This window comes from Phenylobacterium sp. Root700 (assembly GCF_001429025.1).
Lineage (GTDB): Bacteria > Pseudomonadota > Alphaproteobacteria > Caulobacterales > Caulobacteraceae > Phenylobacterium.
In genome coordinates this window covers 356,629-401,178 of the sequence record NZ_LMHT01000034.1, presented here as the reverse complement: position 1 = coordinate 401,178, position 44,550 = coordinate 356,629, and the positions used below count along the sequence as shown (strand labels likewise).

Here is a 44,550-nt window from a genome sequence, read left to right as displayed (position 1 = left end):
GGGGGACTACGACCCCGTCAGCAGCCCCCTCCGTCGCACTTCGTGCGCCACCTCCCCCAGCGGGGGAGGATCTGGCGGTCAGTCGAACAGCTTCTGGCTCAGATAGACGTAGTGCCTGGCCCAGCGCTTGGCGTTGAGCTCGGGGTCGGCGTCGTTGGCGTGGCCGCCGAAGGTGTTCTCGAAATAGAGGTAGGGGTAGCCGAGCGCCTCCAGCTTGGCTGCGAACTTACGCGCGTGACCGGGATGGACCCGGTCGTCGCGGGTGTTGGTGGTGACGTAGGGCTCGGGATATTTCTGGCCGCGCTTCAGGTTCAGGTAGCCGTCGTATTTGGCGATGAAGGCGTGGTCTTCCGCAACGTCCGGGTTCCCGTATTCGCCGACCCACGAGGCTCCGGCCGAGAGCTTGTGATAGCGCAGCATGTCGACCAGTGGGCTCTCGACCACCACGGCGTTCCAGAGCTCCGGGTGCTGGGTCATCGAGACGGTGGTCAGCACCCCGCCGTTCGAGCGGCCATAGATGCCCAGCCGGCGCGGCGAGGTGATCTTGCGGGCGTCGAGGTCGCGGGCCACGGCGGCGAAATCGTCGAAGGCCAGCTGGCGTTTTTCGCGCAACACCGCCTGGTGCCAGGCGGGGCCGAATTCGCCGCCGCCGCGGATATTGGCGATGACATAGGCGCCGCCGCGCTCCAGCCACATCTTGCCCATCTCGGGAATGTAGATCGGCGGCTTGGCGACCTCGAACCCGCCATAGCCGTACATGATGGTCGGGGTGGAACCGTCCAGCTTCGCGGCCTTCGGCCGGACCACGAAATAGGGGATCTTCGTCCCGTCCGAGGACGTCGCCCAGTACTGGTCGACCCGGTCCTTCGAGGCGTCGAAGCGGGCGGGCAGGGCCTTGACCTGCTCGGCCTTGCCGGTGGCGCCGTCGGCCAGCCACAGGCTGCTCGGCGTCAGGAAGCTCTGGGCGGCGACGAACAGTTTGTCGTCGTCTCCAGAGGTCGAGCCGATGGTGAGGGTCGCGTCCTTGGGCAGGGCCAGGCGCCGCGCCGTCCACTTGCCGCCCACGAAATCGTAGACGTCGACCGCGCCCTTCACGTCCTCCAGCAGTTCGACGGCCAGCTGGCCCTTGGTGTCGTGGACGCTCTGGATCGCCTGGCGCGGGCCAGGCTGGAACACCAGGACCGGCTTGTCGCTCAGCGCCTTGGGATCGTAGGCGATCAGGGCCCCGGAGCTGAAACTGTTCCAAGCCTCCTGCAGGGTGAAGATCATGCGGCCGTCGACATAGGCCTGGTACTGCGCCTTCTTCGGCAGTTCGATCCGGGTCAGCTTGCCGCCCGCATAGAGGCTGTAATCGAACTCGAAGAAGCTCAGGCCGCGCTGGACGACGATCCCGTCGGCCTTGCCGCCTTCGCCGCGCAGCACCTGGGCGTTGGCCCAGACGTCGGACTTCTGGCCGCGGAAGATCTCCTGCGGCTGGCCCGTGCGGCGCACGATCTTGACGACATAGGCGTAGCCGGAGTCCGTCACCTCGCCGGGCGTCCATTCGCGCCAGGCGACTAGGCTGTCTTTATCGATCCAGTCGGCGCCCTGCTTGCCCTCGGGCGAGCGGAAGCCGCCCTCGACGAACCGCTTGGCCACGGTGTCGAACTCGCGCAGTTCGACGGCGTCGCCGCCGCCGTTGGACAGCTGGACCAGGCAGATGGTCTGCGCCGGCTTCAGGCAGGTCGCGCCCTTCCAGAACCAGTTGCGCTTTTCGTCGGCGGCCAGTTGGTCGAGATCGAGCACCAGCTCCCAGTTGGGCGAAGCGGTGCGGTAGGAGGCCTGCGACGTATGGCGCCAGACGCCGTGGGTGTGGGCGGCGTCCTGCCAGAAGTTGTCGACGCCGCCGGCGCGGAAGCTCGGCTGCGGAATCCGGTCCACGGCGGTGAAGATCGCCCGGCCCTCCCCCAGGAACTGGCCATAGCGGGCGTCGCCTTCCAGGCGCTGGGCGGTCTTGGCGTTCTGCGCCTCGACCCAGGCCATGGCGCGCGGGGAATCGATGTCTTCCAGCCAGACGAAGGGATCGGCGGAGGGCTCCGCCGGGGCCTGCGCATGGGCGGCGCAGGCGGTGAGAAGGGCGCCAACCAGCGCCGCGGAGACGAGTTTCATGGGCTCTGGATAGAGCGCCGGGGACGGATCTGTCTCGTCAAAGGTGATCGTGCGTCAATTCTCGCCTATATAGCGCCCCACATGAGCCGTCCGTTTCTGAAGATGAACGGGCTCGGCAACGACTTCGTCGTGGTCGAGGCCCGATCCGCGCCCTTCGCGCCGACGCCTGAAGAGGTGCGCGCCATCGCCAACCGCGAGGGCGGGATCGGCTGTGACCAGCTGGTCTCGATCGAGCCTTCGCAGGCGGCCGACGCTAAGGTGCGGTTCTGGAACGCCGACGGCGACGAGGTCGGGGCCTGCGGCAACGCCTCTCGCTGCGTCGGCTGGCTGCTGATGGAGGCGTCCGGCGCCGACCAGGCGGTGATGGAGACGCAGGGCGGCCTGCTGACCGCCAGCCGCGCCGGCGACAAGATCGTCAGCGTCGACATGGGCGAGCCGGGTCTCGACTGGACCCAGATCCCGCTGGAGGAAGAGATGGACACCCGCGGCGTCGAGCTGCAGGTCGGTCCCATCGACAATCCCATTCTGCACACGCCGGGCTGTGTCTCGATGGGCAATCCGCACGTGGTGTTCTTCGTGCCCGACGTCGAGACCGCGCCGGTGCGCGAGGTTGGTCCGATGATCGAACATCACCGGCTGTTCCCCGAGGGCGTCAATGTCGGCTTCGCCCAGATCGTGGCCCGCGACCACATTCGGCTAAAGGTCTGGGAGCGCGGCGCGGGCCTCACCAAGGCCTGCGGCACCGGCGCCTGCGCGGCCCTGGTGGCGGCCTATCGGCGCGGCCTGGTCGATCGCAAGGCGACCTTGGAGCTCGATGGCGGCGAATTGGTGATCGAGTGGCGCGAGGCCGACGGCCACGTGATCATGACCGGCCCGGCCCAGGTCGATTTCACCGGCGTGCTGCCATGAGCGCCGAACACGACATGCCCGCGGGCGACGCGGGCGAAGGCGGCTTCACCATCGTTCCGCCCGTGGCCCAGCCCGGCGGCGTCGACATCGTCACCTTCGGCTGCCGCCTCAACGCCTATGAGAGCGAGGTCATCCGTGCGCGGGCGGCCGAGGACGGGCTCTCCAACGCCATCGTCTTCAACACCTGCGCGGTGACCAACGAGGCCGTGCGCCAGGCGCGTCAGGCGATCCGCAAGGCGCGACGGGAAAACCCGGACGCCAAGCTGATCGTCACCGGCTGCGCCGCCCAGATCGACCCGGCCGCCTTCGCCGCCATGGTGGAAGTCGACCTGGTGCTGGGCAACGCCGAGAAGTCGCAGGCCGGCGCCTATGCCGACACCGCCCCCGAAGGCCGGGTGCGCGTCAACGACATCATGAGCGTGCGGGAGACCGCCGGCCACCTGATCGACGGTCTGAAGGATCGCGCCCGGGCCTATGTCGAGGTTCAGAACGGCTGCGACCACCGCTGCACCTTCTGCATCATCCCCTATGGCCGGGGTAACTCGCGCTCGGCCGCCGCCGGCGAGGTGGTGGAGCAGGTCCGCAAGCTGGCCGCCCAGGGCTATCTGGAGGTGGTGCTGACCGGCGTCGACATCACCAGCTGGGGCTCGGACCTGCCGGGCCAGCCGACCCTGGGCCAACTGGTCGCCCGCATCCTGAAGCTGGTCCCGGGCCTGCCGCGCCTGCGGCTGTCGTCGATCGACGCCGCCGAGATTGATCCGGACCTGATGCGCTGCCTGGCCGAGGACCCTCGGCTGATGCCCTATCTGCACCTGTCGCTGCAGGCCGGCGACGACATGATCCTCAAGCGGATGAAGCGCCGTCACCTGCGCGCCGACGCGCTGAAGCTGATCGCCGACGTCCGCGCCGTGCGCCCCGACACCGCCTTCGGCGCCGACCTGATCGCCGGTTTCCCGACCGAGACCGAGGAGATGTTCGAGAACACTCTGCGGCTGGTCGAGGAGGCGCAGCTCTCGTTCCTGCACGTCTTCCCGTTCAGCCCGCGTCCGGGCACGCCGGCTGCGCGGATGCCGCAACTGCAGCGCCCGGTGATCAAGGAGCGCGCCGCGCGCCTGCGCGCCGCCGGCGACGCGGCCCTGGTCCGCCATCTGGAGCGTCAGGTCGGCCGCACCATCACCGGCCTGGTCGAGCGTTCCGGCGCGGCGCGGGCCGAGGACTTCACCGAGATCGCCTTCACCGGCGAGGCGGCGGTGGGCTCCATCGTTCCCCTGCGGATCACCAGCCATGACGGCGGCAAGGCGCTGGCGGAAGTCGCCGTGCTGGAGGCCGCCGAGTAGGGGCCTAGGTCCGTTGCTTGCCGCGTCCGGGGAAGCCCGGCAGCGTCCAGCCCCAGACGATGGCGGCGGCGCGGACCAGGAAGGCGGCCGCGAACCCGACCACGCCGGTCCAGAGGTCCTGCATGCCGAAGGTGTGCAGGATCACATAGATCCCCGCTCCGACCAGGGCGCAGCTGACATAGAGCTCCCGCCGCAGCAGCACCGAGGGTTCATGGGCCAGGACGTCGCGGACGATCCCGCCGAAACAGGCGGTCAGCACGCCCATGATGACCGCCGAGATCGGCGGCGCGCCCAGCGAGATGGCCTTGGCCGCGCCCACCACGCTGTAGGCCGCCATGCCTAGGGCGTCGAGCCAGAGCAGGATCTTCAGCCGCGCCTGGCCGGTCCCGAAGGTCCAGACCGCCAGGGCCGCCAGCATGCAGGCGATCAGATAGTCGGGCCGCCCGACCCAGAACACCGGCGCGCCGATCAGCAGGTCGCGCATGGTGCCGCCGCCGACCCCGGTCACCGCGGCGAAGAAGGCGAAGGTGACCATGTCGTGTTTGCGTTGGGCGGCGGCCATGGCGCCGGTCGCGCCGAAGACCGCGACGGCGGCGTAGTCCAGCCAGGTGAAGGCGGCGGCGAGCGTGTCCATGCTTCGATCCTCTATCGCGCAACCGATTGACCGGCTAGAAGCGCCCCATGACCGAACCAAAAAAGGGCTGGTTCCAGCGCCTGACCGACGGCCTTTCGCGCTCGTCGAAGCAGATGACGGAACAGGTGGTCTCCACCTTCACCAAGCAACCGCTGGACCAGGCCAAGCTCGACGAGCTGGAAGAGATGCTGATCGAGGCCGATCTCGGCCCGCACTCGGCTGCGCGCATCACCCAGCGCTTTTCCGACGAGAAGTTCGGCAAGAGCGTCGACGAGAACGAGATCAAGGAAGCCCTGGCCGAGGCCATCGGCGCGGAGCTGGAAAGCCGCGAAGGCGACTTCGATCCGCTGTCGGGGCCCAAGCCCTATGTGGTGCTGTTCATCGGCGTGAACGGCTCGGGCAAGACCACGACGCTCGGCAAGATCGCCGCCGACCTCACCGGGCGCGGGGCCAAGGTGCTGATCGTGGCCGGCGACACCTTCCGCGCCGCCGCCGTCGAGCAGCTGAAGGTCTGGGCCGAGCGCGCCCGCGCCGACTTCATGTCGCGCCCGACCGGGTCGGACGCCGCGGGCCTGGCCTTCGACGCCATCGAGCGGGCCAAGCTTGAGAACTATGACGTGGTGCTGATCGACACCGCCGGCCGACTGCAGAACAAGCAGGGCCTGATGGACGAGCTCCTGAAGGTGATCCGGGTGGTCAAGAAGATCGACGCCGACGCCCCGCATGAGACCCTGCTGGTGCTGGACGCCACGGTGGGCCGCAATGCGCTGAACCAAGAGAACATCTTCGGCAACCAGATCGGCGTGACCGGCATCGTCATGACCAAGCTGGACGGCACCGCCCGGGGCGGCGTGCTGGTGCCGGTGGCCCAGGCGTCCGACAGCCCCATCAAACTGATCGGCGTGGGTGAGGGGATCGAGGACCTTCAACCCTTCAAGGCGCGCGCCTTCGCCCGTTCCCTCGTCGGCCTGGAAGATTCATGAGCCTTTCTCCCACCGCACGGAAATGGGTGCGCTCGGTCGTCGATTTTGGCGGCCTCGCGGCCTTTCTCGTCGCCTTCTTCTATCTGAAGTCGACCGGCATGCCCCAGCAGCAGGCCCTGGTCCAGGCGACCTGGGCGCTGGTGGCGGGCTCCGCCGTCGGCCTGGCGATCGGGTTCATCGTCGAGCGCCGGATCGCGCCGTTTCCGCTGATCGGCGGCGTCGCGGCGCTGTTCTTCGGCGGTCTGACTCTGTTCTTCCACGATCCGCGCCTGCTGAAGATCAAGCCGACCGTCATGAACACGGCCTTCGGGGTGATCCTGCTGGGCGGGCTGGCCATGCGCAAGAACCCGCTGAAGCTGCTGCTGGGCGAGACGATGCAGATGCCGGACGAGGGCTGGCGCAAGCTGACCTTGAACTACGGCCTGTTCTTCCTGGCGCTGGCGGCGCTGAACGAGGCGGTCTGGCGCACCCAGCCCGACGACATCTGGGTGCTGTTCCGCTTCCCGGGCCTGCTGATCCTGTCGGTGGTGTTCTCGTTCGCCCAGGTGCCGCTGATGATGAAATACGCCAAGACCGACGAGCCGCCGCCGCCGCACGTCGAGTAGTCTGCTCCGCCCCCCCTAGCGTTTGCGCCGCCCACTGACCATCTGTCGTGAAATCGACACCATGGCCCGGTAGGTTCCGGCCAAGTCGACAGGCGGGGGTTCAGCCGATGGCCAAGACCAAGTCGCATGACAAGTCGCGCAAGGGCTTGCCGGCCCTCGACAAGTCACCCAGTCATTTGCTGCATCGGGCGCTTCAACTCGCCCTCGATATCTATGCCGACGAACTGGGGGTCGGGGCGATCACCCAACGTCAGTTCGCGGTGTTGGCGGCGGTCGAGGCCCATGAGGGTCTGACCCAGACCGACCTGGTGAAGATCACCGGCATCGACCGGTCCACCCTGGCCGACATGGCCGCCCGGATGATCGTCAAGGGTCTGCTGGAGCGCCACCGCTCGACCGCCGACGCCCGCGCGAACGCCGTCAGCCTGACCGACGCCGGACGCGCGGCGCTGGACGGGGCGCGGCCGAAGATGCTGGCGGCCGACGCCCGGCTGTTGCGCCTGATCTCGACGACCAAGCGCGAAAGCCTGGTGAGCGGCCTGCGCGACCTGATCCGCGCCGGCGAGGACGTGGGCGCCCCCGCGCCCGAAAAGCTCGAGAAGAAGATCAAGGCCGAGAAGCCGAAGAAGGCGCTCAAGGCCGACAAGGCTGAGAAGCCGAAAAAGAAGAAGCTGAAGAAGGCCGCATAGCGGCTGTCGCGTTCCCCTTCGGGTTCGTCATCCCCCGGGCTTGTCCCGGGGATCCATAGCGCCGGCCGGCCCGATGGACCCCCATCGCTGAAGTCTATGGATGGCCGGCTCAAGCGGCCGGCCATGACGATCATGCAGGCGGGATTGGAACCCTAGACCCGGATATCCAGGATCGAACCTGGCCGCAAAATCCGCTCCGGCGGATCAGCGGGCAGGGACGCGGGCATGCGCTGAACCGGCGCTGGCGCGGCGGCTTGCGGCTGGATCTGAGGTCTCGGCTGGGCCGCGGCGGCCGGCCGACCCATGGCGGCTTCGAAGAAGGCGCGCTGCGCAGCGCTCCGCGCGGGGGTCTGCGCTGGCGTGGCCGGCTGGTTCGTCGGGAAGATCGGCGGACGGATCGTGCTCACGGGCGCGCTTTATGGTTAACGAGCCTATGGTTAACAAACACATGGTTAACAAAACCTTCCCGGGGCTCCGGGCGCTTGGTTAACGGCGGTTTGGTTAATTTCGGCGTGGTTAACGCGGGGCCTTGGCCAGCAAATCCTTGGCGGATTGGGCGCTCAGCGGGCCGGTGTGCTTGGCCAGGATCTTGCCGTCGGCGCCGACCAGGTAGGTTTCGGGCACGCCGGTGACCCCCAGCTCGATCCCGCCCCGGCCGTCGCGGTCGACAAGGCGTTCCGCATAGGGATCGCCCAGGCGGCCGATGAAGGCCTTGGTGTTTTCGGGGGCGTCCTTGTAGGCGACGCCGACGATCCGCACGCCCTGTTTCTTCAGGTCGACCAGCACCGGGTGCTCGATCTCGCAAGGGGCGCACCAGGAGGCGAAGATGTTCACCAGCACCGGAGCCGGCGCGGCGGCCTCGTGCAGGCGCACCGGGCGGCCGGTGTCGAGCGTCGGCAGGACGAGGTCGGGAAGTTGCTTGCCGACCAGGGCGTCGGGCTTCACCTGCGGATCGCGCTTCAGGGCGAACAGCCCAAACAGCAGACCCAGCGCCAGCAGCGCGACCAGCGGCAGGACGGCGAGCCAGCGGTTCACTTGTCGTCTTTCTCCGCCCGGCGACGCCAGCGGCGCGCCTGGGCCAGGGACAGCCAGATCATGCCGACGAAGACCAGGGCGGTGATCCCATAGGCGGGCCAGACGAAGGCCGCATAGGCGCCGGCGTCGAGATCGAGCATTGCGTCTAACCCTTCGCCGCGCGCAGGGCGGCGGCTTCAGCGCGGCGGCGCCAGACCTGGGCGCGGATGCCTACCAGCCACAGCGATCCGAAGGCGGCGGTGTAGGCCAGGCCCATCAGCAGCAGCGGCCAGAGGAAGTCGGAGGTCATGGCCGGCCCGTCCTTGCGGAACACCGAGGCGCCCTGATGCAGGGTGTTCCACCAGTCGACCGAGAACTTCACGACCGGCAGGTTCACCGCGCCTACCAGGGCCAGGATCGCGCCGGCGCGCGCGGCCTTCAGCTCGTCGTCGAGCGAGGCCCGCAGCGCCATGTAGGCGAGGTAGAACAGGAACAGCACCAGCACCGAGGTCATGCGCGCGTCCCAGACCCACCAGGCGCCCCACATCGGTCGGCCCCAGAGCGAGCCGGTGACCAGGGCCAGGAAGGTGAAGGCCGCGCCCAGCGGGGCGCAGGCCTTGGCCGCCGCATCGGCCAGGGCGTGGCGGAAGACCAGGGACAGGAAGCTGGCGCCGGCCAGGCAGACATAGACGAACATGCTCATCCAGGCGGCGGGCACGTGGATGAACATGATCCGCACGGTGTCGCCCTGCTGGTAGTCTTCGGGGGCGGTGAAGCCGAGCCAGAGGCCGGCGAGGGCCAGGGCGAGCGCGAGGACGCCGAACAGCGGCGCGGCCCAACGCGAAAAGGCCATGAACCGTTCAGGATTCGACAGGAAGGCCGGCGCCGGGATCATCCTTGCGCATTAGCCTTCGCAGAGCGCGGCTGCAAGCGGCGCGCAAGCAAGGCCTGCCCGTGCGGCGAGAGGCGGTAGCCGACCTCCAGGCTTTCGGTGAGGCCCAGCGCCTTCAACTTGCGGACATCGGCCTTGAACGGAAGGGTTTCGCGCCCGAGCCGGGCGGCCAGATCGGGGGCGCGGAGGCCAGGATTTTCGGCGATCAGATCCAGCACCTTGGCGGTCCACGGCGCCTTGGCGTCCAGCCTGGCGAGCCGCATCTCCACGGCTTCCAGGCGGGTGTCCGAGGTGTCGAGACGCAGGGCCTTGCGCGGATCGTCGGCCGCTCGGCGGAACGCGATCCGGTAGAGGGGCGGCTCGCCCGTCAGGTCCGCCAGCAACGCCGCGCGCGAGGCGTATCCGGCGGCGCGGGCCTGCGCCTCATCGATGGAGTCCGGGGTGACGATGTCCACGGCCTCGATGGCCAGCACGCCGACGGGTGTGGTCAGGGTTCCGCCTGTGCGGACGGTGGGCTTGCGCCATCTGCGGAAGGCCAGGGTGACCTGACCCTCCGCGATGGCCGTCAGGACGGGCGCCTTGAACAGCATCGTCCGTCCCTATCACGATCGGCGACTACTCGCCGCGACCGCCCATCGGGCCGGGGCCATGACCGCCCATGCCGCCGCGATGGCCGCCCTTCATGCCGCCGCGCGGTTGCAGGGCGTCGAAGGCCTTCTGCTGGGTCGGCGACAGCTGGGCGTAGAATTTCTTGGTCGCCGCCAGGCGCTGGTCGAAGCGCGCCATCCGTTCGGTCATCCGGGCGCGCTGGGCGTCCAGGCGCTGGGGCGTGGTCATGGCGGCGTACTGCTCGTGTCCGCCGCGCCCACGTTCGCCCATGCCGGCGGGCGGCTTGCGGGATTCGAGAAACGCCTTGAGGGCCGGTTCCTGATCGGGACGCAGTTGCAGCACGGCGCGCAGGCGCTCAGTGTGCTTGGCGGCCATGGCCGCGGGGTCCATGCGCCGGCCCTCGCGCGGGCCTGCGGGCTGGCCGCTTGGCGCGGGCGGTTGCTGCGCCTGGCTGGCGCCGGCGAGGCCGCCGGCCAGAAGGACGCCACTGAGCGCCAGGGGCGCCAATCGGGTCAGTTTCATCATCTCGAGCTCCAGTCTTCACGCCCCTCGCGAGATTGAACGGGGGGCGGGCGGGAGTCCGTCGCCGGCGGGTCGCGAATTAGCTGAGCGCGTTGCGGCAGGCCGCGGCCATGGCGATGGGACCCAGCGCCACCGCCGCCGCGGCGTAGGCGGCCAACAGGGCGAAGCCCGCCCTCCACGGCAGGCCGCTGGTGAAGGCGTCGAGCGCGCCGCCGCCGAAGATCACCGGGGGCACGAACAGCGGCAGCACGATCACCGCGGTCAGCAGCCCGCCGCGCCGGGCGCCGAGGCTGAGCGCCGCGCCGATCCCGCCGACGAAGGAGAAGGCTAGGCCACCCATCAGCGCGCAGGCGAAGACCAGCGGGGCGAGCTGCGGCTTGGCGCCCAGCGCGATGGCGGCCAGCGGCGCGGCCATCGCCAGGGGCGCGGCTGTGGCGACCCACTGGCCCAGGCACTTGATCGCGCAGACCAATTCCAGCGGCACGGGCGACAGGGTCATCAGGTCCAGCGCGCCGTCCTCGTAGTCGCGCTCGAACAAGCGGTCGAGCGAGAGCAGGGCCGACAGCGCCAAGGCCACCCAGGCCGCGCCCGGCGCGATGGCCGAAAGGCGGGTGGGCTCGGGCCCGGTGGCCAGCGGCAACAGGGTGGCGACGCCGGCGTAGAAACCGACCGAGACCAGCGGGCCGCCGCCGCGTCCCCAGGCGAGGGCGACTTCCCGCGAGAGCAGGGCCATGGCGCGGCTCATTCCCCGGCCTCCGGCGCGGCGATCTCGACCGCCTTGGCGGGGATCGGCAGCGGGTCGTGGACGGCGGCGATGATCATCCCGCCGCCCGCCAGGTGCCCGGCCATGATCTGGCCGAAGCGGACGCGCCAGTCGGCGTCGAGCGGGCTCAAGGGTTCGTCGAGCAGCCAGAGCGACCTGGGCGAGGCCAGCAGCCGGGCCAGCGACAGTCGCCGCCGCTGGCCGGCCGACAGGCGGCGGACCTCCAGGTCCAGCAACCGCGTCAGGTCTAGGGCGGTGGCGGCTTGCCTAGCGGCGGCCTCGGTGGCGCCGGTCCAGCGCGCCCAGAAGGCCAGCTCCTCCCAGGCGGTCCGGGCCGGCTTCTGGCCGTCCTGGTGGCCGGCCAGATGAATATGTTCGGCGCGGGCGTCGGCGGGGTCGAGAGCGCCGAAACCGATGGTCCCGGCCTCGAGCTCCACGAGGCCGGCGACCGCCCGCAGCAGGNTCAGCCCCGAAAACAGCAGCCGTCCGCCGCGGCGCAGGGCCACGCCGTCAATGTCGAGAACGTCGATCACGCACTCAACTCGCGCACTGCATGGACGGGTAACAAACTAGGGGTTATGACGCGCGCGGCCGTCGCCACCTTGGGGGGCGTACGCGGCGCAGGGGCGAACGCTGTGTGTCCGCCTCGAAAAGCGCGCGATCCCCGAAGTGGTTCAAGAGCGGCCGCGAACAGAGGAAGGATCCCTGATATGGCGTCTAACGACAGCCTGAAGACCCGCCGCGAACTTACGGTGGGTGACAAGACCTACGTCTACTACAGCCTTCGCGCCGCGGAGGAAGCCGGTCTTTCGAACGTGGCGCGTCTGCCCGTCTCGATGAAGGTGCTTCTCGAGAACCTGCTGCGTAATGAAGACGGCTCCACCGTCAGCCCCGACGACCTGAAGGCGCTGGCCGCCTGGATCGACAACAAGGGCTCCGTCGAGCACGAGATCAGCTTCCGTCCGGCCCGCGTCCTGATGCAGGACTTCACCGGCGTTCCCGCCGTCGTCGACCTGGCCGCCATGCGCGACGCCATGACCAGCCTCGGCGCCGATCCGGAAAAGATCAACCCGCTGAACCCCGTCGACCTGGTCATCGACCACTCTGTCATGGTCGACCACTTCGGCACCTCCAAGGCCTTCGGCGAGAACGTCGAGCGCGAGTACGAGCGCAACATCGAGCGTTACCGCTTCCTGCGCTGGGGCTCCTCGGCCTTCAACAACTTCCGCGTCGTGCCGCCCGGCACCGGCATCTGCCACCAGGTGAACCTGGAATACCTCGCCCAGACCGTCTGGGTGAACGAGGAAGCCGGCGAAACCGTCGCCTATCCCGACACCGTGGTCGGCACCGACAGCCACACCACCATGATCAACGGCCTGGCCGTCCTGGGTTGGGGCGTCGGCGGCATCGAAGCTGAAGCGGCCATGCTCGGCCAGCCGATCCCGATGCTGATCCCCGAAGTCATCGGCTTCCGCCTGTCGGGCGCGATGCCGGACGGCGCGACCGCCACCGACCTAGTGCTCACCGTCACCCAGATGCTCCGCAAGAAGGGCGTCGTCGGCAAGTTCGTCGAATTCTACGGCCCGGGCCTCGCCGGTCTGACCCTGGAAGACCAGGCGACCATCGCCAACATGGCTCCGGAATACGGCGCCACCTGCGGCTTCTTCCCGGTGACCAAGGCCACCATCGACTATCTGCGCGCCACCGGCCGTGAGGCCCACCGCGCCGACCTGGTCGAAGCCTACGCCAAGGAACAGGGCATGTGGGTCGAGGCCGGCGATCCGGACCCGATCTTCACCGACAGCCTGGAACTCGACCTCGGCTCCGTCCTGCCCTCGCTGGCCGGTCCGAAGCGTCCGCAAGACCGCGTGCTGCTCTCCGACGCCGCCGCCGAATTCAAGTCGGCCCTGGCCAAGGACTTCGGCAAGACCGAAGAAGAAGCCCGCATCCCGGTCGTTGGTGAGAAGTTCGACGTCGGCCACGGCGACGTGGTGATCGCCGCGATCACCTCCTGCACCAACACCTCCAACCCCTCGGTGCTGATCGCCGCGGGCCTGGTCGCCAAGAAGGCGATCGAAAAGGGCCTGAAGGTGAAGCCCTGGGTGAAGACCTCGCTGGCCCCCGGTTCGCAGGTGGTCACCGACTACCTGAAGGCCGCCGGCCTGACGAAGTCGCTCGACGCGCTGGGCTTCAACCTGGTCGGCTACGGCTGCACCACCTGCATCGGCAACTCCGGCCCGCTGCCGGAAGCCATCTCCGACGCCGTCAACCAGGGCGACCTGGTGGCCTGCTCGGTGCTCTCGGGCAACCGGAACTTCGAAGGCCGCGTGAACCAGGACGTGCGGGCCAACTACCTGGCCTCGCCGCCGCTGGTCGTCGCCTACGCCCTGGCCGGTTCGATGAACATCGACCTGGCCACCGAGTCGCTCGGCGACGGCAAGGACGGCAACCCGGTCTATCTGAAGGACATCTGGCCGACCTCGGAAGAGATCGCCGTGCTGCAACGCAAGCACGTCACTCAGAAGATGTTCGCGACCCGCTACGCCGACGTCTTCAAGGGCGACAAGAACTGGCAGGGCATCAAGGTCGCCGGCGGCCAGACCTACGCCTGGGACATGGGTTCGACCTACGTCCAGAACCCGCCCTACTTCCAGGACCTGAAGATGGAGCCGGCTCCGGTCGTCGACATCGTCGAGGCCCGCGTGCTGGGCGTGTTCGGCGACTCGATCACCACCGACCACATCAGCCCCGCCGGCAACATCAAGGCGACCTCGCCGGCCGGCGTCTACCTGCGTGAGCACCAAGTGCCCGCCACGGAGTACAACTCCTACGGCGCGCGTCGCGGCAACCACGAAGTGATGATGCGCGGCACCTTCGCCAACATCCGGATCCGCAACAAGATCACCCCGGAAATCGAAGGCGGCGTGACCAAGCACTTCCCGTCGGGCGACGTCATGTCGATCTACGACGCGGCGATGCGCTACCAGTCGGAAGGTCGTCCGGCGGTGGTGTTCGCGGGCAAGGAATACGGCACCGGTTCGTCGCGCGACTGGGCGGCCAAGGGCACCAAGCTCCTGGGGGTGCGCGCGGTGATCGCCGAGAGCTTCGAGCGCATCCACCGTTCGAACCTGGTCGGCATGGGCGTGCTGCCGCTGCAGTTCACCCAGGAAGGCTGGCAGAAGCTGGGCCTGACCGGCGAAGAGATCGTCACCATCCGCGGCCTGACGGAGCTTTCGCCCCGCAAGCAGCTGACGGTGGAGATGTATCGCCCGTCGGACGGCCGCATCGCCCGCTTCCCGGTCCGTTGCCGGATCGATACGCCCACCGAGCTTGAGTACTTCAAGAACGGCGGCGTCCTGAACTACGTCCTGCGCAACCTCGCGCGGTCGGCCTAAGACCGATGCCGGCCCCTTCTCAATCGGAGGGGGCCGACCAGAATGGTGGAGGGGGCCTGCCGTCGCGCAGGCCCCCTCCTTCGTTTTTCACCGATGTTCCTAAGCTGGTCACACCTTGTTGAAGCCAAATCCGCAGGGAAGTCCGCTTTATTGCGCCACGATGCGTAAGGCCGCGCTTTTCAGCCTCATCCTGAGCGCTCTGCCCCTGACCGCGGCCGCCAAGCCGCCGGTGGTGGTGGAACTGTTCACGGCCCAGGGCTGCGCCTCCTGTGGGGAGGCCAACGCCTATCTCGGCAAGCTGGCCGAGCGGCAGGGCGTCCTCGCGCTTACCTTCCCGGTGGATTACTGGGACTACCTTGGCTGGTCGGACACCTTCGCCAAGCCGGAATTCACGGCGCGCCAGAAGGCCTATGTGACCCGGCTGGACCTGCGCGAACCCTATACCCCGCAAATGGTGGTCGACGGCCGCGCCCAGGCCGGCGGGCTGCAGACCGAGAAGGTCGACCGCTTGGTGGCCCAGGCGACCAAGGCGCCGTACGCCGCGCCCGACATGGCCTTCATCGGGCAGCGCCGGGTGGATGTCGGTTCAGGTCCGGTCCCGCGCGGCGGCGCCGAGGTCTGGCTGGTCCGCTACGACCCGCGCGAGCACGACGTGGTGGTCAAGAAGGGCGACAATCGCGGCCAGACCGTCGCGCACCACAATGTGGTCCGCGAGATCGCCCGGCTGGGCGCCTGGCGGGGCCGTCCGACGGCCTACCGCCTGCCGACCGCCGGCGAAGATGGCCTGGTCACCGCCGTCCTGGTCCAGGCGGTCGAGGGCGGCCGCATCCTGAGCGCGGCGAAGAAGAACTAGCTCGCCGGCTCCGGCAGGCTCGGCGCTGCGCGCCATCGGCCACGGCGTTTTTCAGGAAGATATCGAACATCGCCAACCGAGGGCGTCGGCGCGTGATCACGCCCTGAGGCGTGGGCCGTGGCCCAGACGCAAACAAGCCCGCGCGGGAGGGGGGGATTACCGCGCGGGCTCGCATTGGGGATATCTATGAATAAGCGTCGGCTGGCCAAATCCCACGATCCAGGGGGGCTGGGGGGGCTGTTCAGGATCCGGGACCAGCAGGTTCCGACCAACCGACAATGAGACTATCGGGGCCGGATCAGGCGGGCGCAGGACCGAAATAAGGTCTTTCCAAGGCGGAAGGTTACGGCCGATTTAGATTCGGCGCAGGCCGTGTCGTGGGCGCAACGCACGGGGGTGGGCCCAGGGCGGATTGTCGGACTCGGCCGATTGGGTCTAGGCTCACGTCTTAATGGCGCTCGATCCGCAATATCAGCCCCCGAAAGCGGCTCCGGTCTTCTTCGAGCGCCGGGAGCTCAGCCGCATTCTCACCCTCTATGGCCGCATGGTCGCCGCCGGTGAATGGCGCGACTACGGGATCGGCTCGACCCTCGACGCCTGCATCTTCTCGGTGTTCCGCCGGGCCTCGGAAGAACCGCTCTATCGCATCGAGAAACGCCCGGCCCTGGCCCGTCGGCAAGGCGCCTGGGCGGTGATCGGCCAGGGCGGCATGATCCTCAAGCGCGGCCACGAGCTGGAGCAGGTGCTGCGCTTCTTCGACAAGGGCCGCTTCAAGGTGGTGGACTAGGCGCGGGGTTGGCCAACACCCCGTTCGTCATTCTCGACCGAAGCGCGGCGGGGTGTCGGGGACCCATAACCGCAGGCCTCTCATGAGAACCCACGGACTTCGGCGTCTATGGATGGCCGGGACAGGCCCGGCCATGACGAGCCTGTATTGGGGGGCGCCGAGAACCCAAACAAAAACCCCGGCGGTTTCCCGCCGGGGTTCCGAACTTTCGTTCCGGGCTTGGATCTAGCGGCGGTCGCCGAAGATGCTGAGCAGGAATTGGAAGAGGTTGATGAAGTTCAGGTACAGGTTCAGCGCGCCGTAGCTGGTCGCCACGCCCATCGCCGCCTGGTCGCCGCCCATCTGATAGTAGCTCATCTTCAGGCGCTGGGTGTCGTAGGCGATCAGGCCCGCGAAGATCAGCACGCCGACCACGCTGATGATGAAGCCCATCGCCGAGTTCTGCAGGAACATGTTGACGACGCTGGCGATCACCAGGCCGATCAGGCCGACGATCAGGAAGCTGCCGAAACCGGTCAGGTCCTTCTTGGTGGTGTAGCCGACCAGCGACAGGCCGCCGAAGGCCGCCGCCGTGATCAGGAAGGTCGAGAAGATCGACGTGCCGGTATAGACGAGGCTGAGCACGCCCAGGCCCGCGCCGATCAGGCTGACGATCGTCCAGTAGAAGATGCTGGCCGAACGCGGCGTGGGGTTACGCATGGCGAACATGCCGATCAGCATCACGCCCAGCNACATCAGGTCGCGAATGGGGGGGTAGTTGCCGGTCAGATACGCCAGAGCGGCGGAAAGGAGGAGACCCAACGCTACCTTGTTGTAGACGCCGAGCATGAAGCCGCGCAGCCCCGCGTCCACCGACATGTCGGCGCGATCTGCGGGGACCGTGCGCGCGTAGCCGCGGTTGAAGTCGCTCATTAGAGGCAAGGCCCTTTTCGAAACGCCCCGAGCGGGCGCATTGCCGAATATCGTGGGCCGGGGCCTCGCGCGCAAGGCTTGGTGGATTACGATTGCGTCAGATCATCAGCACCTTAGGTAGATTCCCATGATCCGTCTGTTCACCGCCATCGCCGTTCCCGAGGAGATCGGGGTCGAACTCGCAACCCGGCAGGACCGCCTGTCCGGCGCGCGCTGGCGGCCGTTGGAGGCCCTGCACATCACCCTGAAGTTCGTGGGCGACGTGGCCGAGAACGTCGCCGCCGACCTGGACGCCGAGTTCACCACCCTCGGTGGCGGCCCGCTGGAGCTTCAGCTGCACGGCGCAGGGGCCTTCGGCGAAGGCGCCGACATCCATGCGGTCTGGGCCGGGGTGGAGGAGAACGAGGGGCTGAATCATCTGGCGCGGGGCAATGAGATCGCCGCCCGCCGAGCCGGGCTGAAGCCTGAGACCCGCAGCTACAAGCCGCACGTCACCCTGGCCTATCTGCGCCGGCCCAATCCGGCCGATGTCGCGGCCTGGATCCAGGAGAACAATCTGCTGCGCACCACGCCGTTCCTGGCGACCAGCTTCGGCCTCTATTCCAGCTGGCAGTCGGACGCGGGCTCCTGGTACCGGCTGGAGCGGGAATATCCGCTGCTCTGAGGTGTTGGGCAGGCCCTTGCCCCCTCAGTCGGCTTCGCCGACAGCTCCCCCAGCGGGGGAGCATCCACGACGTAAGATCCTCCCCCGCTGGGGGAGGTGGCGCACGAAGCGCGACGGAGGGGGGCTTTGGCCCGCCGGTCCTAAGCCTCGACCGCGTGGTCCTTCAGGACGCCGAGGGTGACGATGGCCAGGGTTTCCTCGTGGGTCGCCTCCAGCACCAGCTGCGGAGCGGCGCCGGCGTCCAGGGCTTCTTTCCACCGCGGGGCGCAGAGGCACCAGCGGTCGCCGGGCTTGAGACCCGCGAAGCCGTATTCGGGCATCGGGGTGGAGAGGTCGTTGCCGACCATCTTGGAATAGGCCAGGAACTCGGCGGTCATCACGGCGCAGACCGTGTGCAGGCCGACATCGTGCGGCCCGGTCTCGCAACAGCCGTTGCGGAAGAATCCGGTGACGGGGTCGAGCGAGCAGGCGATCAACTCGCCGCCCAACACGTTCTTGGCGCCTTCGTCGTAGCGGGTGGTCATGAGGACATTCTAACCCTTATGAGGGTAGCTTAGCTATCCTGACGGAGCTTATCGATTTGACCGCAGTCCGGCCGCGCCGCAGCGCCCTCTACATGCCCGCCGCCAATGCGCGCGCGATCGAAAAGGCCCGCGACCTGGCTTGCGACGTGGTGATCCTGGATCTCGAGGACGCGGTGGCGCCCGACGCCAAGGATCTGGCCCGCGCCCAGGCGGTGGAGGCCGTGAAGGCGGGTGGGTTTGGCCGTCGCGAGGTGGTGATCCGGGTGAACGGTCTCGACACCCCCTGGGGCGCCGAAGATCTCGCCGCCGCCGGCGCAGCCCGGCCTGACGCCATCCTGGCGCCCAAGGTGTCGTCGGCCGCCGACGTCGCGGCCTATGGCGCGGGGCTGGCGGGCGATACTCGCCTGTGGGTGATGATCGAGACCTGCGCCAGCCTGTTCGCAATGGACGCCATCGCCGGCGCCCGCGACGCGCGGCTGGACGCCTTCGTGATCGGCACCAACGACCTGGCCAAGGAGATGCGTTGCCGCCTGACCACGGAACGCGCCGCCTTGGCCGGTCCGTTGTCGCTGGCGGTGGCCGCGGCCCGCGCCCACGGCCTGACGATCCTCGACGGGGTGTTCAACGGCATCGACGACGACGACGGCCTCGCGCGCCAGTGCGATCAGGGCGCGGAGTTCGGGTTCGACGGCAAGACCCTGATCCATCCGCGCCAGATCGAGGCCGCCAATCGCGCCTTCGCCCCGACCCCGGAAGAGGTGGAATGGTCGCGGACCATCGTCGCGGCCTTCGATTCGCCGGAAAACGCGGCTAAGGGGGTTATTCGAGTCGAGGGTCGTATGGTCGAGCGATTGCATCTGGCCGAGGCGCGGCGTCTGCTCGCCGTGGCGGACGCCATCGCCGGGGCGTGAGGCGTATTTTGAACTTCCTGCTCAAGTCTTCCATCTGTCTGGCCATGCTGGTCGCCGCGCCCGCGGCGTCGGCCCAGGATGTCGTCGACCCGATCGGCGCGCTGCTGGACCAGGCCCCGGCCATGGACGAGGATCAGGCCGAGGCCCTGGGCGAGCCGCCCGCGCCCGCGCCGCCGGTTCCTCAATCCGCGCCGATGGCCCCGCCGCCGGCCTATGTCCCGCCGCCAGCGACCGCCGCCTCACCGTATCCCTACGCCGCCCCCACGACGCCTGGCCTGTCGCTGGCGCCCGCGCCCTACACGCCGCGGCCCGTCACGCCCTACAACCCGCCGCCGGCCGCCTATGTCCCGCCGGTCTACACGCGCCCCGCGCCGCCGCGGCTGACCGCCCCGGTGCATGTCGACGAGTACGACAAGACGCCCGAGGCGCCGCTCAACGGCGCCGAGCTCGGCTACGAAACCCGCCTGCGCTCGTCCTTCGCCTCGGCCCAGGGCCTGCAGGGTCCGCTCGACGGCGCCTGGATGCTGCGCGGTCCTGGCGGCCAGCCGCTCTATTCGCTGCTGTTCGTCGACAAGGGCCTGGGCCAGCTCGAGGGCGCCTGGCGCGATCCGCGTCGGCGCGGCGCGACGGATTCTTCCGGCTTCCTAGCCGGGGTCCAGCGGATGGGGGCCCAGCTCAGCGCCAGCTTCTATCCGCTGCCCGGCGCGCCGGCGGCGACGATCACGCTCAATCCTTCGGCGGACGGGGCGTGGAGCGGCGAACTGGATGAAGGCGGACGTCGGACCTCAGTAACCCTGAAACGGGACTGACGGCGAAAACGGCTCGTGCTCTGGCGCGGGCGTCGGCGCAACTGGGGGCTCACCATGTCTGTTCGATTGTCGTCCACCGGCCTGGCGGTCTCCGGCGAGGGCTCGCTCGCGCAGGCGGCGGGCTTCCTCGACGCGGTGCTGCGCGGCCTCGGCCAAGTCATGCTGCAGAACAACAGCTATGCCGGCCTGCTCTTCCTGATCGGGATCTTCTGTCACTCGACGCTGTTTGGGCTGGCGGCCCTGGTCGGAACGACCGTCAGCACCGCCGCCGCCAAGCTGCTGGCGGTCGAGCCTGATCAGGTGCGTGACGGGCTGTTCGGTTTCAACGGCGCGCTCGTCGCCATCGCCTTGCTCTACTTCCTGCATCCAGAGGGCCTGACCTGGGCCTACGTCGTCCTGGCCGCGGCCGGCTCGACCGTCGTCATGGCCGCCATGCTGCGGTTGACGCAGGTCTGGAAGGTCCCGGCGCTGACCGCCCCGTTCGTGTTCACGGCCCTGGTGTTCCTGCTGGCCTGCGCGCGGTTCGGCCGCCTGCACTCGACCGACGTCCTGCCGACGGCGGGGCTGCCGGCGTCTACGGCCGTGGAGGGCGTGGTCAGCCTGTCGACCGTGGTCGAGGGTCTGTTCAACGGCCTGGCCCAGGTGTTCTTCCAGAGCGGCGTGGTCACCGGGGTGCTGTTCGCGCTCGGCCTGCTGGTCAGCTCCAGGCGCGCGGGCCTGGCCGCCTTGCTGGGCTCGCTGACCGGGCTGCTGGTCGCCTGGGGGATGGGCGCGGCCGAGCCGGCGATCCGCTCAGGCGCCTTCGGTTTCAACAGCGTGCTGACGGCGATCGCGCTGGGCGCGGTGTTCTTCGCCCTCAGCTGGACCTCGGCCGCCTACGCCCTGCTGGCCACTATCACCACGGCGGTGGTGTTCGCCGCGGTCTCGGCCGCCTTGCAGCCGCTGGGCATGCCGGCCCTGACGCTGCCGTTCGTGCTGGTGGTCTGGGTGTTCCTGTTGGCCAGTCCGCTGTTTCGCAATCTGCGCGCCGCCAGCTGATCGGCGTGGGCTAGAGCCCCAGCGCCCTACGCGCCGCCGCGACCGCGCTCGTCAGCGCCTCGGGACCATAGGGCCGGGCCGGGCTATGGCCCCAGACCGGGCCTGGCCAGGCGGCGTCGCCGACCCGCCGGCCCAACACATGCACGTGAAGTTGCGGCGTCACATTGCCCAGGGCGCCGACGTTCAGCTTGTCCACCTGAACGCCCAGGGCGCGGACCGCGCGGCCGGCGGCCAGGATCTCGTCGGTCAGGATCGCCAGATCGGCCGGCGACAGGTCTTCCAGCTCACGCGCGGCGGCGACCCGCGGGATCAACACGATCCAGGGATAGCGGGCGTCGTCCTGCAGGCGGGCGTGGCTGAGGGCCAGGTCGCCAAGCGCCTGCGAAGTCGCGACGAAGGCGGGATCCAAGTCGAACATCGGGCTCTCCGGGCGTCCTGAAGGGCGATCTTCGTACGCACGGCCTTGGTAGCCGCGGCGCCGCGCCCTGTCACTTGGCCTTGCCGCAACGCTTTTGCGGGTCTAGACCGCCCGCGATTTCCGCACTGCAACCACGGGACAGTTCCATGACCACGAAGAAGCCGATCCGCGTCGCTGTCACGGGCGCCGCCGGCAACATCGGTTACGCCCTCCTCTTCCGTATCGCCTCCGGCGAGATGCTGGGCAAGGACCAGCCGGTCATCCTGCAACTGCTCGAGATTCCGGTCGAAGGCGCCCAGAAGGCCCTGAAGGGCGTCGCGATGGAGCTGGAAGACTGCGCCTTCCCGCTGCTGCAGGACATGGTCCTGACCGACGATCCGAACGTCGCCTTCAAGGACGCCAACTGGAACCTGCTGGTCGGCTCCAAGCCGCGCGGTCCGGGCATGGAGCGCGCCGACCTGCTGAAGGACAACGGCAAGATCTTCATCGCCCAGGGCAAGGCCATCGACGCCGTCGCCGCTGACGACGCCCGCATCGCCGTGGTCGGCAACCCCTGCAACACCAACGTGATGATCGCCGCCAGCCAGGCCAAGCGCCTGACCGCCGACCGCTTCACCGCCATGGTGCGCCTGGACGAAAACCGCGGCCGCGCTCAGCTGGCCAAGAAGGCTGGCGTCTCGATCAACGACGTCTCGGAACTGTTCATCTACGGCAACCACAGCCCGACGATGTTCGCCGACTTCACCCACGCCAAGATCGGCGGCAAGCCTGCGGCTGACGTCATCGGCGACGAAGCCTGGCTGAAGAACGACTACCTGCCGACCGTCGGCAAGCGCGGCGCGGCGATCATCGAAGCCCGTGGCCTGTCCTCGGCCGCCTCGGCCGCCAACGCCCTGATCGATCACGTGCGCGACCTGACCACCGTCGGCGCCGTCCACTCGGTCGCCATCGCCAGCCAAGGCCGTTACGGCTTCGCCGAAGGCATCTGGGCCGGCATGCCGGTGAAGACCACCGCCACCGGCTATGACGTCATCACGTCCTACGAGATGGACGACTTCGCCAAGAGCAAGATCGCGATCACCAACGACGAACTCGTCGGCGAGCGCGAGACCGTCAAGGACATGCTCGGCTAAGCACGACTGCGACAGGGTCCTGGCTCACCAGTCGGGACCCTCACCGCGCGCCATGGCGTTCAGCTGCCCGATGCGCTGATCGTAGATGGCCGCCACCGCCCGCGGCGAGTGTCGCGCGGCGTCTTCCCGGATCTCCAGCCAGTCGTCCTGCTCGGTCCGCAGCAGGTCATAGGGCGCGCCGGCCTTGACCGCCCGCTGGAACGCCCGGGCCAGATGCCGGTCGGCCGCCGCCAGGGCCGGATCGGAACACACCATTTCCTCCGCAGGTGACGACGCCTCCCGGCAATCGTAGCTGGGCGAGGCCTCGACGTATTGCGGCTCGGCGACCGGTTCGCGCGGCGGCGTGGCCGCCTTCGCGGCCTGGGTCAGTTCCGGCGACATCACCTCTAGCGGCGTGCTCTTGGGCGCTAGGGCCTGGGGCTGCGGCTCGGCCATCACGATGTCCATCTGGCGTTCGACGGTCTTGGGCGAAGGCGCCATGGCGGCCGGCTTCGGGACGTTCGCCGCCAGTTGCAGGCGTGCGGCCAGGCCCAGGCCGACGCCCAGCACGCAGGCCAGCGCGATCCCGCCGATCAAGGCCTTGCGGCCCAGGCGTGGAGACGTCTCGCGAACGTCGTCCCGGGCCAGGGTGAGGGGCGGTTCGTCCCCGCCGTCGAAAGTCATGTCCGGTCTCCATATCGAGCCGTCCAGGATCGCGCCCGGCGCCTGAATGGCGACTGAACCATCTGGTCTCCGCCGGCGAAAAATCGGAATGTGGCGGCATGAGCATTGGACCGACCCTCGAAACCGCCCGCCTGATCTTGCGTCCCCCGACCCCGGAGGATTTCGAGGGCTGGGCCGCCTTCGCCGCCGACGAAGAGATCAACCGCTTCCTGGGCGGGGCCCAGCCGCGCGAGGTCGCCTGGCGGATGATGTGCGCCATGACCGGCGCCTGGGTGATCCGCGGTTTCAGCATGTTCTCGGTCATCGAGAAGGAGAGCGGCCGCTGGGTCGGGCGCCTGGGTCCCTGGCAGCCGGAAGGTTGGCCGGGCACCGAGGTCGGCTGGGGCGTGACGCGCGAGTGCTGGGGCAAGGGTTACGCCGTCGAGGGCGCGACCGCGGCCATCGACTGGGCTTTCGACCATCTTGGCTGGACCGAGGTGGTCCACACCATCGATCCGGGCAACATCAACTCGCAGAACCTGGCCCGGCGCCTGGGCTCGACCATACTGCGCCAGGCCGTGCTGCCGCCGCCGCTGAACGACAGCGTCGACGTCTGGGGCCAGAGCCGCGAGCAGTGGAAAGCCCGCGCCCGCTGATCAGATCCAGTTTCGGTCGCGCAGGACCTTGGCGTAGGTCCGGCTGACCGGGACCTCCGAGCCGTCCTTCAGGGTCAGGGTCGCGCGGCCGTCGCCGCGCTTGGCGTCAGCGATCGCATCGCGCGCCACCCACCAGGAGCGGTGCACCTGGGCGCCCTCGAGCCCCTCCAGCTCGGCGACGGCGTCGGCCAGCCGCATGAGGATCAGGTCCTGGCCCTTGGAGGTGTGCAGCCGCAGATAATGGTCCTCGGATTCCACCGCCCAGACCTCGGCCCCGCGCAGTTTCAGCGGCAGGCGTTCCAGGAAGCGGGGCGGGGCGGGGGCTTGAGCTTCGACGATGATCGTCCGGGCGCGGCCGCGCTCGATCAGGACATTGATCGTGGTCATCACGATCGAGATCAGGGTCACGACCAGGAACAGCGACAGGCTCGCCCTCATGCCCATGTGCGTGGTCCCGAACGCGGTGTCGAGGAACCAGACCACCGTCGTGAACGGTCCGGCGATCAGCACAGAGCAGGCCGGCACGCGCAGCCACAGGTGCGAGTCGTCGGGGTTCAGGCCGAAGGTGTAACGGGCGACCACCCGGCCCCAGACCGTGCCCAGGCTGAGCAGCCCGATCCAGTAAGCCAGCCGGCCGGGCAAGGACATGTCGCCGGTGTTGAAGGCGCCTGAGATCGCCAGGAACGCGCCGACCGCCGTCGCCGCCGTCAGGCCGCGCGCCCAGCCGGCCGGGCCCCAGTGGGAGCGCGATGTCGGGGGTTTGGTGTTCGCCGTCTCGGCCATGCCTTTTGAAACCACGATTGGCCTTCCGGCGGAAGTCGCCTGCGGCTGGCGAAGCGCCAATGGCGAGGCCCCGCCGTTCGCGAAGTTGCGGCGGCGAGTCGTGAACCCGCCGCTGCGGGCGCGCGGCGATCGCGCCATCCAGTCGGGGCGGGCGCATCTCGGCCCGAACGGAGAAGCTCGATGTCCCCGATGTCCAAGTCCGCCGCCACCGTCCAGCGCCCGGCGCTCGCCGCCCTGGCCATGGTGCCGCTGCTCACCTCGGTCGGAGTGCTGGCGGGCGGCGGCGCGGGCGCCCTGGGGCTGCGCGCGCCGCGCCTCGACCTGATCGCGCAGGCGTCGGCGGCGATCCAGGTCCACCTGGCCAGCGCGCTCGCCGCCTTCCTGATCGGGGCGGTCCTGCTGCTCGGCGCCAAGGGCACTTTGTCGCACCGAGCGCTGGGCTGGGCCTGGGCCGGCGCCATGGGGGCGACCGCGGTGAGCTCGTTCTTCATCCATCAGGTCAACCCGGGCGGGCTCAGCCTGATCCACGCCCTGTCGGGTTGGGTGGTCGTCGCGCTGCCGGTGGCGCTCTACGCCGCGCGCCGCCATAAGGTGCAGCTACACCGCCGCAGTATGACGGGTCTCTATTTCGGGGGCATGTTTCTGGCCGGCGGTCTGGCGTTCCTGCCTGGCCGACTCCTGGGCCAGGTGTTCTTCGGGTAACGGGATACGCGAGACCTGAGCGAAGACTGAATACAGTACGCAATAAAACGAGGCTTTCTTGCCGTGGCGCGGTTGCCACATCGCGGCGCGGCGCCTATAACCCCGGCCGTTCGTCGAGCCCGGCGGACTTCCCGATCACGCGTTCCGCGGCCTCATGAACATCCACGAGCATCAAGCCAAGTCCGTCCTCTCCGAGTTCGGCGTGGCGGTACCGCGCGGCTACGCCGCGTTCACTGTCGACGAAGCGGTCAAGGCCGCGACGGACCTCGGAGGTCCGGTCTTCGTCGTGAAGTCCCAGATCCATGCAGGCGGACGCGGCAAGGGCCGTTTCGAGGGCCTCGGACCAGACGCCAAGGGCGGGGTCCGGGTCGTCAAGTCCGCCGATGAGGTCAAGACCAACGCCGCCGAAATGCTCGGCCGCGTGCTGGTGACCCATCAGACGGGTCCGAAGGGCAAGCAGGTCAACCGCCTCTACATCGAAGAAGGCGCGGCGATCGCCAAGGAATTCTACCTGTCCCTGCTGGTGGACCGCGAAACGAGCCATGTCTCGGTCGTCGCCTCCACCGAAGGCGGGATGGACATCGAGGAGGTCGCCCACTCGACCCCCGAGAAGATCGTCACCTTCTCCATCGACCCGGCCACCGGCGTTTTCCCGCACCATGCTCGCGCGCTGTCCAAGGCGCTCGGCCTGAGCGGCCCGCTGGCCAAGGAGGCGGCCACGCTTCTTTCGCAGCTCTACACGGCGTTCCTCGCCAAAGACATGAGCATGCTGGAGATCAACCCGCTGATCGTCACCGCTGACGATCACCTGCGGGTGCTGGACGCCAAGATCAGCTTCGACTCCAACGCGCTGTTCCGTCACGCGGACATCGTCGCCCTGCGCGACGAGAGCGAAGAGGACCCGAAGGAAATCGAGGCCTCGAAGTTCGACCTCAGCTACATCGCCCTCGACGGCGAAATCGGCTGCATGGTCAACGGCGCGGGCCTGGCCATGGCCACCATGGACATCATCAAGCTCTACGGCGCTGAGCCGGCGAACTTCCTGGACGTCGGCGGCGGCGCCGACGAGCCCAAGGTGACGGCGGCTTTCAAGATCATCATGGCCGACCCGAACGTGAAGGGTATCCTGGTCAACATCTTCGGCGGCATCGCCCGCTGCGACATCCTCGCCAACGGCGTGGTCAACGCGGTGAAGCAGGTCGGCCTGACGGTTCCGCTGGTGGTTCGCCTCGAAGGCACCAACGCCGAACTCGGCAAGAAGATCATCAACGAGAGCGGTCTGAACGTGATCGCGGCGAACGACCTTTCGGACGGCGCTGAAAAGATTGTCAAAGCCGTGCGGGAGGCGAACTGATGTCCATCCTCATCGGTAAAGACACCCGCGTCATCTGCCAGGGCATCACCGGCGCCCAAGGCACCTTCCACTCCGAACAAGCCATCGCCTACGGCACCAAGATGGTCGGCGGCGTGACCCCCGGTAAGGGGGGTCAAACCCATATCGGCCTGCCGGTGTTCGACACGGTTGGCGAAGCCGCCAAGCAGACCGGCGCCGACGCCAGCGTGATCTACGTCCCGCCGGCCTTCGCGGCCGACTCGATCCTGGAAGCCATCGACGCCCAGATCCCGCTGATCATCTGCATCACCGAGGGCATCCCGGTGCTCGACATGGTCAAGGTGAAGAAGGCCCTGGCCGGCTCCAAGTCGCGCCTGATCGGCCCGAACTGCCCCGGCGTCCTGACGCCGGAACAGTGCAAGATCGGCATCATGCCGGGCAACATCTTCAAGAAGGGCTCGGTCGGCGTGGTTTCGCGCTCCGGCACCCTGACCTACGAAGCGGTGTTCCAGACCACCAATGTCGGCCTCGGCCAATCGACGGCGGTCGGCATCGGCGGCGACCCGGTCAAGGGCACCGAGTTCATCGACATGCTCGACCTGTTCCTGAAGGATCCGGAAACCGAGTCGATCATCATGATCGGCGAAATCGGCGGTTCGGCGGAAGAAGACGCGGCCGAGTTCATCAAGAATTCAGCCATCAAGAAGCCTATGGTCGGCTTCATCGCCGGTCGCACGGCTCCCCCCGGTCGTCGCATGGGTCATGCCGGCGCCATTATTTCGGGCGGCAAGGGCGGTGCTGAAGACAAAATCGCCGCGATGGAAGCTGCGGGCATCCGCGTTTCCCCCTCGCCGGCGAAACTGGGCGAAACTCTCCTCCAGGTGCTGAAAGGCGCCTGACGGCAACTTAAGTAAGGGCGGTCTGCGCTCGGCTCCTTCGCTCGAAGTCCGTGCCCGGACCAACCCGGGAAATGGACGAAATGGCGGACGACGCAAGTCTGATCAACGAGGTTCTCGCCGAGACCTCCTTCCTCTACGGCGGCAACGCCGTCTTTGTTGAGGACCTCTACGCCAAGTGGGCGGTCGACCCGAATTCGGTCGACGCCTCTTGGCGGGCCTTCTTCTCCTCGCTGCAGGACCGCACCGAGGAAGTGAAGGCCGCCGCCGGAAAGCGGGCCTGGACCAAGGCCGGCGCCCCGCCCGCCCGCCCCGACTGGCTCTCGGCCATCGACGGCCTCTGGCCGGCGGTCGAGGCCAAGGTCGGCGCGAAGGTCGCCGAACGCGCCGCTCCGGCCGCGTCGCCTGAATCCGTCCGCGCCGCCACCCTCGACTCGCTCCGCGCGATCATGATGATCCGCGCCTATCGGATGCGCGGCCACCTGCGGGCCAATCTCGACCCCTTGGGCATCGCGATCCCGGAAGGCGACGCCTCCGAGCTCGATCCGGCGACCTACGGCTTCACCGAGGCCGACTTCGATCGTCCGATCTTCCTCGACTACGTGCTGGGCCTGGAGACGGGCACCCTACGCGAGATCCTGGCGATCCTGAAGCGCACCTACTGCGCCGACATCGGCGTGCAGTACATGCACATCTCCGACCCGGCCCAGAAGGCCTGGCTGCAGGAGCGCATCGAGGGCCGCGACAAGGAAATTAACTTCACCAAGGAAGGCAAGGTCGCCATCCTGAAGAAGCTGATCGAGGCCGAAGGCTTCGAACGCTTCCTGCACAAGCGCTTCCCCGGCACCAAGCGGTTCGGCCTGGACGGCGGTGAGGCCATGGTCCCGGCGCTGGAGCAGATCATCAAGCGCGGCGGCGCGCTGGGCGTGCGCGACATCGTCATCGGCATGCCGCACCGCGGCCGCCTGAACGTCTTGGCCGCCGTGATGGCCAAGCCCTACCAGGTGATCTTCCACGAATTCCAGGGCGGCTCGACCCTGCCGTCCGACGTCGAAGGCTCCGGCGACGTGAAGTATCACATGGGCGCCTCGTCGGACCGTTCGTTCGACGGCAACAGCGTCCACCTGTCGCTGACCGCCAACCCGTCCCACCTGGAAATCGTCAACCCGGTCGTCCTGGGCAAGGCCCGCGCCAAGCAGGCCTACACCCTGCGTGACAACGCCGAGGGCGGCCGCGCCCACGTCATGCCGCTGCTGCTGCACGGCGACGCGGCCTTCGCCGGCCAGGGCGTGATCGCCGAGTGCTTCACCATCTCGGGCGTGAAGGGCTATCGCACCGGCGGCACCGTCCACTTCATCGTCAACAACCAGATCGGCTTCACGACGGCGCCGGCCTTCAGCCGCTCCTCGCCCTATCCGTCCGACGTGGCCTTGATGGTCGAGGCGCCGATCTTCCACGTGAACGGCGACGATCCCGAAGCCTGCGTCTATGTCGCCAAGGTGGCCACCGAGTTCCGCCAGCAGTTCGGCAAGGACGTGGTCATCGACATGTTCTGCTACCGCCGGTTCGGTCACAACGAGGGTGACGACCCGACGATGACCTCGCCCTTGATGTATCAGAAGATCAAGGACCACCCGTCGACGCGCGAACTCTACACCCGCCAACTCGTCTCCGAGGGCGTGGTGAGCGACGAGGACGTGGCCGGCTGGATCAGCGAGTTCGAGGCCTTCCTCGATCGCGAGTTCGAGTCCGGCAAGACCTACAAGGCCAACAAGGCCGACTGGCTGGACGGCAAGTGGGCGGGCCTGGCCCTGCCTGAGGGCGACGACCGCCGCGGCGAGACCAGCGTGCCGCGCCAGAAGCTGATCGACCTTGGCCAGAAGATCACGGCCATCCCCGAAAGCCTCAACATCCACAAGACGGTGAAGCGCGCGATCGAGAACCGCCGCAACGCCATCGAGGCGGGCGAGGGCATCGACTGGGCGACCGGCGAGCACCTGGCCTTCGCCACTCTGCTGGACCAGGGCTTCCCGATCCGCCTGGCCGGCCAGGACAGCGTGCGCGGCACCTTCGTGCAGCGCCACTGCGACCTGATCGACCAGACCACCGAAGAGCACTACCAGCCGCTGTCCAACCTGCGGCCGGGCCAGGCGCACTTCGAGGTCATCGACTCGGCGCTCTCGGAAGAGGCGGTGCTGGGCTTCGAGTACGGCTTCTCGCTGGCCGACCCGAAGACCCTGACCCTGTGGGAAGCCCAGTTCGGCGACTTCGCCAACGGCGCCCAGGTGGTCATCGACCAGTTCATCTCGTCGGGTGAACGCAAGTGGCTGCGGATGAGCGGCCTGGTGATGCTGCTGCCGCACGGCTACGAAGGCCAAGGCCCCGAGCACTCCTCGGCGCGCCTCGAGCGCTTCCTGCAGCTCTGTGCGGAAGACAACATGCAGGTGGTCAACTGCTCGACCCCGGCCAACTACTTCCACGTCCTGCGCCGGCAGATGCGCCGCGAGTTCCGCAAGCCGCTGATCGTCATGACGCCGAAGTCGCTGCTGCGGCACAAGAAGGCGACCTCCTCGATCGCCGACATGGCCGAGGGCTCGTCCTTCCACCGCGTGCTGCACGACGACGCCGAGCGCGGCGTCAACACCGCCGTCAAGCTGGTGGAGCCCGACAAGATCCGTCGCGTCGTGCTCTGCTCGGGCAAGGTCTATTACGACCTGCTGGACGCACGTGAGGAAAAGGGCGTCGACGACGTCTATATTATGCGCCTCGAGCAGTTCTATCCGTGGCCGGTGAAGTCGCTGTCGACGGAACTGTCGCGCTTCCCGAACGCTGAGCTGGTCTGGTGTCAGGAAGAACCGAAGAACATGGGCGGTTGGACCTTCGTCGACCCGTGGCTGGAGCTGACGCTCGAGCGTCTGAAGATCAAGGCCAAGCGCGCCCGCTACGTCGGACGCCCGGCCTCGGCCTCCACCGCCGCGGGCCAGATGAGCCGGCACATGAAAGAACTGCAGACCTTCCTCGCTGAAGCCTTCGCCTAGGCTTCACGAGACCCAAATAAGAACAAACGAACAAAAGAGAGACAGGACTTCCAAATGGCCGACATCATGACCCCCGCCTTGGGCGAGTCCGTCACCGAGGCGACGGTGGCGCGCTGGACAAAGAAAGCCGGCGACGCGGTCAGGAAGGACGAAATCCTGGTCGAACTTGAAACCGACAAGGTGAGCCTCGAGGTCGCCGCCCCCGCGGACGGCGTTCTCGAGTTCATCGCGGCTGAAGAAGGCGCGACTGTCGTGCCGGGCGCCGTGCTCGGCCGCATGGCCGAAGGCGCTGCGGGCGCCAAGCCCGCCCCGGCCCCGGCCGCCAAGAAGGAAGAGCCTGCTCCGGCGCCGGCTCCCGCCGCCGCGGTGGAAGCTCCGAAGGCTGCTCCGGTCGCCGGCGCGCCGCTGGCCCCCTCGGCCCAGCGCATCGTGGCCGAGAACAACCTCGACGGTTCGGCGATCGCCGGGTCCGGCAAGGACGGCCGCGTGACCAAGGGCGACGCCATCGCCGCCCTGGAAGCCCGCGCCAACGCCCCGGCCGCGCCCGCCGCCCCAAGCGCGCCGCGTGAAATTCACGAACGCGAAGAGCGGGTCCGCATGACCCGCCTGCGCCAGACCATCGCGCGCCGCCTGAAGGAAGCCCAGAACAACGCCGCCATGCTGACGACCTTCAACGAGGTCGACATGAGCGCGGTGATGGCGCTGCGCAACCAGTACAAGGACAGCTTCGAGAAGAGCCACGGCGTGAAGCTCGGCTTCATGAGCTTCTTCGTGAAGGCGGTGATCCACGGCCTGAAGCACGTGCCGGACGTCAACGCCGAGATCGACGGCACCGACATTATCTACAAGAACCACTACGACATCGGCGTCGCCGTCGGCACCGAGAAGGGCCTGATCGTTCCGGTCCTGCGTGACGCCGACGCCCTGTCGTTGTCGGGCATCGAAAAGGGCATCGGCGCCCTGGGCAAGAAGGCCCGTGACGGCCAGCTGGCCATGGACGACCTGCAGGGCGGGACCTTCACGATCTCGAACGGCGGCGTCTACGGTTCGCTGATGTCGACCCCGATCCTCAACGCTCCGCAGTCGGGCATCCTGGGCATGCACAAGATCCAGGAGCGTCCGATGGCCATTGGCGGTCAGGTCGTGATCCGCCCGATGATGTACCTGGCGCTCAGCTACGATCACCGCGTCGTCGACGGCCAGGGCGCGGTGACCTTCCTGGTCCGCGTCAAGGAAGCCATCGAAGATCCGCAGCGCCTGCTGCTGGACGTCTAAGCTCCGCCTTTACGGCAGATCGCATCTAACGACGGCGGGGCTTCACGCCTCGCCGTTTTGCTAAGGACTGGAAGAGCAAATGGCTCAATACGACGTCATCATCATCGGCGGCGGCCCCGGCGGCTACAACGCGGCGATCCGCGCCGGACAGCTGGGCCTGAAGGCCGCTGTGGTCGAAAAGCGCGTCACCCTGGGCGGCACCTGCCTCAATGTCGGCTGTATGCCGTCGAAGGCCCTGCTGCACGCCTCGGAACTCTATGAAGCGGCGACCGGCGCGGAGTTCGCGACCCTCGGCATCGACGTGAAGCCGAAGCTCAACCTGGTTCAGATGATGAAGCAGAAGGCTGAGTCGGTGACCGCCCTGACCAAGGGCATCGAGTTCCTGTTCAAGAAGAACAAGGTCGAGTGGATCAAGGGCGCGGGCAAGATCGCCGGCGCCGGCAAGGTCGAGGTGACCGCCGAGGACGGTTCGGTCAGCGTCCTCGAAGCCAAGAACATCGTCATCGCCACCGGCTCTGAGCCCTCGCCGCTGCCGGGCGTCGCGGTCGACCAGAACCGCATCGTCGACTCCACCGGCGCGCTGTCGCTGCCCGAAGTGCCCAAGAGCCTGATCGTCATAGGCGCCGGCATCATCGGCCTGGAGCTGGGCTCGGTCTGGCGCCGGCTCGGCGCCGAGGTGACCGTGGTCGAGTTCCTGGACCGCATCACGCCTGGCATGGACGCCGAGACCGCCAAGACCTTCCAGCGCTCGCTGACCAAGCAGGGCGTGCAGTTCAAGCTCGGCGCCAAGGTGACCGGCGCCAAGGCCGGCAAGTCGAACGTCAGCCTGACCGTCGAACCCGTCGCCGGCGGCGCGGCCGAAACCATCGAGGCGGAGTACGTCCTGCTGGCCATCGGCCGCCGTCCGTTCACGGAGAACCTCGGTCTGGACAGCGTGGGCGTGGAGACCGACAAGCGCGGCTTCATCCCGACCGACCACTTCAAGACCACGGCGCCTGGCGTCTGGGCGATCGGCGACGTGATCCTGGGGCCGATGCTGGCCCACAAGGCCGAGGAAGACGCCGTCGCCTGCATCGAGATGATCGCCGGCAAGTGGGGCCACGTGGACTACAATCTGGTCCCCAGCGTCGTCTACACCTCGCCGGAAGTCGCCTGGGTCGGCAAGACCGAGGAACAGCTCAAGGAAGCCGGCGTCGCCTACAAGACGGGCAAGTTCCCGTTCAGCGCCAACAGCCGGGCGAAGATCAACCACGAGACCGAAGGCTTCGCCAAGGTCCTGGCCGACGCCAAGACCGACGAGATCCTCGGCGTCCACATCGTCGGCCCGCAGGCCGGCGAGATGATCGGCGAGTACTGCGTGGCCATGGCCTTCAAGGCCGCCAGCGAGGACATCGCCCGCGTCTGCCATCCCCACCCGACCCGCTCGGAAGCCGGCCGTCAGGCCGCCATGGGCGTCGAGGGCTGGACCATGCAGTCCTGATCGCGAGTTAACTTTTGGCGCGGGGCGGCCGGGCGTAGACTTTCCTCCTGCCTGGAGGAAACGCCATGGTCGTCCCCGCTCCGCTGCTGGCCGCCGCCATCACCGTGATGGCGACCGCGCCCGGCGAACCCCTCCCAAGCTCAGCGCGCTGCCCGAGCCAAGGGGTGATTGAAACCTCCACCCAAACGAGTCCGGCGCTGCTGCTGCGGCCCCAGGATCGCCGCGGCGACGCCGGCGCGCAGTCGCTGGCCAGTCTGCCGCCCGCCGACATGCACCTGACCGTCCTGCGCTCGGTCGCCGGCTGCGCCGTCTCCACCATCGTTCGCGAGAAGGTCCAGGGCGACGGCCGGTTCGCCAGGCCGCGCTAGCGCTTAGCCTTTCACCCCCGTGGCCAAGGTTTCCTTGAACGGCGTCGTCGGGCGGCCGATCAGGCCGCTCAGCACGCGGCTGTCGTCGAACAGCGAGCCCTTCGCCGCCTTGGCGTCGCTCTCGGCCAGCATGTCGGCGACCGGCGCAGGCAGGCCCGCGCCCTTCAGCGCCGCCGCGTAGTCGGCTTCCGGCAGGTCCGTATAGACCACCGGCTTGCCGGCGATGTCCGATAGGGCCTGGGCGAACTGCGCCAGGGTGAAGGCCTCGTCGCCGGCCAGCTCGTAGACCTTCGTCGCCGCCTCGCCGGTCAGCACCTTCGCCGCGGCGGCGGCGTAGTCGGCGCGGCTGGCGCCCGAGATCTCGCCTTCGCCGGCGGAGCCCAGCAGCGCGCCATGGGCCAGGGCGGCCGGCGCCGACTGGACGTAGTTCTCGGTGTACCAGCCATTGCGCAACAGGGCGTGCGCCAGACCGCTCTCCCGGAGGGCGGCCTCGGTCGCGCGATGCTCGGCCGCCAGGCCCATCGGGTTGGTGTCGGCGTGCAGGATGCTCGTATAGGCGATGAATCCGACCCCGGCGGTCTTGGCCGCGTCGATCACGGCCTGATGCTGGCGCCCGCGCTTGCCGACCTCGCTGGACGAGATCAGCAGCAGGCGCTCCACCCCCGCCAGGGCCGGCGCGAGGGTCTGGGGCGCCTCATAGTCAAACCGACGGACCTGAACCCCGCGTGCGGCAAGGTCGGCCAGCTTGGCCGGGTCGCGCGCCAAGGCGACCACCTGGGCCGGGGCGATGGTTTCGAGCAGGGCGTTCAGGGCGAGCCGGCCGAGATGACCCGAGGCTCCGGTGATGGCGTACATGGCTGTCCTCACTTTGATGATTGAAGTTGCAGCCAGGCATTTGGGTTCCTAACTTCCTTTCCGTAAGTACATACATCGGAGTAAGTATGGATGTTCCCGCCTCCAACCGCTTGGCCGACCGCATGCAGCGGGGCGACGTGTTCGCGCCGCGCTGCCCCTCGCGGGAGGTTCTCAAGCACGTCACCAGCACCTGGGGCGTGCTGATCCTGATCGGTCTGCGCGGCGGGACGCTGCGGTTCAGCGAACTGCGCCGCAAGGTCGCGGGGGTCAGTGAGCGGATGCTGGCCCAGACCCTTCAGCAACTCGAGGGCGACGGCCTGCTGGTTCGCCGCAGCTACCCGGTCGTGCCCCCGCATGTGGAGTACAGCCTCACCCCGCTAGGCGAGGAGGCCGCCGTGCGCGTCGAGGCCTTGACCGACTGGATCGAGGATCGTCTGCCGTCGCTGGTGAAGACCTGACGCCGCCTACGCGTGCGGGTGAGCCTTGGCGTAGGCGCTGAGCAGGGCCGCGGCGTCGACCTCGGTGTAGCGCTGGGTGGTCGAGAGCGAGGCGTGGCCCAGCAGTTCCTGGATCGAGCGCAGATCGGCGCCGGCTCCCAGCAGGTGGGTGGCGAAGGAGTGGCGCAGGGCGTGCGGCGTGGCGCTGTCGGGCAGGCCGAGCCGCCCGCGCAGGGCCTGCACCGTGGCCTGCACATGGCGCGGGCTCAAGGCGCCCCCGCGCTTGGCGCGAAACAGCGGCTCGTCGGGGGCCAGGGCGAACGGGACCTGCGTTAGGTAGACGTCGATCGCGTCCCGCACCGCCGGCAGCACCGGCACGATCCGGGTCTTGGAGCCCTTGCCGAGGATGCGCAGGGTTTCGCGCAACGGCGCGTCGCTGCGCTTCAGCGACAGCGCCTCGGAGATCCGCAGGCCGCAGCCATAGAGCAGGGTCAGCACCGCCTCGTCGCGGCTGGCCTCCCAGTCCTCACGGTCGGGATCGAAAGATGGTTCGGCGATCAGGCCGCGGGCCTGGTCCTCGGTGACCGGACGCGGCGCGCCGGGTCGCACGCGCGGACCGCGCACCAGCACGATGGCGGCGTTGGGGGTGTCCATCCGGCGATCGAGGAACCGGTGGAAGGTGCGGATGGCCGACAGCGCCTGGGACAGCGAGCGCGGCGACAACGGCTTGTCGCCCTGGCGCAGATGGGCGAGCCAGGCGCGGACCTCGCCGGCGCTCAGGGTTCCCATGGCGGCGAGCGACAGCGCCTCGCCGCGATGCTGTTCCATGAAGTTGATGTAGCGGCCGCCCGCGAAGGCGTAGGCCTCGACCGTGCGCGGCGAGGCGCGACGTTCCTTGGCCAGGTGTTCCAGCCAGAGCGCCAGCGCCTGGCGGGCGGAGGTCACGGGACCGGCCACCGCTCGGCCGTGCGTTCCACGACGCGGGCCAGGAAGGCGACCAGTTCGGCGCCCATGTCCTCGGTGAACCCGTGCTCGTCGGCCGAGCCGAAGGCCAGCAGGCCCTCGCGCGACGGCTCCCAGATCGCCATGCGGACCATGGCCATGGAACGGACGGTCGTGGCGCGCTCGCCGAACAGGCCAAGCGCGGTCGGCTGGAAGCCCATCAGGGCGACGCGGTCGTGGCCGATGATCATGTCGATCTGCCCCTCGACCAGCATCCGCCAGCCGGCCGGGGTGCGCTCGGGGCCTTCCAGGGCGACGACGCCGGCGGCCAGGCCGAAGCGCAGCTGGGCTAGGTCGTCGACCCGGCGGGCCAGATCGGCGTGATTGCGGGAATCGAGCATGTCGACCACTGCGCCGTGGGTCTGGGCCTGGGCCGAGAAATTGGCCCGCGCGGTGGCTTCGAGATGTTTGCGGGCGCTCGACTCGCGCCGATGCGCCTCATGCACCCGGGCCAGGGCGGCCGGCCCGAAGTCGACCACATTGGCCGCGTCCGGGCGCAGGCCGAGCTCGGCCAGCAGCGACGGGTCGCTACGCAGGAAGTCGGGGTTGTCCGACAGGAAGCGGCGGACGCCGTCGGGGCCCAGGGTGTGTTCTTTCGCCTGCGCCCCGCCGTCCATGCCCGCCCCGTGGTCTCTTAGAGAATGGACTGACCCGTCTTGGCCCAGTCGCTCATGAACTGTTCAAGCCCCTTTTCGGTTAACGGGTGCTTGAAGAGGTCGGTGAAGACGGTGGGCGGAATGGTCGCGCAATCGGCGCCGGCCAGGGCCGCGGCCGTGACGTGGCTGGGGTTGCGGATCGAGGCGGCCAGGATCTCGGTGTCGAAATCATAGTTATCGTAGATGGCGCGGATCTCGCTGATCAGCTCCATGCCGTCCGCGCCGTAATCGTCCAGGCGGCCGACGAAGGGCGAGATGTAGGTGGCGCCGGCCTTGGCGGCGAGCAGGGCCTGGGCGGCCGAGAAGCACAGGGTGACGTTGGTCTGGATGCCCTGGACCGAAAACTCGGCCGTGGCGATCAGGCCTTCGCGGGTCAGGGGGAGCTTTACGACCACGTTGGTGGCGACGGCGGCGAGCTTGGCGCCCTCGGCCAGCATGCCGGCGACGTCGGTCGCGGCGACCTCGGCGCTCACGGGGCCCTCGACGAGGTCGCAAATCTCAGCGATGACCTCCAGCATGGGACGACCGGACTTGGCGATCAGCGTCGGATTGGTGGTCACGCCGTCGACCAGGCCGGTGGCGACGAGCTCCTTGAGCAAGACAACGTCGGTGGTGTCGAGAAAGAGCTGCATGGGTGACCTTCTGGTGCGGATTATGCCGCGCTCTTTAACGGTTGAGCGGTCGCCAAGCCAGCCTATCTGGGGCGGGCAATGAGCCGCATCGCCTCCGTCCTGCTTCCCATGCCGCTGCCCGAGGCGTTCGACTACGCCGAACCCGAGGGGATGGAGCTGGCTGTCGGGGACCAGGTCGCCGCCCCGCTGGGCCCGCGCCTGCTGCGCGGCGTGGTCGTGGCCCTGCGCGAAGCCGCCGGCGGCAACCGTCCCCTGAAGGCCATCGAGAGCAAGCTTGATTCCCCGCCGCTGCCGCCCGGCGCCATCGAGTTCGTCCAGTGGGCGGCACGCTATTCGGTCGACGCCCCCGGCCAGCCGCTGGCCATCGCCATTCGCGGCGCGCGCGCGCCCAAGGCCAAGCCGGAGAAGGTGATCGAGGTCACTGGCGTACAGCCCGGCCGCTCGACGCCGGCTCGGCTCAAGGTGCTGGAGGCCGCCGCCGGCCAGCGTCTGTCGCCCGCCGACCTTGCTCGCGCCGCCGGGGTTTCGGCCGGGGTGATCAAGGGTCTGGTCGACGAGGGGGCGCTGGCGCTGACTCTGATCGAGGCCGACACCCGGTTCGACGCGCCAGACCTGGCCCGCAAGGGTCATGAACTGAACCCCAGCCAGGCCGCCGCCGCCGCCGCCCTGGTGGCCATGGTGGGCGAGGGCGGTTTCAACGTCGCCCTGCTGGACGGGGTGACCGGCTCGGGCAAGACCGAGGTCTATCTGGAGGCTGTGGCCGCGGCCCTGGCGCGCGATCCAGTCGCCCAGGTCCTGGTCATGCTGCCGGAAATCGCCCTGACCCAGGCGGTGATCGCCCGGTTCGTGGAACGCTTCGGGGTGATGCCGGCCGAATGGCATTCCGACATCGCCCCGCCCATGCGCCGCAAGGTGTGGGACGCGGTGGCGACCGGCGGCTGCCGGATCGTGATCGGCGCGCGCTCGGCCCTGTTCCTGCCGTTCGCCAAGCTTGGCCTGATCGTGGTCGATGAGGAGCACGACGGCTCCTACAAGCAGGACGAGGGCTTCATCTACCAGGCCCGCGACCTGTCGGTGGCGCGCGGCAAGATCGAGGGTGCCGGCGTCATCCTGGCCTCGGCGACGCCGTCGCTGGAATCGCTGCGCAACGCCGAGATCGGCCGCTATCGCTGGCTGAAGCTCACCTCGCGCCACGGCGTCGCGCGGCTGCCCGAGATCACCCTGATCGACCTCAAGGACACCCCGCCGGAGACCGGGCGCTGGCTCTCGCCGCCGCTGGTCAAGGCGATGATCGAGACCCTGGCGGCCGGCGAGCAGACCCTGCTGTTCCTGAACCGTCGCGGCTATGCGCCGCTGGTGCTCTGCAAGGCCTGCGGCGAGCGGATGACCTCGCCCGACACCGACAGCTGGCTGGTCGAGCATCGCTATTCAAACCGCCTGGTCTGTCACCTGACCGGCTTCTCGATGCCCAAGCCCGACAAGTGTCCGCACTGCGGGGCCCAGGACAGCCTGACCTCGATCGGTCCCGGCGTGGAGCGGGTGGAGGAGGAGGCGCGGATGCTGTTCCCGCAGGCGCGGGTGGCGGTGTTCTCGTCCGACACGGTCTGGGACGCCAAGGAGGCGCGGCGGCTGGTCGACTCGATGGCCGAGGGTGAGATCGACATCCTGGTCGCGACCCAGGCGGCGGCCAAGGGTCACAACTTCCCCAAGCTGACCCTGGTGGGGGTGGTCGACGCCGACCTTGGCCTGCGCGGCGGCGACCTGCGCGCCTCGGAGCGGACCTATCAGCTGCTGGCCCAGGCGACGGGCCGGGCGGGGCGGCGCGATCGGCCAGGCCGGGCGCTGCTGCAGACCTACGCCCCCGAACACGCGGTGATGCAGGCGCTGAAGGCCCAGGACCGCGACGCCTTCGTGGAGGCCGAGATGGCCGAGCGCGAAATCATGAAGCTGCCGCCGTTCGGCCGGCTCGGCGCGATCGTGGTCTCCGGCCCTGACGCCCAGGCGCTGGAGGCGTTCGTGCGGCTGATGGCCGAGGCCGCGCCCAACGCCGACGGGGTCGAGGTCTACGGCCCGGCCGACGCGCCGCTGTCGCTGATCCGTGGGCGGCGGCGCAAGCGCTTCCTGATCAGGGCGGACCGCACGGTGGACCTGTCGGCCTATCTCGCCACCTGGCGGGCCAGGATCCGCCCGCCGGGCGCGATCCGCGTCTCGATCGACGTCGATCCGTACAGTTTCCTGTAGGCGCCCACAGCTTTGTCATCCTCCGGTCGTCTGAAAGACGATCCGGGGGACCCAAGCTGAGTTGCAGAACTTGCCAGGCCGCTTGGGTCCCCCGGATCAGCCTGCGGCTGACCGGAGGATGACGAGTTGTGGGCCTACTCCGCGGCCTCGGCCGCGGCCTCCGCCGGTGGCCCGGTCGGCCGCTCGCGCAGCGGCGCGCCGGGGACCATCAGCATCAGGACGAAGCCTGCGATCAGCACCACCAGGCTGAAGATCATCCCGTGGACGATGGCCACCGAGAAGCTCTCGCGGACGGTGCGCTCCATCTCGACGGCGACCGGGTCGGCGGCGCGGGCCGCCGCCAGTTCCGGGTGCAGGGTCTTTTCCAGCGCCATCTTCTGCAGGTCGCCGAGGTCGAGCTTGCGGACCTGGGCGGCCGGGTGCTCGGCGGCGTGGCGGTCTAGTTCGCTGGCCAGGCCCGCGGTCAGCAGGGCGCCGAACAGGGCGACCCCCATGGTCGAGCCGATCTGCCGGACGAACTGGCTGGACGAGGTCGCCACCCCCAGCTGATGGAACGGCACGGCGTTCTGCACCGCCAGGCTGAACAGGCTCTGCCCTGGTCCCAGCCCGATGCCGAAGATCAGCAGCCGCCAGGCCAGATCGGCCGTGGTGGTGTCGGGACCGATCAGGCACAGCAGGCCCGCCCCCAGCAGCAGCATGGCCCCGCCGCCGACCATGAACGGCTTGAAGTGGCCGGTGCGGGTGACTAGCTGACCGCCGACCGTCGAGGAGAAGATGAAGCCGCCCATCAGGGCCAGCATGGTCAGGCCGCTCTTGGTGGCCGGATAGTCGAGGCCGACCTGCATGTAGAGCGGCAGGAAGCTCGACACCCCCATGAAGGCCATCGAATAGACGAAGGCCGCGCCGTTGGCGGTGACGAAGGTGCGGTTGGAGAACAGGTCCAGCGGCAGGATCGGTTCGCGGACCTTGGTCTCTATATAGACGAAGGCGATCAGGGCGGCGGCCGACCAGGCCAGCATGCCCAGGATCAGCGGCGATCCCCAGGGGTGCTCGCGCCCACCCCAGGTGATGGCCAGCAGCAGCGGCACGAAGGCCGCGATGATCAGGCCCGCGCCGAACCAGTCGATGCCGCCGCCGCCGCGACGCGGCAGGGTGGGCATCTTCCAGAGGATCATGGCGATGGCGGCCGCGGCGAACGGCACGTTGAAGAAGAACACCCAGCGCCAGCCGGCGACCAGATGGCCGGCGATGGTCACCGTCCCGTGGTCGGTGAAGAAGCCGCCGATCACCGGGCCGAAGATGCTGGCCACCCCGAACACCGAGCCGAACAGGCCTGAGAACTTCGCCCGTTCGCGCGGCGCGAACAGGTCGGCGAGAATGGCGAAGGCGGTGGTGAACAGCGCCCCGCCGCCCATCCCCTGGACGGCGCGGAAGGTGATCAGCTGGGTCATGCCGCCGCCGATCAGCGGCAGGTCGCCGAACTCTCCCGACAGGCCGGCCAGCCAGGACCCGGCCAGGAACAGGCCGATGCCGGCCAGCAGAATGGGTTTGCGGCCGTAGAGGTCGCCCAGCTTCCCCCAGATCGGCACCATGACGGTGGAGGCCAGCAGATAGGCGGTGGTGGCCCAGGCGTAGAGGTTCAGGCCCGATAGGTCGCCGACGATGCGGGGCATGGCGGTGGCGATGACCGTCTGGCTCATGGCGGCCAGCAGGAAGACGATCATCACGGAGATGAGCGTCAGCCGACGCTCCTCGTCACTATGGACGTGCGGCTGGTTCAAATGGCGCTTCCGTAGCGGCCGAAATGGGCCGCCCCTAATCTATTGTTCTAAATCAGTTCTTCGAGATCTGACGGGGACGGGCGGAAAAATGATCGCCCGCCCCCGAGATCAGATCCTTAGTGCAGCTTATCAGGGGTTTGGCCCGAGAGGCTGCGTTTCTTCGCCGCCGCCCGACTGGCCATGTTCAGACCCTCGACCAGACCCGAGAAGGCCATGGCCGCGTAGATGTAGCCCTTCGGCACGTGCACGCCGAAGCCGTCGGCGATCAGGGTGGCGCCGATCATCAGCAGGAAGCCGAGCGCCAGCATCACCACGGTCGGGTTGTTGTTGATGAAGTCGGCCAGCGGATCGGCCGCGACCATCATCACGCCGACCGCGAAGACCACGGCGATGATCATCACCGGCAGGTGGTCGGTCATGCCCACGGCGGTCAGGATCGAGTCGATCGAGAACACCAGGTCCAGCAGCAGGATCTGGATGATCGCCGCGCCGAAGTTCATGGCGATCGGCGACTGCTTATCGAGGCTGCTGTCGGAGTCCTGCGGGTCGACGCTGTGGTGGATCTCGGTGGTCGCCTTCCAGATCAGGAACAGGCCGCCGGCGATCAGGATCAGGTCGCGCCACGAGAAGGCCAGTTCCCAGCCCGGCTTGCCGTGCTCGTCCAGCGCCCCGTGCCAGGGCAGTTCGAACACCGGCGCGGTCAGGCCGACGATGAAGGCCAGGGTGGAGAGCAGGCCCAGCCGCATGATCAGCGCCAGGCTGATGCCGATGCGGCGCGCCTTGGTGCGTTGTTCAGGCGGCAGCTTGTTCGACAGGATCGAGATGAAGACCAGGTTGTCGATCCCGAGGACCACTTCCATGACGATCAGCGTGATCAGCGCGGCCCAAACGGCCGGATCCGCTGCAAGGGTCATAAGGGCTTCCATCGGGGTCCTCTCAGGTTTGTTGGGAGGAAGTTTCTAACGCATCCTGCGCCGACGAATAGAGGCCGATGGGGCTTAAGCCCTCTGATCGTTGAGCTTTTAGTTGTCTTCGGGGGACTTGTATCTCAGCGTTTCCATCATATGGACGAAGCTGGATTTCAGCTGTTTCAGCGCGTCGGCGTCTTCAGATTGTCCGGCCCAGACCACGCCGTAATTCAGCGCGCCGTTGATCATCACCGCCAGGGTCAGCGGATCGCCCTTCAGCCCGCCCTCATCCACCGCGGCCTGGACGCCCTCGATCAGCAGCCCAAATCCGTGACGGCGGTCCATCTCGTTCCAGGCCGCCCAGCCCAGCACGCTGGGGGCGTCGAGGATCAGGATGCGGCGGACCTCGGGGCGCACCATGAAGTCCAGGAAACCCAGGCAGCCGGCGATCAGGCCGTCGAAGGCGCTCGGCGCGGCGTCGGCGTCGGTCTCGATGACCGCTTGCGCCTCGACGTGCAGCGTCTCGCAGACCGCGGCGAACAGCGCCCGCTTGTCGGCGAAGTGGTGATAGAGCGCCCCGCGGGTCACGCCGGCGGCGGCCAGGATCGTCTCGGTGCCGGTCGCCGCGTAACCCACCGTCGCGAACAGGTCCCGGGCGGCGGCCAGCAGCGCCGCGCGCGTGGCTGACGCCCGCTCCGCCTTCACGCCCATCGAGATCTCCGTTTGACATACAGACTGTCTGTATCTTAACTCGATCTGGGAGCTGATCAAGGAGAAGCGCCATGAAATTCGTCGACCGCTATCCGATCATCGTCACGCCCAAGCTGCGCGAGTGCCGTGATTTCTGGATCGCCCATCTGGGCTTTGAAGTGGTGTTCGAGGCCGACTGGTTCATCCTGTTGCAGGCCGAGGGCGCGAGTCTGGCCTTCATGAGCCCCGATCACCCGTCGAGCCCTCCAGGTCCCGAGACGTTTTCGGGCCAGGGGATGTGTTTCGAGCTGCAGGTCGAGGACGCGACGCTGGCCTATGAGGCCTGCCTGGCCAAGGGCCTGGCCGTCGACTACGCCCTGGCCGAGGAGCCCTTCGGCCAGCTGCGGTTCGGGTTCTTCGATCCCTCGGGGCTCTGGGTCGACGTCGTCGAGCAGACCGAGCCGGCCGCGGGGTTCTGGGATCGCTACATGACCGTGGCGGCCTAGGAGGCCGTAACCTCGTGGTCAGGCTTTGGCTTCAGAGTGCGCGCGGGGTTTAGGGCGGCTTCGCCTGGTGCATGAATTGCACTCGCCCTGCAGGGGGCGCCGAGAACGGCGCCGCAACGGGACGCCTGACGCCATGACCGACGCTCAGAACATCAAACCGCTCACCTCCTTGCGGTTCTTCGCCGCCCTGTGGGTGGTGCTGTTCCATTATTGGCCGAAGCTGGACTTCGCCGGCGCGACGCCGCTGTTCGTCGAGAAGGGCTATCTCGGCGTCGAGCTGTTCTTCGTCCTCTCCGGCTTCATCCTCTGCCACGTCTATCGGACCAGCGTGGAGGAGCGGCGCTTCCGCTACGGCTCCTTCCTCTGGAACCGGCTGGCGCGGGTCTATCCGCTGCATCTGGCGACCCTGCTGGGGATGATCGCCCTGGGCGTTGGCGCCAAGCTCGCGGGGTTCGCGGTCGACGCCAATATCCTCTCGTGGGAATCGCTGCCGGCCAATCTGCTGCTGGTCCAGGCCTGGGGCTTCGCGCCGCAGGCGGCGTTCAACCATCCCTCCTGGTCGATCTCGGCCGAGTGGTTCGCCTACCTGTCCTTCCCGCTGTTCGCCTGGGCGGCCCTGGCGCTGAAGAACCGGCCGCTGATCGCGGTGGCCCTGGCGGTCGGCTTCCTGGCTGGACTCTACGCGCTGTTCCAGACCCTGGCGGGCTTCCCGCTGACCCAGGCGACCATCCAGTGGGGCGCGCTGCGGATCGTTCCCTGCTTCGCCTATGGCTGCGCTTTGCACGCCCTGTGGCGGGCCCGGCCGACGCAAAATCGAGTCGCCGCGGTGGCCGGCGCGGCGGTTTCCACAGTCGCGGTGGTCATTTTCGCGGCGAACGGCGCCCCAGATGCCCTAATCGTGACCGGGCTCGGCGCGGTGATCTTCTTCTTGGCCCGCACGGCGCAAGCAGGAACTGAAACATTTAGTAACACGACCCTCGTCTACCTCGGAGAGATCAGCTACTCCGTCTACATGGTGTGCGTGCCGTGGAAGATTGTATTCGTGAATGCTGCCTCCAAGATTTTGCAGCTTAATGACGAGCACCTGCCCTTGTGGCTGTGGTTAGTTTTCCTTGGCGGC

46 protein-coding genes and 3 pseudogenes (1 of these 49 only partly in view) are annotated in these 44,550 nt (G+C 68.3%); 25 read left to right on the top strand and 24 right to left on the bottom strand.

What is annotated here, in order from left to right; translation table 11 throughout:
• Positions 1–78 precede the first annotated feature (78 nt).
• Positions 79–2,148, bottom strand: a complete 2,070-nt coding sequence (locus tag ASE02_RS19655) for a prolyl oligopeptidase family protein (protein ID WP_056736556.1) — start codon at positions 2,146–2,148, stop codon at positions 79–81.
• A gap of 81 nt (positions 2,149–2,229) precedes the next feature.
• On the opposite strand from ASE02_RS19655, the gene dapF reads away from it, so the two are divergent.
• Both dapF and mtaB read left to right on the top strand, forming a co-directional pair.
• Complete coding sequence (gene dapF / locus ASE02_RS19650) at positions 2,230–3,057, top strand: diaminopimelate epimerase (RefSeq protein ID WP_056736554.1); 828 nt, start codon at positions 2,230–2,232, stop codon at positions 3,055–3,057.
• The gene (mtaB, locus tag ASE02_RS19645) at positions 3,054–4,394 is read left to right on the top strand and encodes a tRNA (N(6)-L-threonylcarbamoyladenosine(37)-C(2))-methylthiotransferase MtaB (RefSeq protein WP_082602215.1); all 1,341 of its coding nucleotides are present in this window, start codon (positions 3,054–3,056) and stop codon (positions 4,392–4,394) included. Before dapF ends, mtaB begins: the two co-directional genes overlap by 4 nt.
• Before the next feature lie 4 nt (positions 4,395–4,398).
• Here the strand turns inward: mtaB and ASE02_RS19640 are convergent, their stop codons facing one another.
• Positions 4,399–5,028: a trimeric intracellular cation channel family protein gene (locus tag ASE02_RS19640; RefSeq protein WP_056736552.1), complete on the bottom strand. Its 630-nt coding sequence runs from the start codon at positions 5,026–5,028 to the stop codon at positions 4,399–4,401.
• Between the two features lie 47 nt (positions 5,029–5,075).
• Between ASE02_RS19640 and ftsY the strand changes: the two genes are divergently transcribed.
• The 3 genes from ftsY (at position 5,076) to ASE02_RS19625 (ending at position 7,305) form a co-directional block, all read left to right on the top strand.
• Positions 5,076–6,011 (top strand): signal recognition particle-docking protein FtsY, encoded by a 936-nt coding sequence (ftsY, locus tag ASE02_RS19635; protein WP_056736550.1) that lies wholly within the window; start codon positions 5,076–5,078, stop codon positions 6,009–6,011.
• Positions 6,008–6,616, top strand: a complete 609-nt coding sequence (locus ASE02_RS19630; protein ID WP_056736549.1) for an inner membrane-spanning protein YciB — start codon at positions 6,008–6,010, stop codon at positions 6,614–6,616. The genes ftsY and ASE02_RS19630 overlap by 4 nt, the downstream gene beginning before the upstream one ends.
• A 107-nt stretch (positions 6,617–6,723) precedes the next feature.
• Positions 6,724–7,305, top strand: coding sequence for a MarR family winged helix-turn-helix transcriptional regulator (locus tag ASE02_RS19625; RefSeq protein WP_056736547.1), 582 nt, complete (start codon positions 6,724–6,726; stop codon positions 7,303–7,305).
• Positions 7,306–7,457: 152 nt separating this feature from the next.
• On the opposite strand, the gene ASE02_RS22515 is transcribed toward ASE02_RS19625, so the two are convergent.
• The 9 genes and pseudogenes from ASE02_RS22515 to ASE02_RS23110 form a co-directional block, all read right to left on the bottom strand.
• The gene (locus ASE02_RS22515) at positions 7,458–7,712 is read right to left on the bottom strand and encodes a hypothetical protein (RefSeq protein ID WP_156406134.1); all 255 of its coding nucleotides are present in this window, start codon (positions 7,710–7,712) and stop codon (positions 7,458–7,460) included.
• A 109-nt stretch (positions 7,713–7,821) separates the two neighbouring features.
• Positions 7,822–8,340 (bottom strand): DsbE family thiol:disulfide interchange protein, encoded by a 519-nt coding sequence (locus ASE02_RS19620; protein WP_056736545.1) that lies wholly within the window; start codon positions 8,338–8,340, stop codon positions 7,822–7,824.
• Entirely contained in the window at positions 8,337–8,480 is a 144-nt protein-coding gene (gene ccmD, locus ASE02_RS22145; protein ID WP_082602214.1) for a heme exporter protein CcmD, read from the bottom strand. Before ccmD ends, ASE02_RS19620 begins: the two co-directional genes overlap by 4 nt.
• A gap of 5 nt (positions 8,481–8,485) precedes the next feature.
• Positions 8,486–9,214, bottom strand: a complete 729-nt coding sequence (locus ASE02_RS19615; protein ID WP_056736543.1) for a heme ABC transporter permease — start codon at positions 9,212–9,214, stop codon at positions 8,486–8,488.
• Positions 9,211–9,801, bottom strand: a complete 591-nt coding sequence (locus ASE02_RS19610) for a hypothetical protein (protein ID WP_056736541.1) — start codon at positions 9,799–9,801, stop codon at positions 9,211–9,213. Before ASE02_RS19610 ends, ASE02_RS19615 begins: the two co-directional genes overlap by 4 nt.
• Positions 9,802–9,826: 25 nt before the next feature.
• The gene (locus ASE02_RS19605) at positions 9,827–10,345 is read right to left on the bottom strand and encodes a Spy/CpxP family protein refolding chaperone (RefSeq protein ID WP_056736539.1); all 519 of its coding nucleotides are present in this window, start codon (positions 10,343–10,345) and stop codon (positions 9,827–9,829) included.
• Between the two features lie 76 nt (positions 10,346–10,421).
• The gene (ccmB, locus tag ASE02_RS19600; protein WP_056736537.1) at positions 10,422–11,087 is read right to left on the bottom strand and encodes a heme exporter protein CcmB; all 666 of its coding nucleotides are present in this window, start codon (positions 11,085–11,087) and stop codon (positions 10,422–10,424) included.
• Positions 11,084–11,567: pseudogene (gene ccmA / locus ASE02_RS19595) on the bottom strand (heme ABC exporter ATP-binding protein CcmA); the annotation flags it as partial. The pseudogene ccmA and the gene ccmB, both read right to left, overlap by 4 nt.
• 1 nt (position 11,568) lies before the next feature.
• Positions 11,569–11,638, bottom strand: a 70-nt coding sequence (locus ASE02_RS23110) for a hypothetical protein (protein WP_235536769.1), incomplete at its 3' end; no start/stop codon positions are given.
• 177 nt (positions 11,639–11,815) lie between these two features.
• On the opposite strand from ASE02_RS23110, the gene acnA reads away from it, so the two are divergent.
• The 3 genes from acnA to ASE02_RS19580 all read left to right on the top strand — a co-directional run bounded on the left by acnA (position 11,816) and on the right by ASE02_RS19580 (position 16,140).
• The gene (acnA, locus tag ASE02_RS19590; protein WP_056736533.1) at positions 11,816–14,500 is read left to right on the top strand and encodes an aconitate hydratase AcnA; all 2,685 of its coding nucleotides are present in this window, start codon (positions 11,816–11,818) and stop codon (positions 14,498–14,500) included.
• A gap of 160 nt (positions 14,501–14,660) precedes the next feature.
• Positions 14,661–15,353 (top strand): thioredoxin family protein, encoded by a 693-nt coding sequence (locus tag ASE02_RS19585; RefSeq protein ID WP_056736531.1) that lies wholly within the window; start codon positions 14,661–14,663, stop codon positions 15,351–15,353.
• A gap of 451 nt (positions 15,354–15,804) precedes the next feature.
• The gene (locus tag ASE02_RS19580) at positions 15,805–16,140 is read left to right on the top strand and encodes a DUF2794 domain-containing protein (protein WP_056736528.1); all 336 of its coding nucleotides are present in this window, start codon (positions 15,805–15,807) and stop codon (positions 16,138–16,140) included.
• A gap of 225 nt (positions 16,141–16,365) precedes the next feature.
• Here the strand turns inward: ASE02_RS19580 and ASE02_RS19575 are convergent.
• A pseudogene (locus ASE02_RS19575) lies at positions 16,366–16,870 on the bottom strand (Bax inhibitor-1/YccA family protein); the annotation flags it as partial.
• Position 16,871: 1 nt separating this feature from the next.
• Positions 16,872–17,052 (bottom strand): annotated as a pseudogene (locus ASE02_RS23105) (BAX inhibitor (BI)-1/YccA family protein); the annotation flags it as partial.
• A gap of 127 nt (positions 17,053–17,179) precedes the next feature.
• On the opposite strand from ASE02_RS23105, the gene thpR reads away from it, so the two are divergent.
• The gene (thpR, locus tag ASE02_RS19570; protein WP_056736525.1) at positions 17,180–17,716 is read left to right on the top strand and encodes an RNA 2',3'-cyclic phosphodiesterase; all 537 of its coding nucleotides are present in this window, start codon (positions 17,180–17,182) and stop codon (positions 17,714–17,716) included.
• Between the two features lie 140 nt (positions 17,717–17,856).
• Here the strand turns inward: thpR and ASE02_RS19565 are convergent, their stop codons facing one another.
• On the bottom strand, positions 17,857–18,240 hold the full coding sequence (locus ASE02_RS19565) for a DUF2237 family protein (RefSeq protein ID WP_056736523.1): 384 nt from the start codon (positions 18,238–18,240) through the stop codon (positions 17,857–17,859).
• A gap of 56 nt (positions 18,241–18,296) precedes the next feature.
• Here ASE02_RS19565 and ASE02_RS19560 point away from each other — a divergent pair, with 56 nt between their 5' ends.
• Genes ASE02_RS19560 through yut form a run of 3 tightly spaced genes read left to right on the top strand, consistent with a single transcriptional unit; the run spans position 18,297 to position 20,998 of the window.
• Positions 18,297–19,151 (top strand): CoA ester lyase, encoded by an 855-nt coding sequence (locus tag ASE02_RS19560; protein ID WP_255354068.1) that lies wholly within the window; start codon positions 18,297–18,299, stop codon positions 19,149–19,151.
• Positions 19,152–19,159: 8 nt separating this feature from the next.
• Complete coding sequence (locus ASE02_RS19555; protein WP_056736520.1) at positions 19,160–19,960, top strand: hypothetical protein; 801 nt, start codon at positions 19,160–19,162, stop codon at positions 19,958–19,960.
• 54 nt (positions 19,961–20,014) lie between these two features.
• Positions 20,015–20,998 (top strand): urea transporter, encoded by a 984-nt coding sequence (gene yut, locus ASE02_RS19550; RefSeq protein WP_056736518.1) that lies wholly within the window; start codon positions 20,015–20,017, stop codon positions 20,996–20,998.
• Between the two features lie 10 nt (positions 20,999–21,008).
• Here yut and ASE02_RS19545 read toward each other — a convergent pair whose 3' ends face one another.
• Positions 21,009–21,416 carry an HIT domain-containing protein gene (locus ASE02_RS19545; protein ID WP_056736516.1) on the bottom strand — a complete coding sequence of 136 codons (408 nt, stop codon included), beginning with the start codon at positions 21,414–21,416 and terminating at the stop codon, positions 21,009–21,011.
• 146 nt (positions 21,417–21,562) lie between these two features.
• Here ASE02_RS19545 and ASE02_RS19540 point away from each other — a divergent pair, with 146 nt between their 5' ends.
• On the top strand, positions 21,563–22,549 hold the full coding sequence (locus ASE02_RS19540; RefSeq protein WP_056736513.1) for a malate dehydrogenase: 987 nt from the start codon (positions 21,563–21,565) through the stop codon (positions 22,547–22,549).
• A 24-nt stretch (positions 22,550–22,573) separates the two neighbouring features.
• Here ASE02_RS19540 and ASE02_RS19535 read toward each other — a convergent pair whose 3' ends face one another.
• The gene (locus ASE02_RS19535; RefSeq protein ID WP_056736511.1) at positions 22,574–23,212 is read right to left on the bottom strand and encodes a lysozyme inhibitor LprI family protein; all 639 of its coding nucleotides are present in this window, start codon (positions 23,210–23,212) and stop codon (positions 22,574–22,576) included.
• Between the two features lie 98 nt (positions 23,213–23,310).
• On the opposite strand from ASE02_RS19535, the gene ASE02_RS19530 reads away from it, so the two are divergent.
• Positions 23,311–23,847 (top strand): GNAT family N-acetyltransferase, encoded by a 537-nt coding sequence (locus ASE02_RS19530; protein WP_056736505.1) that lies wholly within the window; start codon positions 23,311–23,313, stop codon positions 23,845–23,847.
• On the opposite strand, the gene ASE02_RS19525 is transcribed toward ASE02_RS19530, so the two are convergent.
• Positions 23,848–24,645, bottom strand: a complete 798-nt coding sequence (locus tag ASE02_RS19525) for a LytTR family DNA-binding domain-containing protein (RefSeq protein ID WP_235536762.1) — start codon at positions 24,643–24,645, stop codon at positions 23,848–23,850.
• Between the two features lie 165 nt (positions 24,646–24,810).
• Between ASE02_RS19525 and ASE02_RS19520 the strand changes: the two genes are divergently transcribed.
• The 7 genes from ASE02_RS19520 to ASE02_RS19490 all read left to right on the top strand — a co-directional run bounded on the left by ASE02_RS19520 (position 24,811) and on the right by ASE02_RS19490 (position 33,722).
• On the top strand, positions 24,811–25,332 hold the full coding sequence (locus ASE02_RS19520; protein ID WP_056736503.1) for a DUF2306 domain-containing protein: 522 nt from the start codon (positions 24,811–24,813) through the stop codon (positions 25,330–25,332).
• Positions 25,333–25,486: 154 nt separating this feature from the next.
• Positions 25,487–26,686 carry an ADP-forming succinate--CoA ligase subunit beta gene (gene sucC, locus ASE02_RS19515; protein WP_056736501.1) on the top strand — a complete coding sequence of 400 codons (1,200 nt, stop codon included), beginning with the start codon at positions 25,487–25,489 and terminating at the stop codon, positions 26,684–26,686.
• Entirely contained in the window at positions 26,686–27,564 is an 879-nt protein-coding gene (sucD, locus tag ASE02_RS19510; RefSeq protein ID WP_056736499.1) for a succinate--CoA ligase subunit alpha, read from the top strand. The genes sucC and sucD overlap by 1 nt, the downstream gene beginning before the upstream one ends.
• Positions 27,565–27,644: 80 nt before the next feature.
• Positions 27,645–30,599 carry a 2-oxoglutarate dehydrogenase E1 component gene (locus ASE02_RS19505; RefSeq protein ID WP_056736497.1) on the top strand — a complete coding sequence of 985 codons (2,955 nt, stop codon included), beginning with the start codon at positions 27,645–27,647 and terminating at the stop codon, positions 30,597–30,599.
• 54 nt (positions 30,600–30,653) lie between these two features.
• Complete coding sequence (odhB, locus tag ASE02_RS19500) at positions 30,654–31,874, top strand: 2-oxoglutarate dehydrogenase complex dihydrolipoyllysine-residue succinyltransferase (RefSeq protein WP_056736495.1); 1,221 nt, start codon at positions 30,654–30,656, stop codon at positions 31,872–31,874.
• A 79-nt stretch (positions 31,875–31,953) separates the two neighbouring features.
• Positions 31,954–33,354: a dihydrolipoyl dehydrogenase gene (lpdA, locus tag ASE02_RS19495; RefSeq protein ID WP_056736493.1), complete on the top strand. Its 1,401-nt coding sequence runs from the start codon at positions 31,954–31,956 to the stop codon at positions 33,352–33,354.
• 65 nt (positions 33,355–33,419) lie between these two features.
• Positions 33,420–33,722, top strand: coding sequence for a hypothetical protein (locus tag ASE02_RS19490; RefSeq protein ID WP_056736491.1), 303 nt, complete (start codon positions 33,420–33,422; stop codon positions 33,720–33,722).
• Between the two features lie 3 nt (positions 33,723–33,725).
• Here ASE02_RS19490 and ASE02_RS19485 read toward each other — a convergent pair whose 3' ends face one another.
• Complete coding sequence (locus ASE02_RS19485; RefSeq protein ID WP_056736490.1) at positions 33,726–34,577, bottom strand: SDR family oxidoreductase; 852 nt, start codon at positions 34,575–34,577, stop codon at positions 33,726–33,728.
• An 86-nt stretch (positions 34,578–34,663) separates the two neighbouring features.
• Between ASE02_RS19485 and ASE02_RS19480 the strand changes: the two genes are divergently transcribed.
• Positions 34,664–35,035 (top strand): helix-turn-helix domain-containing protein, encoded by a 372-nt coding sequence (locus ASE02_RS19480; RefSeq protein ID WP_056736488.1) that lies wholly within the window; start codon positions 34,664–34,666, stop codon positions 35,033–35,035.
• 6 nt (positions 35,036–35,041) lie between these two features.
• Here the strand turns inward: ASE02_RS19480 and ASE02_RS19475 are convergent, their stop codons facing one another.
• Genes ASE02_RS19475 through fsa form a run of 3 tightly spaced genes read right to left on the bottom strand, consistent with a single transcriptional unit; the run spans position 35,042 to position 37,304 of the window.
• The gene (locus ASE02_RS19475; protein WP_056736487.1) at positions 35,042–35,971 is read right to left on the bottom strand and encodes a tyrosine recombinase XerC; all 930 of its coding nucleotides are present in this window, start codon (positions 35,969–35,971) and stop codon (positions 35,042–35,044) included.
• Entirely contained in the window at positions 35,956–36,633 is a 678-nt protein-coding gene (locus tag ASE02_RS19470) for a DUF484 family protein (RefSeq protein WP_056736485.1), read from the bottom strand. Before ASE02_RS19470 ends, ASE02_RS19475 begins: the two co-directional genes overlap by 16 nt.
• A 17-nt stretch (positions 36,634–36,650) precedes the next feature.
• Positions 36,651–37,304, bottom strand: a complete 654-nt coding sequence (gene fsa / locus ASE02_RS19465) for a fructose-6-phosphate aldolase (protein WP_056736483.1) — start codon at positions 37,302–37,304, stop codon at positions 36,651–36,653.
• Positions 37,305–37,382: 78 nt separating this feature from the next.
• Between fsa and ASE02_RS19460 the strand changes: the two genes are divergently transcribed.
• Positions 37,383–39,545 (top strand): primosomal protein N', encoded by a 2,163-nt coding sequence (locus tag ASE02_RS19460; RefSeq protein WP_056736481.1) that lies wholly within the window; start codon positions 37,383–37,385, stop codon positions 39,543–39,545.
• Positions 39,546–39,679: 134 nt separating this feature from the next.
• Here the strand turns inward: ASE02_RS19460 and ASE02_RS19455 are convergent, their stop codons facing one another.
• The 3 genes from ASE02_RS19455 to ASE02_RS19445 form a co-directional block, all read right to left on the bottom strand.
• Entirely contained in the window at positions 39,680–41,326 is a 1,647-nt protein-coding gene (locus ASE02_RS19455) for an MDR family MFS transporter (protein WP_235536761.1), read from the bottom strand.
• Positions 41,327–41,442: 116 nt separating this feature from the next.
• Complete coding sequence (locus tag ASE02_RS19450) at positions 41,443–42,252, bottom strand: TerC family protein (RefSeq protein ID WP_056736479.1); 810 nt, start codon at positions 42,250–42,252, stop codon at positions 41,443–41,445.
• Positions 42,253–42,348: 96 nt separating this feature from the next.
• Positions 42,349–42,945, bottom strand: a complete 597-nt coding sequence (locus ASE02_RS19445; RefSeq protein ID WP_056736477.1) for a TetR/AcrR family transcriptional regulator — start codon at positions 42,943–42,945, stop codon at positions 42,349–42,351.
• A 71-nt stretch (positions 42,946–43,016) separates the two neighbouring features.
• Between ASE02_RS19445 and ASE02_RS19440 the strand changes: the two genes are divergently transcribed.
• Both ASE02_RS19440 and ASE02_RS19435 read left to right on the top strand, forming a co-directional pair.
• Complete coding sequence (locus ASE02_RS19440; protein ID WP_056736475.1) at positions 43,017–43,430, top strand: VOC family protein; 414 nt, start codon at positions 43,017–43,019, stop codon at positions 43,428–43,430.
• Positions 43,431–43,563: 133 nt separating this feature from the next.
• On the top strand, positions 43,564–44,550 hold the 5' portion of the coding sequence (locus tag ASE02_RS19435; protein WP_056736473.1) for an acyltransferase. 114 nt of this gene lie beyond the right edge of the window; the window shows 987 of its 1,101 coding nt (coding positions 1–987); it begins with the start codon at positions 43,564–43,566; its stop codon lies beyond the right edge, outside the window.

Excerpts from the sequence above, each read along its gene's own strand:
- ASE02_RS19655 (WP_056736556.1), bottom strand. The coding sequence starts at position 2,148 with ATGAAACTCGTCTCCGCGGCGCTGGTTGGCGCCCTTCTCACCGCCTGC.
- dapF (WP_056736554.1), top strand. The coding sequence starts at position 2,230 with ATGAGCCGTCCGTTTCTGAAGATGAACGGGCTCGGCAACGACTTCGTC.
- mtaB (WP_082602215.1), top strand. The coding sequence starts at position 3,054 with ATGAGCGCCGAACACGACATGCCCGCGGGCGACGCGGGCGAAGGCGGC.
- ASE02_RS19640 (WP_056736552.1), bottom strand. The coding sequence starts at position 5,028 with ATGGACACGCTCGCCGCCGCCTTCACCTGGCTGGACTACGCCGCCGTC.
- ftsY (WP_056736550.1), top strand. The coding sequence starts at position 5,076 with ATGACCGAACCAAAAAAGGGCTGGTTCCAGCGCCTGACCGACGGCCTT.
- ASE02_RS19630 (WP_056736549.1), top strand. The coding sequence starts at position 6,008 with ATGAGCCTTTCTCCCACCGCACGGAAATGGGTGCGCTCGGTCGTCGAT.
- ASE02_RS19625 (WP_056736547.1), top strand. The coding sequence starts at position 6,724 with ATGGCCAAGACCAAGTCGCATGACAAGTCGCGCAAGGGCTTGCCGGCC.
- ccmD (WP_082602214.1), bottom strand. The coding sequence starts at position 8,480 with ATGCTCGATCTCGACGCCGGCGCCTATGCGGCCTTCGTCTGGCCCGCC.
- ASE02_RS19615 (WP_056736543.1), bottom strand. The coding sequence starts at position 9,214 with ATGATCCCGGCGCCGGCCTTCCTGTCGAATCCTGAACGGTTCATGGCC.
- ASE02_RS19610 (WP_056736541.1), bottom strand. The coding sequence starts at position 9,801 with ATGCTGTTCAAGGCGCCCGTCCTGACGGCCATCGCGGAGGGTCAGGTC.
- ASE02_RS19605 (WP_056736539.1), bottom strand. The coding sequence starts at position 10,345 with ATGATGAAACTGACCCGATTGGCGCCCCTGGCGCTCAGTGGCGTCCTT.
- ccmB (WP_056736537.1), bottom strand. The coding sequence starts at position 11,087 with ATGAGCCGCGCCATGGCCCTGCTCTCGCGGGAAGTCGCCCTCGCCTGG.
- acnA (WP_056736533.1), top strand. The coding sequence starts at position 11,816 with ATGGCGTCTAACGACAGCCTGAAGACCCGCCGCGAACTTACGGTGGGT.
- ASE02_RS19585 (WP_056736531.1), top strand. The coding sequence starts at position 14,661 with ATGCGTAAGGCCGCGCTTTTCAGCCTCATCCTGAGCGCTCTGCCCCTG.
- ASE02_RS19580 (WP_056736528.1), top strand. The coding sequence starts at position 15,805 with ATGGCGCTCGATCCGCAATATCAGCCCCCGAAAGCGGCTCCGGTCTTC.
- thpR (WP_056736525.1), top strand. The coding sequence starts at position 17,180 with ATGATCCGTCTGTTCACCGCCATCGCCGTTCCCGAGGAGATCGGGGTC.
- ASE02_RS19565 (WP_056736523.1), bottom strand. The coding sequence starts at position 18,240 with ATGACCACCCGCTACGACGAAGGCGCCAAGAACGTGTTGGGCGGCGAG.
- yut (WP_056736518.1), top strand. The coding sequence starts at position 20,015 with ATGTCTGTTCGATTGTCGTCCACCGGCCTGGCGGTCTCCGGCGAGGGC.
- ASE02_RS19545 (WP_056736516.1), bottom strand. The coding sequence starts at position 21,416 with ATGTTCGACTTGGATCCCGCCTTCGTCGCGACTTCGCAGGCGCTTGGC.
- ASE02_RS19540 (WP_056736513.1), top strand. The coding sequence starts at position 21,563 with ATGACCACGAAGAAGCCGATCCGCGTCGCTGTCACGGGCGCCGCCGGC.
- ASE02_RS19535 (WP_056736511.1), bottom strand. The coding sequence starts at position 23,212 with ATGACTTTCGACGGCGGGGACGAACCGCCCCTCACCCTGGCCCGGGAC.
- ASE02_RS19530 (WP_056736505.1), top strand. The coding sequence starts at position 23,311 with ATGAGCATTGGACCGACCCTCGAAACCGCCCGCCTGATCTTGCGTCCC.
- ASE02_RS19520 (WP_056736503.1), top strand. The coding sequence starts at position 24,811 with ATGTCCCCGATGTCCAAGTCCGCCGCCACCGTCCAGCGCCCGGCGCTC.
- sucC (WP_056736501.1), top strand. The coding sequence starts at position 25,487 with ATGAACATCCACGAGCATCAAGCCAAGTCCGTCCTCTCCGAGTTCGGC.
- sucD (WP_056736499.1), top strand. The coding sequence starts at position 26,686 with ATGTCCATCCTCATCGGTAAAGACACCCGCGTCATCTGCCAGGGCATC.
- ASE02_RS19505 (WP_056736497.1), top strand. The coding sequence starts at position 27,645 with ATGGCGGACGACGCAAGTCTGATCAACGAGGTTCTCGCCGAGACCTCC.
- odhB (WP_056736495.1), top strand. The coding sequence starts at position 30,654 with ATGGCCGACATCATGACCCCCGCCTTGGGCGAGTCCGTCACCGAGGCG.
- lpdA (WP_056736493.1), top strand. The coding sequence starts at position 31,954 with ATGGCTCAATACGACGTCATCATCATCGGCGGCGGCCCCGGCGGCTAC.
- ASE02_RS19490 (WP_056736491.1), top strand. The coding sequence starts at position 33,420 with ATGGTCGTCCCCGCTCCGCTGCTGGCCGCCGCCATCACCGTGATGGCG.
- ASE02_RS19485 (WP_056736490.1), bottom strand. The coding sequence starts at position 34,577 with ATGTACGCCATCACCGGAGCCTCGGGTCATCTCGGCCGGCTCGCCCTG.
- ASE02_RS19480 (WP_056736488.1), top strand. The coding sequence starts at position 34,664 with ATGGATGTTCCCGCCTCCAACCGCTTGGCCGACCGCATGCAGCGGGGC.
- ASE02_RS19470 (WP_056736485.1), bottom strand. The coding sequence starts at position 36,633 with ATGGACGGCGGGGCGCAGGCGAAAGAACACACCCTGGGCCCCGACGGC.
- fsa (WP_056736483.1), bottom strand. The coding sequence starts at position 37,304 with ATGCAGCTCTTTCTCGACACCACCGACGTTGTCTTGCTCAAGGAGCTC.
- ASE02_RS19460 (WP_056736481.1), top strand. The coding sequence starts at position 37,383 with ATGAGCCGCATCGCCTCCGTCCTGCTTCCCATGCCGCTGCCCGAGGCG.
- ASE02_RS19450 (WP_056736479.1), bottom strand. The coding sequence starts at position 42,252 with ATGGAAGCCCTTATGACCCTTGCAGCGGATCCGGCCGTTTGGGCCGCG.
- ASE02_RS19445 (WP_056736477.1), bottom strand. The coding sequence starts at position 42,945 with ATGGGCGTGAAGGCGGAGCGGGCGTCAGCCACGCGCGCGGCGCTGCTG.
- ASE02_RS19440 (WP_056736475.1), top strand. The coding sequence starts at position 43,017 with ATGAAATTCGTCGACCGCTATCCGATCATCGTCACGCCCAAGCTGCGC.